Annotated in this window: 61 protein-coding genes and 3 pseudogenes (2 of these 64 only partly in view); 31 read left to right on the top strand and 33 right to left on the bottom strand. The window is 66.3% G+C overall.

Annotated features, from left to right (window positions below; translation table 11 throughout):
- A protein-coding gene (locus ACGFK1_RS25980) for a type II toxin-antitoxin system PemK/MazF family toxin (RefSeq protein ID WP_393436266.1) crosses the window boundary here: on the top strand, window positions 1–102 show its 3' end. Its footprint begins 498 nt before the window's first position; only the last 102 of its 600 coding nucleotides appear in the window; its start codon lies off the left edge, out of view; its stop codon occupies window positions 100–102.
- On the opposite strand, the gene ACGFK1_RS25975 is transcribed toward ACGFK1_RS25980, so the two are convergent.
- Window positions 99–704, bottom strand: a complete 606-nt coding sequence (locus ACGFK1_RS25975) for a GNAT family N-acetyltransferase (protein WP_393436263.1) — start codon at window positions 702–704, stop codon at window positions 99–101. The two genes, ACGFK1_RS25980 and ACGFK1_RS25975, sit on opposite strands and share 4 nt — an antisense overlap.
- A complete protein-coding gene (locus ACGFK1_RS25970) occupies window positions 705–1136 on the bottom strand; it encodes a CBS domain-containing protein (protein WP_393436260.1) in 432 nt (143 codons plus the stop codon).
- 178 nt (window positions 1137–1314) lie between these two features.
- Between ACGFK1_RS25970 and ACGFK1_RS25965 the strand changes: the two genes are divergently transcribed.
- Window positions 1315–2337 carry an aldo/keto reductase gene (locus ACGFK1_RS25965; RefSeq protein WP_393436257.1) on the top strand — a complete coding sequence of 341 codons (1023 nt, stop codon included), beginning with the start codon at window positions 1315–1317 and terminating at the stop codon, window positions 2335–2337.
- Between the two features lie 367 nt (window positions 2338–2704).
- Here ACGFK1_RS25965 and ACGFK1_RS25960 read toward each other — a convergent pair whose 3' ends face one another.
- From ACGFK1_RS25960 to ACGFK1_RS25950, 3 genes are read right to left on the bottom strand one after another with little or no spacing between them, the layout of a single operon-like run.
- A complete protein-coding gene (locus ACGFK1_RS25960; protein WP_393436254.1) occupies window positions 2705–3055 on the bottom strand; it encodes a TetR/AcrR family transcriptional regulator in 351 nt (116 codons plus the stop codon).
- A complete protein-coding gene (locus ACGFK1_RS25955; RefSeq protein WP_393436251.1) occupies window positions 3048–3755 on the bottom strand; it encodes a creatininase family protein in 708 nt (235 codons plus the stop codon). Before ACGFK1_RS25955 ends, ACGFK1_RS25960 begins: the two co-directional genes overlap by 8 nt.
- Entirely contained in the window at window positions 3733–3867 is a 135-nt protein-coding gene (locus tag ACGFK1_RS25950; protein WP_393436248.1) for a hypothetical protein, read from the bottom strand. Before ACGFK1_RS25950 ends, ACGFK1_RS25955 begins: the two co-directional genes overlap by 23 nt.
- 108 nt (window positions 3868–3975) lie before the next feature.
- Here ACGFK1_RS25950 and ACGFK1_RS25945 point away from each other — a divergent pair, with 108 nt between their 5' ends.
- Window positions 3976–4836 (top strand): ribonuclease Z, encoded by an 861-nt coding sequence (locus ACGFK1_RS25945; protein WP_393436245.1) that lies wholly within the window; start codon window positions 3976–3978, stop codon window positions 4834–4836.
- A gap of 6 nt (window positions 4837–4842) precedes the next feature.
- Here ACGFK1_RS25945 and ACGFK1_RS25940 read toward each other — a convergent pair whose 3' ends face one another.
- Window positions 4843–5019 (bottom strand): hypothetical protein, encoded by a 177-nt coding sequence (locus tag ACGFK1_RS25940; protein WP_393436243.1) that lies wholly within the window; start codon window positions 5017–5019, stop codon window positions 4843–4845.
- 145 nt (window positions 5020–5164) lie between these two features.
- Window positions 5165–5875 (bottom strand): hypothetical protein, encoded by a 711-nt coding sequence (locus tag ACGFK1_RS25935; protein WP_393436241.1) that lies wholly within the window; start codon window positions 5873–5875, stop codon window positions 5165–5167.
- Window positions 5876–5963: 88 nt separating this feature from the next.
- Here ACGFK1_RS25935 and ACGFK1_RS25930 point away from each other — a divergent pair, with 88 nt between their 5' ends.
- The gene (locus ACGFK1_RS25930) at window positions 5964–6446 is read left to right on the top strand and encodes a MarR family winged helix-turn-helix transcriptional regulator (RefSeq protein ID WP_393436238.1); all 483 of its coding nucleotides are present in this window, start codon (window positions 5964–5966) and stop codon (window positions 6444–6446) included.
- A gap of 18 nt (window positions 6447–6464) precedes the next feature.
- Here ACGFK1_RS25930 and ACGFK1_RS25925 read toward each other — a convergent pair whose 3' ends face one another.
- Genes ACGFK1_RS25925 through ACGFK1_RS25915 form a run of 3 tightly spaced genes read right to left on the bottom strand, consistent with a single transcriptional unit; the run spans window position 6465 to window position 9845 of the window.
- Window positions 6465–7304 carry a transglutaminase domain-containing protein gene (locus ACGFK1_RS25925; protein WP_393436235.1) on the bottom strand — a complete coding sequence of 280 codons (840 nt, stop codon included), beginning with the start codon at window positions 7302–7304 and terminating at the stop codon, window positions 6465–6467.
- The gene (locus tag ACGFK1_RS25920) at window positions 7304–8281 is read right to left on the bottom strand and encodes an alpha-E domain-containing protein (RefSeq protein WP_393436232.1); all 978 of its coding nucleotides are present in this window, start codon (window positions 8279–8281) and stop codon (window positions 7304–7306) included. The genes ACGFK1_RS25925 and ACGFK1_RS25920 overlap by 1 nt, the downstream gene beginning before the upstream one ends.
- A gap of 13 nt (window positions 8282–8294) precedes the next feature.
- Window positions 8295–9845 carry a circularly permuted type 2 ATP-grasp protein gene (locus ACGFK1_RS25915; RefSeq protein ID WP_393436304.1) on the bottom strand — a complete coding sequence of 517 codons (1551 nt, stop codon included), beginning with the start codon at window positions 9843–9845 and terminating at the stop codon, window positions 8295–8297.
- A gap of 290 nt (window positions 9846–10135) precedes the next feature.
- Between ACGFK1_RS25915 and rpsT the strand changes: the two genes are divergently transcribed.
- Window positions 10136–10396 carry a 30S ribosomal protein S20 gene (rpsT, locus tag ACGFK1_RS25910; RefSeq protein ID WP_393436229.1) on the top strand — a complete coding sequence of 87 codons (261 nt, stop codon included), beginning with the start codon at window positions 10136–10138 and terminating at the stop codon, window positions 10394–10396.
- A gap of 29 nt (window positions 10397–10425) precedes the next feature.
- Here rpsT and holA read toward each other — a convergent pair whose 3' ends face one another.
- The 3 genes and pseudogenes from holA to ACGFK1_RS25895 form a co-directional block, all read right to left on the bottom strand.
- Window positions 10426–11388: a DNA polymerase III subunit delta gene (gene holA, locus ACGFK1_RS25905; RefSeq protein WP_393436226.1), complete on the bottom strand. Its 963-nt coding sequence runs from the start codon at window positions 11386–11388 to the stop codon at window positions 10426–10428.
- Window positions 11389–11400: 12 nt separating this feature from the next.
- A pseudogene (locus ACGFK1_RS25900) lies at window positions 11401–12935 on the bottom strand (ComEC/Rec2 family competence protein).
- Window positions 12932–13753, bottom strand: coding sequence for a helix-hairpin-helix domain-containing protein (locus ACGFK1_RS25895; protein WP_393436223.1), 822 nt, complete (start codon window positions 13751–13753; stop codon window positions 12932–12934). Before ACGFK1_RS25895 ends, ACGFK1_RS25900 begins: the two are co-directional and overlap by 4 nt.
- Before the next feature lie 114 nt (window positions 13754–13867).
- On the opposite strand from ACGFK1_RS25895, the gene ACGFK1_RS25890 reads away from it, so the two are divergent.
- Window positions 13868–14545, top strand: a complete 678-nt coding sequence (locus tag ACGFK1_RS25890; RefSeq protein ID WP_393436221.1) for a hypothetical protein — start codon at window positions 13868–13870, stop codon at window positions 14543–14545.
- Between the two features lie 9 nt (window positions 14546–14554).
- Here the strand turns inward: ACGFK1_RS25890 and ACGFK1_RS25885 are convergent, their stop codons facing one another.
- Complete coding sequence (locus tag ACGFK1_RS25885; RefSeq protein ID WP_393436218.1) at window positions 14555–15664, bottom strand: hypothetical protein; 1110 nt, start codon at window positions 15662–15664, stop codon at window positions 14555–14557.
- 75 nt (window positions 15665–15739) lie between these two features.
- Here ACGFK1_RS25885 and nthB point away from each other — a divergent pair, with 75 nt between their 5' ends.
- Genes nthB through ACGFK1_RS25870 form a run of 3 tightly spaced genes read left to right on the top strand, consistent with a single transcriptional unit; the run spans window position 15740 to window position 17252 of the window.
- Window positions 15740–16381, top strand: coding sequence for a nitrile hydratase subunit beta (nthB, locus tag ACGFK1_RS25880; protein ID WP_393436215.1), 642 nt, complete (start codon window positions 15740–15742; stop codon window positions 16379–16381).
- On the top strand, window positions 16378–16968 hold the full coding sequence (gene nthA, locus ACGFK1_RS25875; protein WP_393436212.1) for a nitrile hydratase subunit alpha: 591 nt from the start codon (window positions 16378–16380) through the stop codon (window positions 16966–16968). The genes nthB and nthA overlap by 4 nt, the downstream gene beginning before the upstream one ends.
- Window positions 16965–17252 (top strand): nitrile hydratase accessory protein, encoded by a 288-nt coding sequence (locus ACGFK1_RS25870; RefSeq protein ID WP_393436209.1) that lies wholly within the window; start codon window positions 16965–16967, stop codon window positions 17250–17252. The genes nthA and ACGFK1_RS25870 overlap by 4 nt, the downstream gene beginning before the upstream one ends.
- 1 nt (window position 17253) lies before the next feature.
- On the opposite strand, the gene ACGFK1_RS25865 is transcribed toward ACGFK1_RS25870, so the two are convergent.
- From ACGFK1_RS25865 to ACGFK1_RS25850, 4 genes are read right to left on the bottom strand one after another with little or no spacing between them, the layout of a single operon-like run.
- Window positions 17254–17655, bottom strand: coding sequence for a hypothetical protein (locus ACGFK1_RS25865; protein ID WP_393436206.1), 402 nt, complete (start codon window positions 17653–17655; stop codon window positions 17254–17256).
- Between the two features lie 31 nt (window positions 17656–17686).
- Window positions 17687–18559, bottom strand: coding sequence for an SPFH domain-containing protein (locus ACGFK1_RS25860; RefSeq protein ID WP_393436203.1), 873 nt, complete (start codon window positions 18557–18559; stop codon window positions 17687–17689).
- 20 nt (window positions 18560–18579) lie between these two features.
- Entirely contained in the window at window positions 18580–19005 is a 426-nt protein-coding gene (locus ACGFK1_RS25855) for a RidA family protein (RefSeq protein WP_393436200.1), read from the bottom strand.
- Window positions 19002–20135 carry an acetamidase/formamidase family protein gene (locus ACGFK1_RS25850; RefSeq protein WP_393436198.1) on the bottom strand — a complete coding sequence of 378 codons (1134 nt, stop codon included), beginning with the start codon at window positions 20133–20135 and terminating at the stop codon, window positions 19002–19004. Before ACGFK1_RS25850 ends, ACGFK1_RS25855 begins: the two co-directional genes overlap by 4 nt.
- Before the next feature lie 108 nt (window positions 20136–20243).
- Here ACGFK1_RS25850 and ACGFK1_RS25845 point away from each other — a divergent pair, with 108 nt between their 5' ends.
- Complete coding sequence (locus ACGFK1_RS25845) at window positions 20244–20543, top strand: hypothetical protein (RefSeq protein WP_393436301.1); 300 nt, start codon at window positions 20244–20246, stop codon at window positions 20541–20543.
- A 311-nt stretch (window positions 20544–20854) separates the two neighbouring features.
- Window positions 20855–21730, top strand: a complete 876-nt coding sequence (locus ACGFK1_RS25840; RefSeq protein WP_393436195.1) for an alpha/beta fold hydrolase — start codon at window positions 20855–20857, stop codon at window positions 21728–21730.
- Between the two features lie 54 nt (window positions 21731–21784).
- On the opposite strand, the gene ACGFK1_RS25835 is transcribed toward ACGFK1_RS25840, so the two are convergent.
- Window positions 21785–23407, bottom strand: a complete 1623-nt coding sequence (locus ACGFK1_RS25835) for a flavin-containing monooxygenase (RefSeq protein WP_393436193.1) — start codon at window positions 23405–23407, stop codon at window positions 21785–21787.
- A 129-nt stretch (window positions 23408–23536) separates the two neighbouring features.
- Here ACGFK1_RS25835 and ACGFK1_RS25830 point away from each other — a divergent pair, with 129 nt between their 5' ends.
- The 6 genes and pseudogenes from ACGFK1_RS25830 to ACGFK1_RS25805 all read left to right on the top strand — a co-directional run bounded on the left by ACGFK1_RS25830 (window position 23537) and on the right by ACGFK1_RS25805 (window position 29434).
- The gene (locus tag ACGFK1_RS25830) at window positions 23537–23839 is read left to right on the top strand and encodes a 2Fe-2S iron-sulfur cluster-binding protein (protein WP_393436190.1); all 303 of its coding nucleotides are present in this window, start codon (window positions 23537–23539) and stop codon (window positions 23837–23839) included.
- Between the two features lie 91 nt (window positions 23840–23930).
- Window positions 23931–25112, top strand: a complete 1182-nt coding sequence (locus ACGFK1_RS25825; protein ID WP_393436187.1) for an acyl-CoA dehydrogenase family protein — start codon at window positions 23931–23933, stop codon at window positions 25110–25112.
- 12 nt (window positions 25113–25124) lie between these two features.
- On the top strand, window positions 25125–26033 hold the full coding sequence (gene bphC, locus ACGFK1_RS25820; protein ID WP_393436185.1) for a biphenyl-2,3-diol 1,2-dioxygenase: 909 nt from the start codon (window positions 25125–25127) through the stop codon (window positions 26031–26033).
- A complete protein-coding gene (locus tag ACGFK1_RS25815; protein ID WP_393436182.1) occupies window positions 26030–27499 on the top strand; it encodes an FAD-dependent oxidoreductase in 1470 nt (489 codons plus the stop codon). Before bphC ends, ACGFK1_RS25815 begins: the two co-directional genes overlap by 4 nt.
- A 134-nt stretch (window positions 27500–27633) precedes the next feature.
- Window positions 27634–28500, top strand: coding sequence for an IclR family transcriptional regulator (locus tag ACGFK1_RS25810; protein ID WP_393436179.1), 867 nt, complete (start codon window positions 27634–27636; stop codon window positions 28498–28500).
- An 8-nt stretch (window positions 28501–28508) separates the two neighbouring features.
- A pseudogene (locus ACGFK1_RS25805) lies at window positions 28509–29434 on the top strand (alpha/beta hydrolase).
- Here the strand turns inward: ACGFK1_RS25805 and ACGFK1_RS25800 are convergent.
- Window positions 29411–30649, bottom strand: a complete 1239-nt coding sequence (locus ACGFK1_RS25800; protein ID WP_393436177.1) for an NADH:flavin oxidoreductase — start codon at window positions 30647–30649, stop codon at window positions 29411–29413. The pseudogene ACGFK1_RS25805 and the gene ACGFK1_RS25800 sit on opposite strands and share 24 nt — an antisense overlap.
- 99 nt (window positions 30650–30748) lie before the next feature.
- Between ACGFK1_RS25800 and ACGFK1_RS25795 the strand changes: the two genes are divergently transcribed.
- Together ACGFK1_RS25795 and ACGFK1_RS25790 are read left to right on the top strand one after the other, a co-directional pair.
- The gene (locus ACGFK1_RS25795; protein WP_393436174.1) at window positions 30749–31096 is read left to right on the top strand and encodes a hypothetical protein; all 348 of its coding nucleotides are present in this window, start codon (window positions 30749–30751) and stop codon (window positions 31094–31096) included.
- On the top strand, window positions 31089–31715 hold the full coding sequence (locus ACGFK1_RS25790; RefSeq protein WP_393436171.1) for a Dabb family protein: 627 nt from the start codon (window positions 31089–31091) through the stop codon (window positions 31713–31715). The genes ACGFK1_RS25795 and ACGFK1_RS25790 overlap by 8 nt, the downstream gene beginning before the upstream one ends.
- Here ACGFK1_RS25790 and ACGFK1_RS25785 read toward each other — a convergent pair.
- Window positions 31712–32599: an SDR family NAD(P)-dependent oxidoreductase gene (locus ACGFK1_RS25785; protein ID WP_393436168.1), complete on the bottom strand. Its 888-nt coding sequence runs from the start codon at window positions 32597–32599 to the stop codon at window positions 31712–31714. The two genes, ACGFK1_RS25790 and ACGFK1_RS25785, sit on opposite strands and share 4 nt — an antisense overlap.
- On the bottom strand, window positions 32596–34479 hold the full coding sequence (locus tag ACGFK1_RS25780) for a flavin-containing monooxygenase (RefSeq protein ID WP_393436166.1): 1884 nt from the start codon (window positions 34477–34479) through the stop codon (window positions 32596–32598). The genes ACGFK1_RS25785 and ACGFK1_RS25780 overlap by 4 nt, the downstream gene beginning before the upstream one ends.
- A gap of 101 nt (window positions 34480–34580) precedes the next feature.
- Between ACGFK1_RS25780 and ACGFK1_RS25775 the strand changes: the two genes are divergently transcribed.
- From ACGFK1_RS25775 to ACGFK1_RS25750, 6 genes are all read left to right on the top strand, one after another.
- Window positions 34581–35738, top strand: coding sequence for an acyl-CoA dehydrogenase family protein (locus tag ACGFK1_RS25775; RefSeq protein WP_393436164.1), 1158 nt, complete (start codon window positions 34581–34583; stop codon window positions 35736–35738).
- 11 nt (window positions 35739–35749) lie between these two features.
- Complete coding sequence (locus ACGFK1_RS25770; protein ID WP_393436162.1) at window positions 35750–37309, top strand: acyl-CoA synthetase; 1560 nt, start codon at window positions 35750–35752, stop codon at window positions 37307–37309.
- 48 nt (window positions 37310–37357) lie between these two features.
- The gene (locus ACGFK1_RS25765) at window positions 37358–37846 is read left to right on the top strand and encodes a polyketide cyclase (protein WP_393436159.1); all 489 of its coding nucleotides are present in this window, start codon (window positions 37358–37360) and stop codon (window positions 37844–37846) included.
- Window positions 37847–37850: 4 nt separating this feature from the next.
- A complete protein-coding gene (locus ACGFK1_RS25760; protein WP_393436156.1) occupies window positions 37851–38711 on the top strand; it encodes an SDR family NAD(P)-dependent oxidoreductase in 861 nt (286 codons plus the stop codon).
- The gene (locus ACGFK1_RS25755) at window positions 38708–39643 is read left to right on the top strand and encodes an alpha/beta hydrolase (RefSeq protein WP_393436153.1); all 936 of its coding nucleotides are present in this window, start codon (window positions 38708–38710) and stop codon (window positions 39641–39643) included. Before ACGFK1_RS25760 ends, ACGFK1_RS25755 begins: the two co-directional genes overlap by 4 nt.
- Before the next feature lie 88 nt (window positions 39644–39731).
- A complete protein-coding gene (locus tag ACGFK1_RS25750; RefSeq protein ID WP_393436150.1) occupies window positions 39732–40808 on the top strand; it encodes a hypothetical protein in 1077 nt (358 codons plus the stop codon).
- A gap of 3 nt (window positions 40809–40811) precedes the next feature.
- On the opposite strand, the gene ACGFK1_RS25745 is transcribed toward ACGFK1_RS25750, so the two are convergent.
- Genes ACGFK1_RS25745 through ACGFK1_RS25735 form a run of 3 tightly spaced genes read right to left on the bottom strand, consistent with a single transcriptional unit; the run spans window position 40812 to window position 43049 of the window.
- Window positions 40812–41609, bottom strand: a complete 798-nt coding sequence (locus ACGFK1_RS25745; protein WP_393436147.1) for an SDR family NAD(P)-dependent oxidoreductase — start codon at window positions 41607–41609, stop codon at window positions 40812–40814.
- Between the two features lie 10 nt (window positions 41610–41619).
- On the bottom strand, window positions 41620–41910 hold the full coding sequence (locus ACGFK1_RS25740) for a ferredoxin (RefSeq protein ID WP_393436144.1): 291 nt from the start codon (window positions 41908–41910) through the stop codon (window positions 41620–41622).
- Window positions 41910–43049, bottom strand: coding sequence for a Rieske 2Fe-2S domain-containing protein (locus ACGFK1_RS25735; RefSeq protein ID WP_393436141.1), 1140 nt, complete (start codon window positions 43047–43049; stop codon window positions 41910–41912). Before ACGFK1_RS25735 ends, ACGFK1_RS25740 begins: the two co-directional genes overlap by 1 nt.
- 101 nt (window positions 43050–43150) lie before the next feature.
- Here ACGFK1_RS25735 and ACGFK1_RS25730 point away from each other — a divergent pair, with 101 nt between their 5' ends.
- On the top strand, window positions 43151–44854 hold the full coding sequence (locus ACGFK1_RS25730; protein ID WP_393436138.1) for a 3-ketosteroid-delta-1-dehydrogenase: 1704 nt from the start codon (window positions 43151–43153) through the stop codon (window positions 44852–44854).
- Here the strand turns inward: ACGFK1_RS25730 and ACGFK1_RS25725 are convergent, their stop codons facing one another.
- Window positions 44855–45529, bottom strand: coding sequence for a PadR family transcriptional regulator (locus ACGFK1_RS25725; protein ID WP_393436135.1), 675 nt, complete (start codon window positions 45527–45529; stop codon window positions 44855–44857). It abuts the gene before it with no gap.
- A gap of 99 nt (window positions 45530–45628) precedes the next feature.
- Between ACGFK1_RS25725 and ACGFK1_RS25720 the strand changes: the two are divergent.
- The 5 genes and pseudogenes from ACGFK1_RS25720 to ACGFK1_RS25700 form a co-directional block, all read left to right on the top strand.
- Window positions 45629–45850, top strand: a pseudogene (locus ACGFK1_RS25720) (flavin reductase family protein); the annotation flags it as partial.
- 87 nt (window positions 45851–45937) lie between these two features.
- Window positions 45938–46510: a PaaI family thioesterase gene (locus ACGFK1_RS25715; protein WP_393436298.1), complete on the top strand. Its 573-nt coding sequence runs from the start codon at window positions 45938–45940 to the stop codon at window positions 46508–46510.
- The gene (locus ACGFK1_RS25710; protein WP_393436132.1) at window positions 46507–48060 is read left to right on the top strand and encodes an FAD-binding protein; all 1554 of its coding nucleotides are present in this window, start codon (window positions 46507–46509) and stop codon (window positions 48058–48060) included. The genes ACGFK1_RS25715 and ACGFK1_RS25710 overlap by 4 nt, the downstream gene beginning before the upstream one ends.
- A 2-nt stretch (window positions 48061–48062) precedes the next feature.
- Window positions 48063–48869 (top strand): SDR family NAD(P)-dependent oxidoreductase, encoded by an 807-nt coding sequence (locus ACGFK1_RS25705; protein WP_393436129.1) that lies wholly within the window; start codon window positions 48063–48065, stop codon window positions 48867–48869.
- Between the two features lie 10 nt (window positions 48870–48879).
- A complete protein-coding gene (locus ACGFK1_RS25700; protein WP_393436126.1) occupies window positions 48880–49923 on the top strand; it encodes a dihydrodipicolinate reductase in 1044 nt (347 codons plus the stop codon).
- Here the strand turns inward: ACGFK1_RS25700 and ACGFK1_RS25695 are convergent, their stop codons facing one another.
- The 7 genes from ACGFK1_RS25695 to octT all read right to left on the bottom strand — a co-directional run.
- Window positions 49924–50547 (bottom strand): maleylpyruvate isomerase family mycothiol-dependent enzyme, encoded by a 624-nt coding sequence (locus ACGFK1_RS25695; RefSeq protein WP_393436123.1) that lies wholly within the window; start codon window positions 50545–50547, stop codon window positions 49924–49926.
- Window positions 50544–51020 carry an SRPBCC family protein gene (locus ACGFK1_RS25690; RefSeq protein WP_393436120.1) on the bottom strand — a complete coding sequence of 159 codons (477 nt, stop codon included), beginning with the start codon at window positions 51018–51020 and terminating at the stop codon, window positions 50544–50546. Before ACGFK1_RS25690 ends, ACGFK1_RS25695 begins: the two co-directional genes overlap by 4 nt.
- Entirely contained in the window at window positions 51017–51340 is a 324-nt protein-coding gene (locus tag ACGFK1_RS25685; RefSeq protein WP_393436117.1) for an ArsR/SmtB family transcription factor, read from the bottom strand. Before ACGFK1_RS25685 ends, ACGFK1_RS25690 begins: the two co-directional genes overlap by 4 nt.
- A gap of 49 nt (window positions 51341–51389) precedes the next feature.
- Window positions 51390–51713, bottom strand: a complete 324-nt coding sequence (locus tag ACGFK1_RS25680; protein WP_393436114.1) for an STAS domain-containing protein — start codon at window positions 51711–51713, stop codon at window positions 51390–51392.
- Window positions 51713–54235: a SpoIIE family protein phosphatase gene (locus ACGFK1_RS25675; RefSeq protein WP_393436111.1), complete on the bottom strand. Its 2523-nt coding sequence runs from the start codon at window positions 54233–54235 to the stop codon at window positions 51713–51715. The genes ACGFK1_RS25680 and ACGFK1_RS25675 overlap by 1 nt, the downstream gene beginning before the upstream one ends.
- A gap of 115 nt (window positions 54236–54350) precedes the next feature.
- Window positions 54351–55187 carry a DegV family protein gene (locus ACGFK1_RS25670; RefSeq protein WP_393436108.1) on the bottom strand — a complete coding sequence of 279 codons (837 nt, stop codon included), beginning with the start codon at window positions 55185–55187 and terminating at the stop codon, window positions 54351–54353.
- A gap of 3 nt (window positions 55188–55190) precedes the next feature.
- Window positions 55191–55252 carry the 3' end of a diglucosylglycerate octanoyltransferase gene (gene octT, locus ACGFK1_RS25665; RefSeq protein ID WP_393436105.1) on the bottom strand. The gene runs 682 nt beyond the window's last position, so only the last 62 of its 744 coding nucleotides appear in the window; the start codon falls outside the window, past its right edge; the stop codon is at window positions 55191–55193.

The raw sequence follows: 55252 nt of genomic DNA, 5'->3' as shown, positions 1-55252 counted from the left end.
GACGTGCCGGAGGAGGGCATCCGGCGTGAAGGCGCGATCCTGGATCGCGAGGTCTTCGAGGTGGTGGCCACCCGACTGCGCACCGAGTACTCCTGGAGCTAGCGCGGGTTTCGCCACATCGTGAACATGCTCGGCCCGCCGTCGGGCAGCTTGATCTCCCCGGTGACCTCGAAGCCGAACCGCGAGTAGTACGGCACCAAATCCGGTTTGCTGGCCTCCAAGTAGGCAGGCGCGGCCTCGGCATCGCAGCGGTCGAGGCGCGAATGCATCAGCGCCTGGCCGAAGCCGGCGCCGCGAACCGTCGGGTCACTGCCGATGAGCATCAGATACCAGTGCGGCTCGTCGGGATGGTGTTCTTCCATCAGCCGCACGATCTGTTCCATCCTCGCGGTGCGCCGGCCGAACGCCCAGAGAAAACCTGGCAGCATCGACAACTTCTGCAGTTTGGAATCCTCGCGTTGGCCGGGCGGATCCCACAGCGTCGCGGCGCCGAGCACGCCGGCGCGACTGGCCACTTCGGATCCGGCGCGGGACAGGAAATGGCGACGTGCGATCGTGGCGAAACCGCGCGGCAGCGCCTTCGCCCGCGCGTCGTTGTCCGGCACCATCCACATCGTCACCGGATCGCCGTAGAACGCGCGCCCGAGGACGCCTGCGGCCGCGCGGATCTCGCGTCGCCCCAACGGACGGACGTCAACCGACACTCAGCGCCCCTGGGTGATGTAGGCCTGCAGATGCTGCTGCTCGGCCTCGAGTTCCTCCATCCGGTTCTTGACCACGTCACCGATGCTGACGATGCCAGCCAACCGGCCGTTGACCACCACGGGGACGTGCCGCACGCGATTCTCGGTCATCACCACGCTCAGACTGTCGACCGAGTCTTCCGGTGTGCAGGTGACCAGCACCGTGGTCATGATGTCGGACACCGGCCGGTGCAAGATGTCGGCGCCCAATTCGTGCAGCTTGCGCACGACGTCGCGCTCCGAGACGATGCCGACCAGCCCGTCCTGCGACACCACGACCATCGCGCCGATGTTGTGCACGGTCAGCTCGGTGAGCAGACCGGCGACCGACGTCTCGGGGGTGATGGTGGCCACCGACGCACCCTTGTTGCGCAACACGTCCGCGATTCGCATCGAAGCCTCCTCGTGACCCAACTCACAGGTTAAGTCCGACGGCGCTGCTTCGAAAGGAATTCCGCGTTGCAACCGGGTCACGTCCGCTGCCCCCGGCGGCGAAACTGTATTCCAGCAGACAAAGTTCGAGAAGGGGCCTGCTGGAATACAGTTTCGGCAGGAGTAGTTAGGACGGGCCATGACCAGTGCCAACACCGCGCCCACGGTCAAGCTGGGTGACGAATTAACTGTCAGTGCGATCGGGTTCGGCGCCATGGCGCTGACCCCGGTGTACGGCGAAGTCGACGATACGGAGTCGCTTGCCACGCTGAACCGCACCGTCGATATGGGTGTGACGTTCATCGACACCGCCAACATCTACGGCGGCGGCAACAACGAGAAGCTGATCGCCAAGCTGCTCGCAAAGCGGCGCGACGAGGTGACGCTGGCGACCAAGTTCGGAATTCAGGGCAACCCCGCTGAGCGCGCCGCGGGCAAGATCGGGGTCCGGGGTGACGCCGCGTATGTGCGCCAGGCCATCGAGGAAAGCCTGCAACGGTTGCAGACCGACGTCGTCGACCTCTATTACATGCACCGCCGCGACGTCACAGTGCCGATCGAGGAGACCGTCGGCGCCATGGCCGAATTGGTGGCAGCGGGAAAGGTTCGCCATCTCGGGCTGTCCGAGGTCACCGCCGACGAATTGCGCGCCGCAGTCGCGGTGCATCCGATCGCCGCGGTGCAGAGTGAGTGGTCGATCTGGAGCCGCGACGTCGAAGGCAATGTCGTGCCCACGGCCGCGGAACTCGGCGTCGGCTTCGTGCCGTATTCGCCGTTGGGGCGCGGCTTCTTGACGGGGACCGTCCGCTCGGCAGCCGACCTCTCATCGCCGAACGACTTCCGCAAGACCATGCCGCGGTTCAGCGGGGACGCGTTGGAGGCCAACCTCGCCGTGGTCGACGTCGTGCGGTCCGTCGCCGAACAACAGGGCGCGACGCCCGCTCAGGTCGCGCTCGCGTGGCTGCGGTATCGCGCGAAGGCGATGGGCGTGGCGTCGGTGCCGATCCCTGGTACCCGGCGGGCCGAACGCGTCGCCGAGAACCTCGGCTCACTGACCGTCGAGCTGACACCCGAACAGGTGACTGCACTTGACGCCGCTGGGGCGTCGGTGTCGGGTCACCGATTCAGCGATATGAGCTTCGTGTCGGGCGGCCGGGAGTAGTCAGCCGGGCGGCCGCGTCACCCGTAGGGCGATCGACGCGTCGTCGAATTGCGCCGCCTGGGCGCTGATTCTGGCGATTTCGCTGGGCCGTTTGAGCAGCCCCCTGACGGCGATGGTCGCGACCTGCTGCCCTACCCGGATCGCCTCGTCGGCGCGGTCCGCCTTGTCGGTGTGCAGCCGGGTGCGTTTCTGCGCGCCTTCGTCGAAGTTCAGCAGCAGTCCTGCCGTTTCCTCCCGGTCGCAGTCGATGAACTTGCCCTCACTGATCGCGGCGCCGATGAGGTCGACGACCCAGTTCTTCAGCCGTTCGTAATCCGTCCAGAACTGGTGGAATTCAGCGCGTTGATCGTGTGCGATGCGTTGGATCTCATTGAAGTCGATCCGGCGACAACGCCAACTGCATGGTGTCGAACCGCAGCAGCCGGTACAGCTTGACGGCGGGTGAGCCCGAACCAGCGCCCACCTCCGCGATGAACTTCAGCGGCGCCCGGTTGACCATCAGGGCCTCCTGCAACAGTTGTTCTTTGTTGCGGAACCAGTAGTACAGCGACGACTGCTGCAGCCCCGATGCGCGCGCGATGTCGCTCATTGTGGTTTGCGCATAGCCCTTCTCGGAGAAGAGCTTGGTCGCCGCGTTGACGATGTCGGTGCGCGGTGATGACGTCTGCGCGGAGGCGGTGTTGTTGCGTGGTCGTCCGATGCCGGTGACCTTAGCCAAGTGGAGCCGTTTCCCTGTGGGCACGCTCGACGACGTCGCGTGCCGCGGCCACGACGTCCTGCCACAGTTCCAAGCCCATCGCCTTGGATGCGCGCGACGGGTGTCCTGTCACCCCGTTGGTGGAGACGTGTTGCAGCCCATAACGAAACACCGTGCCCTCGGTGCGGTCTGGATCATCGGCGTCGCGCATCTTCTCGGTGTCGACGAGTTCCGGTCGCAGCACCAGCATCAGGGACGTTTCGGCGGCGTTGGCGTGCCAGTCCACCGCGTCTTCGGTCGCCCGCCGCGCGATGTCGGCGGTCAGGTCCCACCATTGCATGACGCCGATGCGCAGTTGGGTGAAGTCGCGCCGAAAGCGATCGCAGGCCATCCACAACGCGGACGCGTTGCCGACGTGGCCGTTGACGAACAGCAGTCGGCGGAACCCGGCGTCCACACAGGCTTCGGCCACGAGGTAGGCCGTCGCGGCTGTCTGTTCGCCCGACAGCCCGACGGTGCCTGGCATCCGGGCACCGTGAAAGAAGCTGGCGCCGAACGCAAGTGGTGGCAGCACCACCGCTTTGTCCTCCGCCGCGGCGTCGGCGAGCGCGGTCGCGACAATCGTGTCAGTGCCGACCGGCAGATGCGGGCCGTGCTGCTCGGTCGCACCGACAGGGATCAAAGCGACGCAGTCCGGGTCAGCGGCAAGCCGATCGGCCAACTGTGCCGAGGTCAACTCGGCGCTTGAAGATGCGTTCGACCTCGACGGCGTACAGCTCGTCGCTGCTGTAGGCCTCGGGCGGCAGAGTGACCGCCTTGTCAGGTGACTCCACGGCGCCACCCGCCGTCACTTCACGTGGAACTTTCAGAACGTCCTCAATACCTTATTGAAAGCCTTGGTTTCACGTTCTGACGCGCCCGAAAGCGGTAGGAAGGACAGCATGATCGAGGTCACGCTGCTCGGCACAGGCAGTCCCATTCCCGACGCCCGCCGCGCGGGGCCGTCGACGCTGGTGCGCGCGGGTGGGCAGACGTTTCTGATCGACTGCGGCCGCGGAGTGCAGCAGCGGATGACGGCCGCCGGTGTGGGCGCGAACGCGCTGAGTGCGCTGCTGCTGACACATCTGCACAGCGATCACATCGCCGATCTCGGCGACCTGCTGATCACCCGCTGGGTGACGACCTTCGATCCAAACCCGGTGCCGTTGCCCATCATCGGGCCGCCCGGTACCGCCGAAGTGGTCGACGCGACGCTCAAGGCGTTCGGACTCGACATCGGTTACCGGATCGCGCATCACGCCGACCTGACGTCACCGCCAGGCGTCGAGGTGCACGAGTACACCGACGGCATGGTCTGGGACCGCGACGGGGTGTCGATCCGGGTGGCGCCTACCGATCATCGGCCCGTTGCGCCGACGATCGGGTTTCGCATCGAACACGGCGGCGCCTCGGTGGTGCTGGCCGGAGACACCGTGCCCTGCGAGGGCCTCGACGCACTCGCCGCAGGCGCTGGTGGCTTGGTGCACACGGTCATTCGGCATGACCTGATCGAGAAGTTGCCGATGCAGCGCATCCGCGACATCTGTGACTACCACTCGTCGGTCGAGCAGGCCGCGGCCACCGCGGCGCGCGCCGGCGTCGGCATCCTGATCCTCACGCACTACGTGCCTGCGATCGAACCGGGCCGAGAGGATGAGTGGCGCGCCTTGGCCGCCGAGGAGTTCGACCGTCAGATCGAATTGGGCGACGACTTGCACCGCGTCGAGGTTCATCCCGGGGTGTGCAGCAAGCCGGCCAGCTGATGCGGGCTAGTTGCGCCGAAGCCGTCGGCCGCGGGCGATCAAGACGACATGTTGCACGCCGAGATCCCCTAGCGTCCAGCACCGCGCGGCGAGTTCCTCGGCGCCTTCACCCTCCTTCAGCACGGTGGTCGACGACGGCGCGGAAATTCTGACGGTCGCCGGACGGGCCGCGAGTGTGAACACACTGCGAGAAATCCGCCGAAACCTCGCAGTGGTTTCACACTCGCGGGAGGAACATGAGCGGCGCGCTGCTGGGCGTGCGCGAGGGATGCGAGACGGTCGCCGATGCAGTCGGTCCACAAGTAATTCGTCACGCTCACACCGAGTTTCATGCTCGGACCGCCCCCTGAGCCTTGTTGCGTCGACGCAGAGGCAACATCGCTGCAGCCACCACCAGCCAGACCAGGCCGGTGAACCGGGCGACAGGCAACAGCGGCGACAGCCCCGGCCAGATCAACACCAGCGTGGTGAGTTCGGCGAGCCCGGCGATGACCAGACCGGCCCACGCGAGGCCGCGCGGCAGCAGGCCGACGAGCAGGCCGGGCACCGCGATGCCCGCGATCAGCAGGCCGAGTGCGACCACATGCCAAGGGCCTCCGGTCAGATACGTGAGGTAATACAGCGCGCGCACCAACGCGGCATCGGAGGTGACCTCCGGGCGCGACAGTGTCCAGATCAGCAGGCCCGACAGCCCGAGGCCGGCCGACGCCAGCAGGCCGCCCGCCAAGGCGATGGTCGCTCCCGGCGCGGTGATGCCGAGTTGGCGCAGTCGCGCGCTCGCCGTGGCGGCGTAGATGGCCAGCGGGATCGACGAGGCGAACGTCCCGACGGCCATCGCAACCGCCGCGGCGTGGTTGCTTGCGACGTAATCCTGGATGTCGGCAGCGGAGCCATAAGGAAGCGGCATCACACCACCGGCGAGCACGACGCCGACAACCAGTCCGGCGAGCAGCAGGGCCAGCGAGACCGCGGCGAGCGGCGCCAGCGGCGGTCCCGCCTGCGCCGGCCGCACAGTCGTATTCGCAGTTGAATCGTTCATAATTTGAACGATATGTCTGTTTCCGAACCGCGGCAAGGGCGGTCAGTGTTTCGCCTGTTAAATCGTTCACCATTGCTACGATTGGGCCGTGCCAGCATCCTCATCCGACGGTGACAACGTGGCGTTCCTGCTCTCGCAACTCGGCCACCGGTCGGCCTCGGTCTTCGCGGAGTTGATCGCGTCGATCGACCTGACCCCGCCGCACGCGGGCGTTCTGCGGGCCATCGCGTCCGAACCGGGCCGCAGCCAGCAGGCGCTCAGCGGGCAATTGGGGCTGTTACCCAGCCGCGTCGTCGCGTACGTCGACGAACTGGAGGATCGTGGTTATGTCGAGCGACGACGCAATCCCGACGACCGCCGTTTGCACGCGCTGTATCTGACCGCGGCGGGCAAGAGGATCATCACGAAGATCGGCGAGTTGGGCCGTCAGCACGAGCGCATGATGACCGCCGGGCTCGACAGCTCGCAGCGTGACAGCCTGCGGGAACTGCTGGCGATCGTCGCGGAGGCGCAGGGCCTGACTCGCCACGTCCACCCTGGCTTCCGCACCTTGGGTCGCGCCAAGCGGTGACGTTAGCCGAGAAGGCAGCTAGGCAAGGCGGGTGATCTCGACGACCACGTCGAGATCCGTCGAGCCTTCGCCCGAGTAGATGCCTTTGAGCGGGCTGACATCCGAGTAATCGCGGCCCACGCCGACACTGACGTACTGCTCGTTGATCGCGCTGTCGTTGGTGGGGTCGTAGTTCCACCAGCCGCCGGTCCACGCCTGCACCCACGCGTGGCTCTGCCCATCGATGGTCTCGCCGACCACCGCCTTGCGCTTGGGATGCAGGTACCCGGACACATAGCGCGCCGGGATTCCCATACCGCGCAACAGGATCAGCGTCAGATGCGCGAAGTCCTGACAGACCCCCTTGCCCTCCCGCAGCGCGTCAAGTCCGGACGAGTGCACACCGGTGGTGCCCTTGACGTACTTCAGTTCGCTGTGGGCCCAGTTGGCGGCGGCGACGACGGCCTCCTGCGGATCGTGGTACTTGGCGATGCGCTCCCCCACCCTCCTGATCCGCTTGCTGTCGGGCGTGTACCGCGTTGGGCTGAGCACCTCGTCGAATCGGTCGATCACCGCATCGGAGCGCAGATCATCCCAACTCACCTTGTCGGCGGGCAGTTCGGCGCGGTCGGTCTCCACCACCGAACTCGACGTGACCTCGAGTTCGGTGTGCGGCGCGTGCAGGTCGAACGCGGTGACCGCGGTGCCCCAGTAGTCGACGTACCGGTAGGACCTCGTGGCGGGCACGGTTTCCACGCGATTGAGGATGACGTTCTGCCTGTTGTCCGAACGCGGAGTCAGCCGCGCCTCGTTGAACGACGCGGTCACCGGCGACTTGTAGGCGTAGCCCGTTGAATGCACCACCCTCAGTCGCCACATCAGAGTTCGCCTTCCTCGATGACGAGCGCGCCGTTGTGCCCAGCGTCGTGCCATGCAACCCACGGCGCCGAGTGGAAGTACTGCACCGCCAAGGCTTCTCCGACGTCGTGGCACGTCTTCTGCAAACCCGCCAGTCGCTTCTCCAGCGAGTCCAGCAGGGCGCCAGGCTGAAGGAATTCCAACTCGCTGCGGGCGCGGCCGAGCAGCCGTTGCGCCTCGGCGGTGGCGCCGAGCCGACTGTGCGGACGGTTGAGCAGTTCGTCGAGACTGTGCTCGGCAAGCCGCAGCGAATAGAAGATGGATCGAGGGAAAAGCCGGTCGAGAAGCACGAATTCGACGACGCGGCCCGCGTCCATCACGCCGCGGTAGGTGCGCAAGTAGGTGTCGTGTGCGCCGGCCGACCGCAGCAACGTCACCCATGCCGGCGACGAGGCGCTGTCGCCGACCCGGGACAACAGCAGTCGCACCATCATGTCGACGCGCTCGATCGCGCGGCCAAGCACCATGAACCGATAGCCGTCGTCGCGGCTCAGCGTCGAGTCGGCCAGGCCTGCGAACATCGCGGCGCGGCCTTCGACGTAGGATAGGAACTCGTGCGGCCCAAGGCGTTTGGCGGCGCGCTCACGTTCGGCCAGCGCGTTGTAAGTGGTGTTCAGACACTCCCAGATCTCGGTGGAAGTGACTTCCCGTGCGCCGCGGGCGTTTTCCCGTGCCGCAGAGATGGATTCGACGATCGAGCAGCCGCCCGCGGTATCGCGGCTGAACGCCACCAGGTCGGTAAGCGACCACACGTCCAGTTGTCCCTTGGGCGCCTCGATGCCGAGCACCCGCAGAAGGGTGCGCGACGCCTGGTCGGGGTCGACACTGGAGTCCTCGAGCAGTTGATGCACGGTGACGTCGAGGATGCGGGCGGTGTCGTCGGCGCGCTCGACGTAGCGCCCGATCCAGTACAGCGATTCAGCGTTGCGCGCCAACATCGAGATTCGCCCCCTATTGCTGCTGCTGACTCGAGCCGTTCAGCGGCCGCTGCGTCTGCGACTGCTGCTGTTGCTGTTGTTGTGACGAGCCGTCGGAGCCGTTGCCGGACTTGGGCTTGGCGGCTTTCGGCAACGACCGCACCACCTCGGCCGCGCCCAGCTCGCGGTCGGCGACCGATGCCCGCGACGCCAGCACCCAGGTGTCCTTCGACCCGCCACCCTGGCTGGAGTTGACCACCAATGAGCCCTCCGGCAGCGCCACGCGCGTCAGCCCGCCGGGCAGCACCCACACCTGATCGCCGTCGTTGACCGCGAAGGGCCGCAGGTCGACGTGGCGGGGAGCGAGCTTGTCGTCGATCTGGGTGGGCACCGTCGACAGCTGCATGACCGGCTGCGCAATCCAGCCGCGCGGATCGTTGCGGATCTTCTTGCTGATCGCCGCCAGTTCCTTGTCGGACGCGTCAGGACCGAACACGATCCCGTAGCCGCCGGAGCCCTCGACCGGTTTGATCACCAGGTCCGCGACGCGGTCGAGCACCTCGCTGCGTTCCTCACCGAGCCAACACCGATAGGTGTCGACGTTGGCCAGCAGCGGCTTCTCGCCCAGGTAGTACTCGATGATCGTCGGCACATAGGTGTAGACCAGCTTGTCGTCGCCGACCCCGTTGCCCACCGCGCTGGAGATGACGACGTTGCCTGCCCGCGCGGCGTTGAGCAGGCCCGCCACCCCGAGCACCGAATCCGGCCGGAACTGCATCGGGTCCAGGAACGTGTCATCGATGCGGCGGTAGATCACGTCGACTTGCCGCTCACCCTCGGTGGTGCGCATGTAAACCGCGTTGTCGCGGCAGAACAGATCGCGGCCCTCGACCAGTTCGACGCCCATCTGCCGGGCCAGCAGCGAGTGTTCGAAGTAGGCGGAGTTGTAGACGCCGGGGGTCAGCACCACGACGGTCGGATCGGCGACGTTGTTGGCGGCGGCGTTGCGCAGCGCCCGCAGCAGATGCGACGAATAGTCGCCGACCGCGCGGACGCGATGCGTGGCGAACAGGTTCGGGAAGACCCGCGCCATCGTGCGGCGGTTCTCCATCACGTAGGACACGCCGGACGGTGAGCGCAGGTTGTCCTCGAGCACCCGGAAGTCGCCTTTGGCGTCGCGGATCAGGTCGATGCCCGCGACGTGGATGCGTACACCATTGGGCGGCACAATGCCTGCGGCTTCGCGGTGGAAGTGCTCACACGAAGTGACCAACCGGCGCGGGATGACGCCGTCGCGCAGGATCTCCTGCTCCCCGTAGATGTCGTCGAGGTAGTGCTCCAACGCCTTCACCCGCTGCTTGATGCCGCGCTCCAGGCGGGTCCACTCGGCCGCGGAGATCACCCGCGGAACGAGGTCCAGCGGAAACGGACGTTCCTGGCCGGACAGCGAGAACGTGATGCCCTGGTCGATGAACGCACGGCCGAGCGCCTCGGCGCGCGCGGCCAGATCCGACGCGTCGGACGGAGCAAGCTCGGCGAAGATGCCCTTGTACGGGCCGCGCACGTTGCCGTCGGCGTCGAACATCTCGTCGAAGGCCGCCGAATAGCGGCCTGCCTTCTTGTAGCCGTCGAAGATGCCGTCGTACCGTTTGGACGTCCGCCCGTTCGTGCGGGCCGTCCGTGCGGTCCCGGTTGGCAAGGTTCGAAGGCTCACCCATCACATGCTGCACCAAGTGAGCCGTTTCGGCAGGCCAGACGGCCTCGCTTTGGGAGATTCGGGGGCGCGCTGGTACCCTGAACAGTCGCTGCCCGCCGTCAGGCGAGGCGCAAGCCGGACTTTGAGTAACCCAACCTAGATTTCGAAGGAATTACCGCGTGGCCAACATCAAGTCGCAGGAAAAGCGCAATCGCACCAATGAGCGCCGCAGACTGCGCAACAAGTCGGTGAAGTCGTCGCTTCACACGGCGGTCCGGGGACTCCGCGAGGCCATCGAGGCCGGCGACAAGGACAAGGCCGGCGAGTTGCTGGCGGCGACCAGCCGCAAGCTGGACAAGGCCGCCAGCAAGGGCGTCATCCACAAGAATCAGGCGGCCAACCGCAAGTCGGCACTGGCCCGCGCGCTGAACAAGATCTGACTCGGGCCCGGCTCAGCCTCTCAGCCCTCTCAGCCCTCTGCGAGTTCGGCGACCCTTCTGACCGCCGCCTCCAGGGCGTAGTCCGCGTCTGCCGCGGCGCCCTTGACGTCGGCATTCAACGCCGCGACCAACTGCATGGCCTCGGCTATCGACTCGCGTGACCATCGGCGCGCCTGCCTCTGCGCCTTCTGCACCCGCTTCGGCGGCATGCCGAGTTCGGATGCCAACCGGTAGGGATCGCCGGACAGCGGGCCGACCCGCGCGATGGTGTGCACGGCCTCGGCCAGTGCGTCGGCCAGCACCACCTGCGGTTCGCCGCTCATCATCGCCCAGCGCAGTGCCTCCGCAGCACCCGAGACGTCGCCGACGACGGCCATGTCGGCGATATCCCAGCCCTTCACCTCGGCCTTACCGGAGTGGTAGCGACGCACCGCGGCGGCGTCGATCTGACCGTCGGTGTCGGCGACCAATTGCGAACAGGCAGAAGCCAGTTCGCGAATATCGGAGCCGACGGCGTCGACCAAAGCGGTGACGGTGTCGTCGCTGACCTTGACCTTCAACGACCGGAATTCCTTACGGACGAAATCCACGCGCTCATTGGGCCACTTGATCTTGTCGCATGGATGCACTTGTGCGCCAAGCTTTTTCAGCTGGTCAGCTAGGGCCTTGGCGCGTCCGCCGCCGGAATGTACGACTATCAGCATGGTGCCGGGCGGCAGGTCGGCCGCCGCGCCCGCGATCAGCGCGACCGCCTCCTTGCCTGCTTCGCCGGCCGCCTCCAGGACGACCACGCGCTGGTCGGCGAACAGCGACGGGCTGAGCAGCTCGGCCAGCTCGCTCGTGCTGACCTCGCCTGCGCGCAGCCGGTCGACCGGGACGTCTTCGGTGCCCGCCTGCTTGCGCGCCTGCCGAAGCACCGCGGCCACCGCCCGCTCGACAAGCAGATCTTCCTCACCCAACACCAGATGTAGGCCCGCGCCGGCTTCACTCACCCCTCGATCGTGTCATGTCCGGCCGACAGTGCCCGACAGCGTCCATGCGAGCAGGAACGCGGCGGCCAGCCCCGCGCCGACGCGGACGCATCGCCACCGCCACAACACCACCGCCGTGACACCGGCGGCCGCGACACACACCACCCCCGCCAGGCCCGACGGCACGTCAATCGCGGCGCCCGGCACCTGCGCCGCCCAACGCGCCACCCGCAGCAGCCACCACAACTGCGGGCCGGTGAATCGGATCAGCAATTGCGCACCGGCCGGCCACAGCGGACACAACGCCGCGGCGGCCGTGCCGACGACGGTGATCGGCGGGATCACTGCGGCCACCGCGAGGTTGGCGGCCACAGACACCATGCTGAACGTGCCTGACATGCCCGCGACCAACGGTGCGGTGACAAGCTGGGCGGCCACTGCGACGCTGATCGCGTCGGCCAGCGGCTTCGGCCAGCCCCGCCCGACCAGCCGCCGGGACCACACGGGTGCGATCACCACGAGCGCCGCGGTGGCCGACACCGACAGCGCGAATCCGACGTCGACGGCCAGCTCGGGGGCGGCGATCATCAGCATGAGCACGCTGGCCGACAGCACAGGGATGGCCTGCCGGCGCCGGTGCGACACCACCGCGAGCAGCGTGATGGCGCCCATCACGGCGGCACGCAACACGCTGGCCGACGGCTGCACCACGATCACGAAAGCGACCAACGCAAGCGCGGCCAGACCCACGGCCAGCCGCGGCCCGAACAATGCCGCGGTCATCAGCACCGCACCGCAGACGATGGTCACGTTCGCCCCGGACACCGCGGTCAGGTGAGTCAGCCCCGAAGCCCGGAACTCGCCGATGGTCTTGGCGGACAGCGTGGACGTGTCGCCCAGCACCAGTGCGGGCAGCATGGCCGCCTGGTCCGCGGGCAACACCACCCGCGCGGCGTCGGCGAAACCGGCACGGATCACCTGCGCGACCCTGTCGATCGGCGCGGCCTCTCCCAATCTTGGCTCACCCGTCGACGACAGCACCGCCACAGTCAGGTCGTGCCGAGTGGGCCTGCTGATGCGGGCGCGGAAGCTCGCGGGCCGCCCAGCGGTCAAGTCGGCGAAATCCGCCGCCCTTGTGAAAACCACAACCCGGCCGGACATTCGCTGGTTCCGACCCGTTGCAGTGATCCGCGGAACATCATCCGTGCACCGCCGAGTGACCGCGGCGTTTCGCTGGGCGTCACGACCACGGTGGCGACCGTGCCGTAGCGCTCGGCGATCGAATGATGCTGAATGTCGTTGACACGCAAGCTGATCGCGACCGCGAACGCCACGCCGACAAGTGCGACGGCGACCACCCCGGCGGCCATCCCGCCACGGGCCTGCCCTGCGCGTCGCCCACTACCCCACCGTCCCGCCGCCGCCGTCGCGGCCACCGCCAGGCCGACGGCAATGCCGGAACCGCAGATCTGCCAAAGAGTGCCGGCAGCGGTGACCGCCCAGCTGGTGAGCGCCGCAGGCACGATTCGCAGATCCAGCGGGGCCGCGTCGCCGTCCGGAGGCGTCACACACGGACATGGGCACGCAGCTTCTCCAGCCGCGCAGGTCCGATACCGTCCACATCGCCGAGCTGGTCGACGCTGGTGAACCGCCCGTTGGCGTCGCGCCACGCGATGATCGCGGCGGCCGTCACGGGGCCCACCCCAGGCAGCGCGTCGAGTTGCTCGACCGTTGCGGCGTTCAGATCGACCAAACCACCTGACGCTGAGCCCTTTCCGTCTGTCGGCGGGCTGCTCTCCTGAGACGCGGCTGCTGGGCCGGAGCCGACTGAGCTACCCATCGCTGCCGGCTGCCCGGGCGCCCCGACGATCCCGACGATGACCTGTTCGCCGTCCGTCACCCGCCGAGCCAGGTTCAGCCCGACGAGGTCGGCGCCATCCAATGCGCCGCCCGCTGCGGTGAGCGCGTCCGCGATACGGGCGCCGGGCGCCAGCGTGACCAGTCCGGGCTTGTGCACAAGACCCACCACGCTGACCACCACAGGCCCGGAGGCCTCCGACGGCGTGGCCGCTGGACTGGGTTTGGCCGACGAAACCATCTCCACCGGTGGCAGTTTCGCCGATGCCACCGGCGCCGCCTTGTCCCGCACCACGGCGAAGGCCGTGACCAAGACCGCAATCACACCGACGACGGCCAAAGCGATGACACCGGCCCGCCCGGGATCCGCCCTGACGGCGGTGACCCAGCCGGCCGCACCCCTGGATTGCTCGGTGTCGGGTAGCCACCGCGACAGCGAGGTGTCCGGCTCGGCGTCCCCATCGGCGGGTGATTCAGTTTCGCCGCCGAGCCGGCGGGCAAGTCGCTCGGAGGGTGATTCGGTTCGCATGCCGTCAAAGTAGGTGCGAGGTCGGACCCGTCCCCAGGCCAATCCCGCGATGGCAACGCGCCCTGTGGATGAAATCCCAGGTGTGGATAACTGCGTTGTCTACAGTGATTTGCCATGGATCGTCGTGTCCCGATGATCGCCGGTATCGCGTTTGCGGTGCTGTTCGCCGCTGCCCTGATTTCGGTTCCGACGCTGCCAGGGATCGACAAGCCCGGTTACGACATCGTTGCGTTCATCGCAGAGCATGCCGTCGCGATGCGAATGCAGGCGCTGTTGGTGACATTCGGTTGTCTGGCGTTGGTCGTGGTGCTCGGCTATGCCCGTGACAAGCTCAGCGGCCCGCAGGCCCATGTGTTCACTGTCGGTTCCGCGATCCTGCTGGTCGAAGTGTTCATCGCGACGTGGTTCACGGCGGGCCTGGCGTTGCACCCCGACCAACTCGGCTCGGCCACGGCGCGCACCATCGCCGACATCGCCGCGATGTTCGGACCGCTACTGACCGTCGCCGACATCATGGTGGCAGTGCCGATTCTGTTGGCGGCCAATGAGGATCGCTTTCCGCGCTGGCTCGGGATTCTCGCGGCGGTGTTCGCAGTCGAGCAGCTGATCGAGACGATCACCATCATCGGCCCGCCCGCCAGCTTCATCTCCCCTGGCGGCGCGATGAACTTCTACTTGGGCGCTCCGCTCTTCATCGTCTTCTTCCTTGCGCTGGGCGTCGCGTTGTCGTTGGAGTCGTCGGAGAGCACGCATCAGCCGCCACCCGTCGCCGTCGACGAAGAAACTGACTGATCCACGGCGTCAGTGTCGACCTCGACTGTGCGACTGCTGGTGCCTGGCCGGATGCGCCTTGCCGGGCTTGTCGTGATGAGTGACCGTCTTCGGGGACGCCGACGAGGTCGCCGTTTTGTCGGGCTTTGTCGTGCCGGCGGCACCCGTGACCTTCGGTGCGGGCCCTGTGGCGGACGTCTTCGTGACGCCTGCGGCGAACTTCGTCGTATCGGCTGTCGCCGCCACCGCCTTCGGTTGGTCGGTCGCAACCGTCGACTTCGGTTGTACCGCCGTCCCGGTGGTCTTGGTGGCAGCGGGGAACGGATCGTGCAGTGAGTTGCTGATGTTCTTCGCTGCGGTGTCCACCGCAGCGACGACGGGTGCGGCGGCCGTCGCCGCCACCTCACGCGCCTGCGCGACGCCTGCCGCCAGAGCGGCGACGGGGTTACCGGTTTTCGCCAGTTGCTGCGTCGTTGCGTCGGCGATCTGCACAGCGCCGGACAGCACCAGCTCACCGGCCTGAAAGGCCACCGCCGTCGCCACGTTCAGCGCCTCGACCGATACCACCTGGAACACGTTGGTCGCTCCGGTCGGTGTGGTCGGCGTACCAACCGGCTGATTGAGAGCATTCAGAATGTTGCTGCGTCCGTTCTGGATTGCCTGCAGCAACTGCCCCGGTGTCAACACCGCGGCTCCGACGTTGAATGCCTCGACCACCGCGACATCGAGCGCGTGAAAAGCCTTGGGCACCACGAGGAACACGTCGTTGTTGATCAACGGCGTCACGGCCGCGTTCGCCGGACCGGTCACCGATGCGGCGGCCGCGCCGAGCGCCTGCAGCGGCGAACCCGTCGACGTCAACGAGCCCAGGAACGCCGCGGGAGCCTCCAGTGCGCCGAGCGGCACGGTGATCGCACCCTGCACGGCGAACGGGCAGATGAGGCTGCAGTAGTGAAGCTGATTGCCGAGGAACGCCAGGGGAATTGCGCCCAGCGGCGGCGCGGTGGCCGCAGTCAGTGCCACCTCCCGAGAAACCGTCGGTGGTGGCCGATGGTCGGTCGATGGCGTGATCGGTGACGCGGTCAGTGCACCGATTCCAACGATGGCGGCGCTGGCGAGAACAGATGAGCGGAGTGGCATGGACACCTCATTGATACGGGCAACAGTGTGTGAAAGTTCGAGAAACACGAAATCGATCGCATTAGGATTTCCCGGGTGGACGGCGTGCATGACATGGGCGGCCTTGACGGGTTCGGGCGCGTACCGCATCGAGTCCCGGATGCGGTATCGGAGCCGTACTTCGCCGAGGACTGGGAGCGACGCGCCTTCCGGCTGATGATCGGCTGGATCGCTGCACAGAATCCACCTGGCGGCCGGTTCCGGCACTCGATGGAACGAATGGCGCCTGAGCACTACCTGTCGTCGCCCTATTACGAGCGTTGGTTGACCGGCGCCACCACGATGGCCGTCGAGGCGGGTTTCGCCGCGCAAGACGAACTCGACCGTCGCGCGGGTGGCCGTTTCCGGTTGTCCAATCCGGATCGCGGGGTGCTGCCCGACGACCTCACTGCCCGCTCCCTGCCGCGCTACGGCCTAGGCGATGAGGTCCGCGTCCGCGCATGGCATCCGCCTGGACACACCCGCGCGCCGCGCTACGTGCAGGGCAAGCAGGGCACGGTCGTCCGGGTTGACGGCGCGTTCGACATCGACGACATCGCCGCCCACGGCGGTGGTTCCGTGCTTGACCCGTTGTACGCCGTGCGCTTCACGTCGCGCGAACTGTGGGGTGAGGCGGGGGTCGACGGCGACGTGGTCTGCGTCAACTTGTTCGAGCGCTACCTCGAGGACCCACGATGACCGGCGACCACCACCCCGCAGCGATGGCACCCATCGAGGCACGGGTGGCCGCAATCGAGTCGGTGTTGGTGGAGAAGGGCATTCTCGACCTCGACGCGCTCGATCAGATCGTCGCGCACTTCGAAGACAACCTCGGCCCGATGAACGGGGCGAAGGTGGTGGCCCGCGCATGGTCTGATCCCGACTATAAGGACCGACTGCTCGCCGACGGCACCGCTGCGGTCAAGGAATTCGGGTTCGAAGGTCCTGAGGGTGACTTCGTGGTGGCTGTGGAGAACACCCCGCAGGTGCACAACCTCGTGGTGTGCACCCTGTGTTCGTGTTATCCGTGGCCGATCCTGGGGTTGCCGCCGAGGTGGTACAAGTCGCCTGCCTACCGGTCGAGGGCCGTCCGCGAGCCACGCAAGCTGCTCGCCGAGATGGGTACGGACATTCCCACCGACGTCGAAATCCGGGTGTGGGACTCCAGCGCAGAGGCGCGCTACCTGGTGCTGCCGATGCGTCCAGCCGGCACCGAGAACATGTCCGAGGAGCAACTGGCCGGACTCGTCACCCGGGATTCGATGATCGGTGTGCAACGGCTGTGACCAGCGGACTGAACGATGCATCGCTGCCCCGTGACAACGGCGAGCTCGTCTTCGAAGCACCCTGGCAGGCACGTGCATTGGCGATAGCGGTGGCTTTGGTCGAGAAGCTCGGGTTGCCCTGGGATGCCTTTCGCCAAAATCTGATGGCTGAGATCGCCAGGGATCCGGATCGGCCTTACTACGAGAGTTGGTGCGCTGCACTGGAATCCATGGTCGTGGAGCTCGATCTGACCACGTCCGTCGCGCTCGACGCCGCCGCGCCGACCGAGCGCGCTCCGCTCTAGCTCACTGCGCCCGCGCGGCCAGCAGCACGATGCGCGGCCCGGCGACGTCGTCTGTGACGACATATGCGACTGTCGGGCGGTCGATCTCGTCGCCGTCGGCAGTGCGGCGCGACAGCGTCGCCCTGAACACCGCAGATGTTGCATTGAGCACCGTCACCTCCGACTGCTGCACCTGGCTGTGGTGGAAGCCGAGTGCCCGTAATCCGTCGACCTGGCTCTGCATGACCGCGGCCGCCTCCTCGTCGGTCATCAGCGTCACCACACCCTCGTCGGTGGTGATGATCATCGGCACGCCGAAATGGCTCAGCAACGTCGCCATGTCGCCGTCGCCGCGGGCACTTGCCGCGAATGCGCCCAGATATCCGTCGATCCAACGACCCACCGCGTCGGCGTCAAGAGCCATGCGGTGATCATGCCCGAGGTCTGTGCGGGCGCTACACGTTTTGGCCGCGGCCGACCGATCCGGTGAGCTTGATACCGCTGGCGTCGTCGGGCACCTGGGGCGCCGTCAACTCAGGCGTCTCGCCGTCGGCGTCATCGCGTTCCGGTGTCGACCTCTCCAGGAACCGCAGCAACTCGACCGGGAACGGCAGGATCAGCGTGGAGTTCTTCTCGGCGGCGACCTCGACCACCGTCTGCAGCAGGCGAAGCTGCAGTGCGGCCGGTTCGTCGGACATCACGTGCGCGGCCTGGGCCAGCTTCTCGGAGGCCTGCAGTTCGCCGTCGGCGGTGATGACGCGGGCCCGGCGCTCCCGCTCCGCTTCGGCCTGACGGGCGATCGAGCGCTTCATCGAGTCGGGCAGCACCACGTCCTTGATCTCGACGCGGTCGAGTTGGATGCCCCAGCCGACCGCCGGGCTGTCGATCAGCAACTCCAGGCCCTGGTTGAGCCGTTCCCGGTTCGACAGCAGATCGTCGAGGTTGCTCTTACCGATGATCGACCGCAGCGACGTCTGCGCCACCTGCCCGATCGCCGACATGTAATCCTGCACGTCGACGGCCGCGCGGACAGGGTCCTCCACCTGGAAGTAGATGACGGCGTCCACCCGCACCGTCACGTTGTCGCGGGTGATGCCGTCCTGCCCGGGCACCGGCAGCGTGATGATCTGCATGTTCACCTTCTGCAGGCGATCTGCGAAGGGAATCAGCCAGGCCAAGCCGGGCTGTCGGACCCGACTCTGAACCCGCCCGAAGCGGTAGACGACGCCCCGCTCGAACTGCTTGATCACCCGGATGTTCTGGACTGCGAGCCACAGGGCTGCCAGGCCGGCGACACCGGCCGCTGTGAGTGTGTAGAGGATGCTCATGGTGTCCTCCTCAACGGGCCTTATGACCCGAGTGTGCTCCCCCAACCGGCGCTTCGCCAGCACACCCAATCGATCTCGACCAGGGCGCCGACCGCCAGCCCGGTGACACCGACGCACGTGCGCGACGGCAGCCGGTCGGGAAACCACGCCGCGTAGGCGGTGTTGAAGGCGCCGTAGTCATTCCAGTCGAGCAGGAAAGCCCGCACCGAGACGACATCGGCGAGGCCGCCACCGCACAGTTCGGTCACCCGCATCAGATTGCGCAGTACCTGGTCGGTCTGGATGGCGACGTAGTCGCCGACGACGGCACCGGTGACGTCGGTCGGCATCTGCCCGGTGACGTACAACGTCTGGCCAGCGGCCGTGGCGTGAGCGAACGGCGCGACCGCAGGCGGCACGCCGTCGGCGGGGGTGAACGTGAAGGACCGAATCCCGTTGTCGCTCATGCCGATAATGTAGACCAGCGCGGGAAGCACCGTTTGTCGATCCTGCCGTGCACCCCCTGCCGCTGGTCGACCACCTGCGTGACGGTGAAGTCGACGGCCACCGACATGAACGAGTACGCGTCGGCGCGCGAGAGCCCGAAGTAATCCTGCAGGAGGCCGTGGGTGCGCCGCGCCGCGGCCTTCATCGCCTGGTCGAGCGTGTCACCGAAACCGTGCACCAACAACTCGGTAGCGGTTTCCAGAACCGGAACCGTGAACGGCAGATCGCGGCGAATCGTCAAGCGCAACAAGCCATTCAGCGATGCCTCTAGCGCCGTCCCGCTGATCTCACCGTCGCCTTGGGAGACGTGCGGATCACCGACCGACAACAGGGCCCCAGGCACCTGCACCGGGTAGTACATCGTCCCGCCCGCCCCGATGCGCCAGTTGTCGACGTTGCCGCCATGGTCACCGGGCGGCACCGACGACACCCGTTCGGGCACGGCGGGTGCGACGCCCATGGTGCCGAAGTGCGGACGCAGGGGCACCACGACGCCGGGTAACGCGGGCTGGCGCTTGTCCTTGTCCGGCTCGACGATCGTGCCGGGTTGGTCGGCCAGAGGAGTCGCGGTCCAGTCGTACCCGAACATGGCGCGGCCGACGCCTGCCGTGGTGTCGAGTTCGTACACGGTGACACGTTCGACCGGGATTTCGTCGTACAAGAACCCCCAGTGCGCGGCCAGGTTCGAGCCGTACGGCAGCCGCGGCGCGGCCTGCAGGATGTCGACCTGCAGCACGTCACCGGGGCGCGCACCGTCGACGGCGATCGGACCGGTGACCAGGTGGGGTCCCGGCCCCCGATCGGTGACGCGGTCGAAGACCTCGGCGATGCCCGCATCCATCAGCAGATCCGGCGCATCACCTGCGTGGTTGGTCAGCGTCTCGATGGCCACCAGATCACCCGGCGCGACGGTCAGCGCGGGAGCCAGCCGCGGATCGAAGTGGCCCCAGTGCACGGTCGACGGAGTCGCCGGCAACCGGTGAACGGTGGTGGGGGCGGCGGGGCTGAGCACCATCGGATGATCATGCCAGCCACCCGCCATGCCGTCCCGTTGAGCATGCACACCCGTCAACAGGTTTTTTCCTGCCAACCGAGATCAAATTCTGCCAACGGAATTAAAGCCGTGATCTTGACGGTTGATCTGTGCAGCTGCAGCGAACCGAGACAAGTGAAGAAGCACGAAAAGATGAGGGCACCAATGAAGAAGTTCGGATTCGCATCCCTGATTGCGGGCGGACTGACCGCCGCAATCCTCGGCTTGGCGGCGCCGGCTGGCGCGGCTCCGGCAGGTCCGGGCAACGCCCAGGACACCATCAACAAGTTGCAGGCCGACGGTTACAACGTCATCGTCAACCGCGTCGGCGGCACCCCGCTGGATCAGGCCACGGTGGTCGCGGTCCGGCCCGGCCAGACGTACAGCCGCACCGATTCCGGAACTCCCGGTGACAGTCTGGAAACCACCATCACCGACAAGACGGTCTACGTCGACGTGAGGTAGATCGCCCAAAACGTAAGGGGCACCCCCACAAGGGGTGCCCCTTCGTTCTGTCTGGGCGGGTGCCTGCCGCCCAGTGCATTTGACCGCGCCCACCGGGGCCCGCAAGTGACCCGTGAAGTTTGACGCATGCATCGGCGTTCATCATGAGGCCGCCGCGATCCGAAATCGCTGTCACCGGAACACTTTCCGACATCGCGAACAACCCACTCGCAGCCGCTCGGGCCGGGGCACAGTGAGCGCCCGGCTTATTCGGAGGCCCAGTCAGCGGAACATGGCAGCGAGGGTCGGGGCGGGCGTGGCAGGCTGGGCGGGTGACTCACTCATCTGAACTCGCCGCCGTCGAGCAGGATCTTCGTGAAATCACCACTCCAGCAGGTGCCCTGCGCTATTACGACAGCGGTGACGGCCCAACGCTGCTGTTCCTGCATGGCTCGGGTCCTGGTGTCACGGGGTGGCGCAATTTCCGAGGTGTGCTACCCGCGTTCGCCGAGCGTTTCCGCTGCCTGATCCTGGAGTTCCCCGGTTTCGGCATAAGCGATGACTTCGGCGGGCATCCAATGGTCACGGCTCAGGGGGCGGTGACCCCGTTCCTCGACGCGCTCGGCGTCGACAACGTCGACATCGTCGGTAATTCGATGGGTGGCGGGGTCGGCATCAACTTCGCCATCCACCACCCCGACCGCATCGGCAAGCTGGTGACGATCGGAGGCATCGGTACCAACATCTTCAGCCCCGGGCCCAGTGAGGGAATTCGGCTTCTTCAAGAGTTCACGGAGGACCCGACCCGCCAGCGCCTCGTCGACTGGCTGAATTCAATGGTTTACCACCAGAGTCTGGTCACCGAACAGCTGATCGAGGAGCGCTGGAAGCTCGCCACCGATCCAGAGACGTTGGCCTCGGCGCGCCGAATGTATGGCAAGGCGGCGTTCGCACAGATGATGGCGATGATGAAGGCGGCCGACCTTCCGATGCCGTGGGCTCTGATGCACAAGGTAGCCGCGCCGACCTTGCTCACCTGGGGCCGTGACGATCGAGTGAGCCCCTTGGACATGGCACTGATCCCGATGCGGACTATCCCCAACGCCGAACTGCACGTATTCCCGAACTGCGGTCACTGGGCGATGATCGAGGCCAAGGATGCGTTTGAAAGCGCTGTGATGGCGTTCCTTACCCGCCCTACCTCCTGAACCGGTGCCAGTCGTCGGTTCCGAATTCGCGTCGGACGTCGAGCAATCCCGACATCAGGTCGCCCTGAGCAGATTGAACCCCTTGTAACCGGCGTCGGCGACCTCGGCACAGATGTCGTTGTACGCGGCGAATCCGCCGAGAAACAGCATGAATACGCGTGGCTTGCCGGGAATGTTAGCGCCCATGTACCAGGAGTTCGCCTTGGTGAACAGGGTCGCCTCGGCTCGCCGCGCGCATTCGGCGAGCCAGTAGTCCACCGCATCGGGGGTGGCTTCGATGCTCGCGTATCCGTGTGCATCGAGATATCTGATGCAGTCCGCGATCCAGTTCACGTGCGCCTCGGCATGCAACACCATGTTGGCGAGCACCGCAGGGGCGCCAGGACCCGACACGATGAACAGATTGGGAAACCCGTCGACGCCGAGCCCGAGGTAGGTGCGCGGGCCGTCCTTCCAGTCGTCCCGCATGCATTGGCCTGCACGGCCGACGATGTCGATCTTGCCAAGCGCGCCGGTCATGGCGTCGAAGCCTGTTGCGAACACGATCACGTCGAGGTCGTAGTGCGCGTCGGAGGTGTTGATACCGGTGGCATCGATCGACTCGATCGGCGTGGTGCGGACGCTGATCAGCGTCACATTGCGTCGATTGAACGTCTGGAAGTAGTTGGTGTCGGTACAGATCCGTTTGGTGCCGATCGGGTGGTCAGTCGGGATCAGCAGGTCCGCGACGGTCGCGTCGTCGATGACGGCGCGCACCTTCTCCTCATAGAACTTGCGGGCCTCCTCATTGGCGGCCATGTCGGTCATCTGATCGGTGAACGTCTTCGAGAAGAGCACGCCGCCCAGCTCCCAACGCTTTTCGAACGCTTCACGCCGCTCTTCGGCGGTGGCCTGCATCGTCAGTTTCGGATGCGCGATGTGGGGCGATCCGCCACCGCTGCGCCACGACAGGCGGCGCCGCTCGGCGTAGTTGGCCTTGTACTCGGCGACGTCTTCCTCTGTGAGTGGCCGATTACCCGCCGGCACACTGTAATTCGGCGTGCGCTGAAAGACGTAGAGTTGATCTGCCGCCTCGGCTATGACCGGAACCGACTGGATACCTGACGATCCCGTCCCGATGACGGCGACGCGTTTACCCGTGAAATCGACGGGTTCATGCGGCCAATGCGCGGTGTGGTACACCTCCCCCGCGAAGGTGCCCAACCCGGGAAAGTCCGGAGTCAACGCCGCCGAAAGTGGCCCGGTCGCCATGATGGCGAACCTGGCGGCGACGACCTCTCCCCCGTCGGTCGTGACCGTCCAGCGCAGCGTGTCCTCGTCGAGGACCGCCGAGGTGACCCGCGTATTGAACGTGATCCCGGCGCCAAGGTCGAGCCTGTCCGCGACCCACTTCATGTACCGCAGGATCTCGGCCTGGGTGGCGTACTTCTCCGTCCATGTCCACTCCTGCTGCAGCTCGTCGGAGAACGAGTAGCAGTAGTCGACACTCTCGACGTCGCAGCGCGCGCCCGGGTAACGGTTGTAGTACCACGTTCCGCCAACCTCAGGCGCCGCCTCGAACACCCGGACCGACAAGCCCTGTGACCGCAGTTTGTGTAATGCGTACAGGCCTGCGAATCCCGCACCGACCACGACGGCATCGACGACGGACTGCTGTGGATCTGCCGAGACGGTCACGACGCCACGCTAGGTCGCGCTCACCACATCGCCCGACGGGTTTCCCGGTGACCGGACGTCATGAAGGCGATCTCCCGGCCATCGGTCGCACCTGTCGGATCTCACCGATGCCCTGACGACACTCGCACCATGACCCACGTCGAATCACGCGACACCCGAGTCGACGCCAGAGTCGAGGTCGATCTGGACGGAACCCGCCACAGCCTTCGATGGCCGCGTGACAAAAGCCTGGTCGACACCATGCTCGAGGCGGGCATCGAGGTCCCTCACTCGTGCCGGGAGGGACACTGCGGCTCGTGCGTCGCCACGGTGCTCTGCGGTGAGGTCGACATGGCGGCATGCGACATCCTCGCGCCCGCGGACCTCGCCGACGGGCTCGTTCTCGGATGTCAGGCCCGCCCCGTGAGCGACGATGTCCACATCGTGTATTAGTCCTGGATTCGGTCCGCTCACCGGGATCGGTCCCGGTGCGGCCATTACCTGCGGTAGACCATTAATCACGCCTAGACAGTTAGGACAGAGCATGAGCGAGCGCGTACTCGACCGGGTGATGGACCTGGCGGACCAGTTCAAGGAGTTGGCGGTCGAGGCCGAGAAGATCGGTCAACTGCCCGACGCGACGGTCAAGAGCATGAAGTCGATCGGCTCGATCCGCCTGCTTCAGCCAGGAAAGCATGGCGGGCTCGAAGTCCATCCCCGCGAGTTCGCGGAGACCGTGATGGCCACCGCAGCCCTCGATCCCGCCGCCGGCTGGATCAACGGGGTGGTCGGAGTGCACCCGTACCAACTCGCGTACGCCGATCCACGGGTCGCCGAGGAAGTGTGGGGCGACGATATCGACACCTGGGTCGCTTCGCCCTACGCACCTCAGGGCGTGGCCAGGCCGGTCGACGGCGGTTACATCTTCAATGGTCGCTGGCAATTCAGCTCCGGAACCGACGCGTGCGATTGGATCTTCCTTGGCGCCATGGTCGGCGACGACGACGGCAAGCCGCTGATGCCGCCCCAGATGCTGCACATGATCCTGCCGCGCAAGGACTACGAGATCGTGCCGGACTCCTGGAACGTGGTGGGCCTGCGCGGCACCGGGTCGAAGGACATCATCGTCAAGGATGCGTTCGTTCCTGAGTACCGGACGATGGATGCCATGAAGGTGATGGACGGCTCCGCCCAGATCGAGGCAGGCATGACCAAGACCCTCTACAAGATGCCGTGGTCGACGATGTTCCCGCTGGGCATCAGCTCGGCGACCATCGGCATCTGCGAAGGCGCCCTCGCCGCGCACCTCGACTATCAGCGCGAACGCGTCGGCGCCAACGGCACTGCCATCAAAGACGATCCGTACGTCATGTACGCCGTCGGCGAGGCTGCGGCCGACATCAACGCCGCCCGCCAGGAGATCCTCGCCAACGTCGACCGCATCTACGAGATCGTCGACTCGGGCGCCGAGGTGACGTTCGCCGACCGGGCCGCGGGCCGACGCACGCAGGTGCGCGCTGTGTGGCGCGCGGTGTCCGCCGTCGACCAGATCTTCGCCCGCTCAGGCGGCAATGCGCTGCGGATGGACAAACCGCTGCAACGGTATTGGCGCGATGCGCATGCCGGGATGGCCCACGCAATCCACGTGCCGGGCACCGTCTACCACGCGTCCGCGCTCAGCTCGCTTGGCGTCGACCCGCAGGGTCCGCTGCGGGCGATGATCTGAGGGACGCTGTCGATGACCGATCTGAAAAGCCTTGGATACGTAAAGGTTCAGGCCACCGACATGCCGCGTTGGCGGCAGTTCGCATTCGATGTGCTCGGGTTCGCGAAGGGTTCGGGCCCGGACACCGATGCGCTGTATCTACGCATGGACGAACGCGCCGCACGAATCATCGTGGTGCCGGGAGACACCGACAAGATCATCACCGTCGGCTGGGAGGTCCGCGACCACGCCGCGCTGGAAAGGGTGAAGGCGGCGCTGGACGCCGCGGGCGTGCCCATGAAGGAACTCTCGCAGGCGGACGCCGATGCCCGCCGCGTCGAGGAGGTCATCGCCTTCGACGACCCCGCGGGCACGTCGACTGAGATCTTCCACGGCGCTGTTTTGTATCACAGCCCGGTGGTGACTCCGTTCGGCGCCAAGTTCGTCACGGGCGCGCAGGGCCTTGGCCACGTCGTGCTGCCTGCCCTCGATGTGCCGAGCCTTTTCCGGTTCTACACGGAGGTACTGGGTTTCGTGTCCCGCGGCGCGTTCCGGGTGCCGACTCCGCCGGAGTTCGGCCCTCTGCGCGTCCGTTTCCTCGGCCTCAACCAACGCCATCACAGCCTCGCTATCTGCCCGGCGATGACCCTGCGCGATCCCGGCCTCATCCATTTGATGGTCGAGGTGGACAGCCTGGACGCGGTCGGACAGGCGCTGGACCGGGTCAACAAGGACGGCTTCCAGTTGTCCTCCACGCTGGGCAGGCACACCAACGACAAGATGGTGTCATTCTACGTGCGCGCACCCGGCGACTGGGACATCGAGTTCGGCACCGATGGGATGCGGGTCGACGAAACGTATTACACCGCCGAGGAAATCACCGCCGACAGCTATTGGGGGCACGCGTGGGTATCCGACCTTCCGGCGGCCATGCGGCCATGACCCCGGACGCCGAAGTCATCCCTGTCCCCGCGTCGTCGATCAGGGACTGGGACCACGAAGCCGATGTCGTGATCGTCGGTTACGGCATTGCAGGCGCGGCGGCCGCGGTGGAGGCCGCCCGCGGCGGCGCCGATGTTCTGGTGCTCGAACGCACCGGTTCCTGGGGCGGCGCCGCAGCGATGGCGGGTGGCTTCATCTATCTCGGCGGCGGAACGTCGGTTCAGAAGGCCTGCGGATTCGCCGATTCCGTTGACAACATGACCGCGTTCCTCAACGCGGCGATGGGACCCGGTGCCGATGAGAATCGCATCGCCGACTACTGCGAGGGCAGCGTCGCGCATTTCGATTGGTTGGTCGGGTGTGGTGTGCCCTTCAAGCCGGAGTTCTGGGGTGAGCCGGGTTGGGAGCCCCCGGCCGATCAGGGGCTGATGTTCACCGGCGGCGAGAACGCGTTCCCGTACAACACGATCGCCGAACCTGCTCCGCGCGGCCACATCCCACAGATGTCCGATAAACGCGCCGGCGAGAAGAGCGGCGGCTTCATGCTGATGAAGCCGCTCGTAGAGACCGGGGCCGCCGCAGGCGTGCGGTCCCAGTACGACACCAGGGTGGCTTCCCTGGTCGTCGAGGCCGACGGCCGCGTGACCGGACTGATCGCCAAGCAGTACGGCAAGTCGTTCGCAATCCGGGCGCGCCGCGGTGTCGTCCTTGCGGCAGGCAGCTTTGCATACAACGAGGCGATGGTCGCGCAGTACGCGCCGCGCATCGCGGGACGACCGGCCGCGTCGATCGAACAGCACGACGGCCACGGGATCCGGATGGCGCAGGCACTGGGCGCGGACCTCGCCCACATGGACGCCACCGAAGTCGCGTTTCTGATCGATCCTCAGCAGACCGTGCGCGGCATTCTCGTCAATGGGCGCGGCCAGCGCTATGTGCCCGAGGACATGTACTCCGGCCGGATCGGCCAGCTGACGCTTTATCACCAGGACGACACGGCATACCTGATCACCGACGGCGACGCCCAGGAGGAGGCGATGGCCGCCACGTCCGCAACGCCATTCCTCAAACGGCAGCCGACGTGGGTGTGTGAAACCGTCGCCGATCTCGAGCACGAGATCGGACTTCCGGCCGGGTCGCTGCAGGCCACGGTCAGCGCCTACAACGACGCCGCTGCCCGCGGCGAGGATCCACTGTTGCACAAGAAGCCAGAGTGGTTGCGCCCCATCGGTTCTCCCGTTGGAGCCATCGACTTGCGGGCCAGCTGCGGAGGCTTCACCCTCGGCGGCCTACAGACCTCGCTCGACGGCGAAGTGCTGCACGTCAGCGGTGACCCGATCCCCGGCCTGTATGCGGCGGGCCGCACCACAGCGGGCCTGGCGGCATGGGGCTATGCGAGCGGCATCTCCCTTGGCGACAGCAGCTTCTACGGTCGCCGCGCCGGCCGCAGCGCCGCCAAAGGCTGACCCCTCCCCCCTCGTCGCATTCCCCCAGCTCAGCGCTGTCCTTCGACGTGCGCTGGGTCAATTTGTCGCGTCCGTGTGACACGGCCCACACGGTGTGCTACTAATAGCCATATTACTAATAGGCATATGCCTACATGAAAGTTCAGTCGCAAGGAGGCGCCTTGACCGTGACCGCCGATTCCCCCACTCCGAGTGCCGTCATCGATCGGGTGTCGCTGGTGTTGGACGCCTTCGATGGGCCCGGTCGGCTGACTCTGGCGCAGATTGTGCGCAGGACCGGCCTGCCCCGGTCGTCTGCGCATCGGATGCTCGAGCGGCTGGTGCAGCTGCGCTGGCTGCGCCGCAGCGGCCGCGACTACGAACTCGGCATGCGACTTGTCGAGCTCGGATCGCTGGCGGTGCACCAGGACCGGTTGCACCGCGCGGCGACCCCGCTTCTGCACGACCTGCACCGCGCTACCGGGCTCGTCGTGCACCTGGCCGTGCTGGACGGCGCCGACGTCGTGTATCTAGAGAAGATCGGCGACCGGATGGCCGCCGCGATCCCCACTCGCGTCGGAGGACGTCAGCCGGCTCACTGCACTGCCGTCGGCAAGGCGATGCTTGCCTACACCGAAGACGCCGACATGGTCGATTTGGCCACGCGTAGGACGAAGTACTCGATCGGCACCCCTGCACAGCTGGGCGCTGAGCTGACCAGGGTTCGCGCACACGGCGTGGCGTACGAACGCGAGGAGTCGCTGCCCGGATTCGGTTGTGTCGCAGCGCCGATCGGTGGACCGGGAGAAGCAGTTGCGGCGGTGTCGGTGTGCGGGCCGATGAGTCGGATGACGTTCGATCAGCGCCTTGTCGCGCGCGTACGGATGACGGCGATGGGAGTCTGGCGCAACGTCGAGGACGGGCCACAGCGGGTGGCGCCGACACTGCAGCAAGTACGTCCGTTGCGCGGCGGACCCGCAGTGCGCCCGGTCCTCGATTCGGCCGCGTTGCAATACGCGTGATTCAAAACGTGAGCTTGGACCCACAGATCGCCGACCTCATCGAGGCGCTGGACGCCGGGTTCCCACCGGTGCACACCATGACGGGTGCCGAGGCAAGAGCGACGATCCGCTCGCGGTTCGTCGCACCGAGCCAACCCGAACCCGTCGCAGAGGTGCGCGACGAGTCGGTACGGGGTCCAGGAGGCGATATCGCGGTGCGCGTATATCGGCCCGCATCGGATGTGGCACCACTGCCGGTGCTGGTGTACGCCCACGGCGGCGGCTTCGTGTTCTGCGATCTCGACAGCCATGACGGCCTCTGCCGCAACATCGCCAATCTGATTCCCGCCGTTGTTGTTTCCGTCGACTACCGCCTGGCACCGGAGCATCAATGGCCTGCCGCGGCAGAAGACGTCTTCACCGTCAGCCGATGGGCGACACACAACGCAGACACGTTCGGCGGTGACCCCCGGCGCGTCGCGGTGGGCGGCGACAGCGCTGGCGGGAACCTGGCGGCCGTCACCGCGCTGATGATGCGAGACCGCGGCGGGACCGCTCTCGCCGGTCAACTGCTGCTCTATCCGGTGATCGCCGCCGACTTCGACGCCGACTCCTACCGCCGGTTCGGCGAGGGCTTCTACAACCCGAAGCCGGCGCTGCAGTGGTACTGGGATCAATACGTGCCGTCGCATCTCGACCGCAGAAGTCCCTACGCCTCACCGCTTCACGCCGACCTGGCCGGGTTGCCCCCTGCCGTTGTGGTGCTCGCAGGCCACGATCCACTGCGCGACGAAGGCCTCGCATACACCGAAGCTCTGACTGCGGCGGGCGTGTCGACCGCACGCTGCCATTACGAGGGCGGCGTGCACGGGTTCATGACGATCCGACGCTCGACATTGCCCATCACGCCCGAAGGCGGGCCTGCGCTGAACTAGCCCGACTGCTCCACCGGTAGGACCGGCACACCATTCGGCGCTGCCGGGCCGTACCGCTGAGCGGGGTCGAGCACACAGTGTGTCCGCCCGAAGACGGTGACCATACATTTGTTGTTGTGGGTGCAGCGGCTTCGGGTGCCGGCATCGGCGACCATCTTGTTCACCAGATCCGGCTCCCGCAGTAATGCGCGTCCCATGGCCACCAAGTCGAAACCCTCATGCAGCCCCCTCTGCAGATGCTCGCGGTTGGTGATGCCTCTTAGCAGAATCAGCTTGGTGTTGGCGACGACGGGGACGAATTGCCTTGCCGCGTCGAGCATGTAGAGGTCGCGGTACGGGTAGCTTCCCATCATGCGTTTGCCTGCCAGCCGGACGCCAGGGCGCAGCGCCGGCGGCATCACCTTTGCGAATTCCCTGACCGGCACGTCACCACGAAACAGGTACATCGGCTTGTAAACCGACGAGCCCTGGGTTAATTCGAGCGCATCCAGGGTGCCGTCGGTGTCGAGCAACTGTGCGGTGCGCAACGCCTCGTCAATCCAGATGCCCCCTGGCAGCCCGTCGTCCATGTTGAGCTTCGCGATGACCGCGATCTGCGTGCCGACGACCTCGCGTACCCGGTCGGCGATCTCACGCACCAGTCGTGACCGATTCTCGATCGAACCGCCGTAGCCGTCCTTGCGGCGGTTGATGAGCGGGCTCAAAAATGAGCTCGGAAGGTACAGATGCCCGAAATGCAGTTCCACAGCGTCGAATCCGGCGTCGATCGCGACCTGCGCCGCGGCGCCGAACTGCTCGATGACCGCGTGAATCCCATCAGGGCTGATCTCCCGGCAGTATGCGAACGACGTCGGGTTGATGAACCGGCTTGGCGCGACGGCGGTGACACCGGTCAGCTTCTTGGGCGCCACCACTCCGGCATGTCCCAGCTGAGCGGAGATCGCCGCGCCCGCATCGTGGACGGCGTCGGTGAGCCTCCGCAGACCCGGCAACGCGCCACGGCTCATCACGATCTGCCCCGGCGCACTGGCCCCCTCGCGCGAGACGCAGCAGTACGCCACGGTGGTCAGGCCGACTCCGCTTGCGGCGAAGGCGCGGTGGAACTCGATCAGATCGTCGGTGACGAACCCGTCGGGCGAGCGTCCCTCCGACGTCGCGGCCTTGATCACACAGTTACGCAGGGTCAATGGACCGAGTTCGACGGGACCGAATGGATCCGGCGACGCTGAACGCATTCCCACAGCGTCACCCGACCGGGGCCAAGGCCCAAGGCGTCCTCCCGATGGCCGGGAAGGCTGGTCCGTCACGCTCGACTGGGTCTCTAACCTCGGCTCATGGCTGAGGGTGCGGTGTTCGTCGTCGACCGGGTGGTGACCCGGCCCGGATGCGCCAGGGCGTTCGTCGACACCTACCTCACCGAATACGCCCCCGGCGCGCGCGCTCGCGGCATGACGCTTCGAGACGTGTTGGTCAGCCCACCGATCTGGTTCGACGATCAGTCGAACACGGTGACCATCACCTGGTCACTGCCGAGCGCGCAGGCGTGGTGGGAGATGACCTGGCAGGGTCGCCCCGACCCCACCCTCGGGCCGTGGTGGGACGGCATCGGCGAACTCGTGTCCGACCGCATCCGCAGCGTGGCCGCCGCCGCGGACGACGTCGACCGGCTCTGCGATGTATAGCGTCACCCGGCTGCTCGACGTCGTCGAGGTCGACCGTGACCGGGTGCTCACCACCGCGCGGGCCGCGGCCGCCGCCACTGGAGCCCGGCACCAGCTCGTCGCGCCGACGCTGCCGGGCGTCCGCAACGGCGGCGACATCCTGATGCACCTGCGCTTCAACGGCGAAGACCAATGGCGGTCCGTCGAAACAGATTTCGCCGCGATGCTGACCGATCCCTCGATCACCCGCGTAAACGGCGCGTGCTACTCGGGCACCGCTTCTTGTAGCGGCGCCGAGGCAGGCACCGTATACCGGTCGCTGCTACTGCGGGTGGATCCCGCCGCAGACACGGACATCGTCGGTCGGTTCGAGGACGAATTGCGGCTGATGCCGCGGTACGTGAACACCATCACCGCCTGGCAGTTGAGCAGGGTCGACGATCCGGTGGGAACGACTCCGTGGACGCACGTCTTCGAGCAGGAGTTCACCGACGTCGGCGGGCTGATGGGCCCCTACCTCATGCACCCGATCCACTGGGCGGTGATCGACCGCTGGTTCGACCCCGAATGTCCGGACGTCGTTGTTCGCGATCGGGTCTGCCATAGCTTCTGCCATTGCGAGACAACGGTTCTGCGCTAGAGCCCGTCGGGCAGGATGTTGGGGTTGACAGCCGTAGGCGGTTCCAGCGGCGGCAGCACCGAGGAACCGTCGAGACTGTGCACGGGCAGCTTCTGTGACCACGGATAGTGCAGGCTGAACGCCACAAGGCCGGTACGCTCGGCGGCGGGAAGGTGACACATCGCCAGCACGGTCTCCGCGAGGTACTCGACGGGCTCGGTCGGAAAGGTATCCGGAATCAGTTGAGAGGCACCAGGAGTGCGCACGGCGGTGGACGGACCGACACAGTTGACGGCGATGTTTGCATCCAGCAATTCGGCGGCAACCCCCTGGGTGAACCGATGGAGCGCGGCCTTCACCGACGCGTAGATCACGTCACCGGATGACTTGTTGTACTCGCGGTACGGGCGCACCGGCGCGATGCCGGTCACGGAGCCGATGTTGACGATCCAGCCTGCGCCTTGTTCGCGCATGTGCGGCACCGCTGCTCTGGTGAGCACGAACGGGGTGCGCAGGTAATGCTCGACTGTGCGGTCGAACGTGTCCATCGACATGTCCTCGACGATGCGGTAATCGGCGAATCCTGCGTTGTTGACCAGGATGTCGATCCGGCCCGTCCGGTCGAGCACCTCATCCACCAGACGCTCACGTTGGTCGGCGTCCTCCAGATCCGCAGCAACAGCGAATGCGGTCCCCCCGGCCCTCTCGATCAGTTCGACCGTCTCGCCGATGGTGCCCGGAATCGCCAGCGCCGACCCCGCCCGCACCGATGGGGACGGTTCGAAGGCACGTGCGGTCACGACGACCGTCGCGCCCTCTGCCGCAAATCGCTGCGCAATCGCCCGGCCGATGCCCCGACTGCTTCCGGTCACCAAAGCCGTTTTGCCGGCCAGCTTTCCACTCATTGCAGGATGAAGTGTTCTTCGATCGGCGCGCGATGCTGCTGCCACATGTCCACCAACCGGTATGGGGTGGCCACCACCACCCGGCCCGAACCGGAGCGGTAGTACGTGTGCGCATTCGGCGTGTGACACCACACGGTGCCCGCCATCGCCTCATCGATCCCGGCCACATAGTCGTCGTAGGCCTGCTGCGTGACTTCCAGCGTCGTCGCGCCGCGCAGCGCCATCAACTGCAGACACTCGATCACGTAGTGGGCCATCACCTCCATCGAGAAGTTCGCTCCCGCACCGTGTCCGGGACTGTAGTTGGGCGCTGAGTTGATGAACAGGTTCGGAAATCCGGGAACCGTGCCGCCGCGATAAGAGCGCGGGTTGTTTCCCCACTCCTCGGTCAACTTCTTGTCATTGCGACCGCGAATGTCCACCGTCGAGAGGAAGTCGAGGTGGTATCCGGTGGCGTAGATGATCACGTCGAGGTCGAGTTGTCTGCCGTCGGCGGTGACGATGCCGTCGGCGTTGACCGCGGCGGGCTCGCCGGCTTCCACATCGACGTGCTCTCGGGTCAGGGCGGCGTAGTAGCCGCCGGGATCGCGGATGATGCGCTTGCCGTATGGCGCGAAGTCCGGGGTCATCTTCTTCGCCAATTCCGTTCCGGCACCGAAGGTCCGGTCGATGTAGTCCAGACACATCTGCAGCAGCACGTCATTGGCAGCTGAGATCGACAGGTGGTCCTCCGCCCATTCGGGGTCGCGCAGGATGATCGGATAGTTGTTGTCAGCGGTGCCCCAATAGGACTTCAGCCGGTGCCAGTTCGCGTAATACGGTAGGTGCCTGCCCAGATAGCGACGGTGCTCGGGCACGTCGTCTGTCAGCCGCTTACGCGGCGCCACCCAGTGCGGTTGGCGCTGGAACACCGTCATGTGCTCGACCTCGTCGACACAGGCGTCGACGATCTGCACGGCGGTGCAGCCGGCCCCGACGATCGCGACCCGCTTACCGGCCAGGTCCACGGACGGATCCCATCGCGCCGAGTGAATGCTGATGCCCCCGAACGTGTCCCGGCCGGGCAGCTCCGGCCAGCGCGGCCGGTTGAGGTAGCCCGCCGCGGTCACGACGACGCTCGCGTAGCTGACGTCGCGGTTGCCGTCGCCGTCCACCGAGTGGATCTGCCACTGCCTGCGGTCCTCGTCCCACCACAAGACCTCGACCTCGGTGCGGAACCGGGTGTGTTCGCGCAGCCCGTGCTTGTCGGCCAGCGCCACCAGATACGCCTGGTACTCCGCGCCCTGCGGGTAGTAGCTGGACCAGTCCGGGTTCACCTCGCGGGACAGCGAGTAGTAGGCCGATGGGGTATCCACGCCGATGCCGGGGTAGACAGTGGTCAACCAGGTGCCGCCGACTTCGACATTCCGATCGAAGATCTGGTAAGCGACACCGGCGTCAGCCGCCGCCAGCGCAGTGACGATGCCCGCGAGGCCCGCTCCGACGATCGCGACGTTCACGGTGTCGGGGATGGGCACGGTGCGCGGCAAGGTCGGCTGCGACAGATGAAAGCCGCCCTGCTCGAGCAGCAGATCGACGTGCTCGTCGTCGACGTCTGAACCCAGTGCCACTGGCAGCAGTCGGATGAACATTTCGCGGTTGTCGGCCGCGCAGGCTGCTCGAGGCGCCTGTAGCGCCTCGATGACCGCGGCCGCGAGCGCCTCTGCTGTTTCGGGGTCGGTGACCGCTGCGCGCTCCGGCGGGTCGGGCACGTAGGAGATCGCAGGGCCGAACCGATCGATCACCGAGGCGTCACCAGTCAATTGCGCCAACACCGCAACGAGCACACCGGGATCGGCATCGTGCAGATGGGCCCGCAGCTCATCAGGATCGGTCGTCACGACAAGCGAGTATCGGACAGCGCGCGACGGTCATCGTCGGGGTTGTCTACTGAGCGGGACACGTGTCCTTTCGGCCCTGCACGGGTGCCTACGCTTTGGTGATGCGCCGGGTGCACTACGACTCAGACCACCATGCGTTCGCAGAGCTGGCAGGGGATTTCGCGGTCAAGGAGATCGCGCCGTACATCGCCGACTGGGAGGCGGACGGCATCATTGCGCGGGAGGCCTTTCTCAAGGCCGGTGCCGTTGGGTTGCTCGGCTTTGCAGCAGACGAACGCTTCGGCGGCGTCGGCGCCCGCGATTTCCGCTACAACCAGGCCCTGATCGAGGCCTTCATGGACGCCGACTGCGGGGGCGTCGGCCTGGCTTTCGCTGTTCACAACGACATCTGCCTTCCGTACCTGGCCGACCTGACCACACCCGAACAGCAGGCGCGTTGGCTTGCTGGCTTCGTGCGCGGCGAGCTGATTGCGGCCATCGGCATGACCGAACCTGGAGCCGGATCCGACATCGCAGGTATCCGCACCTCCGCCGTCGACGCCGGCGACCATTTCGTGGTCAACGGCGCGAAGACCTTCATCACCAACGGGCAGAACGCCGATCTGGTGATCACCGCCGTCCGCACATCGCCCGAGCGTCACCGCGGCCTGACCCTGATGGCGCTCGAACGCGGCATGCCCGGGTTCGAGAGGGGCCGCAACCTCGACAAGTTGGGCCTGCACTGCCAGGACACCTCGGAGTTGACGTTCACCGACGTGAAGGTGCCGAAGGCCAATGTGCTGGGAGACGTTGGCCACGGATTCGACTACATGATGAAAAACCTTCCGCAGGAACGTATGCAGATCGCTGTTGGCAGTCTTGCGCGTGCCCGTGCCGCGCTCGGCTGGACCGTCGACTACGTACGAGAGCGCAAAGCGTTCGGCAAGCCGATCGGCGCCCTGCAGAACACCCGGTTCGCACTCGCGGATGCGGCCACCGAGGTGTCAGTCGCCGAAGCCTTCATCGACCGATGCGTCGTCGAGCTCAACGCCGGACGACTTACACCTGCCGATGCCGCCAAGGCCAAGCTGTGGGCGACCGAGATGGAGTTTCGCTGCCTCGATGCGTGCCAACAACTGTTCGGCGGGTATGGCTACATGAGCGAATACCCGATCGCCCGCTCAGCCATCGACGCCCGCGTCACCCGGGTATACGGCGGCACATCCGAGATCATGCGCGAGATCATCGGGCGGGACCTCGACCTCGTGCCGAACCGGTAAAGGGCGACAACGTGAAGGTCCGCGGCCACTCGCTGGGCGACATTCCACGACGCTCCGCACGTCGATATCCGAACAAGACCGCGATCGTCGACGGCGATCTCACGCTGACGTTCGCCGAATTCGACCATCTCGTCGACCGCGCGGCGGCGGCCTTGCGGGACAACGGTTTTGCGCCTGGTGATCGAATCGCCCTGCTGGCGCACAATTGCTGGCAATACGCAGTGCTGGCGTTCGCCACTGCCAGGGCGGCGGTGGTGCTCGTACCGATCAACTTCATGTTGACCCCCGAGGAGGTCGCCTACATACTCGGGCACAGCCGAGTCGGCGGATTCATCGTCGAAGACGAGCTGATCCCCACTGCCGAGCAGGCAGTGACCCGCAATGGGTCGGCACTCACGAAAGTGGCGCTCACCTCCGGCGGCAATGGAGCACCATACGGCTGGGATGACTTCGCGCTGTGGCTCGCCACCACCACTGCCCCGCCTGAGCTCGATGTCGCTGACGATCAGTTGCTGCGACTGATGTACACGAGCGGCACGGAGTCTCGTCCGAAGGGCGTGATGCACTCCAGCCGCAGTCTGATGTCCAACTATGTGAGCACGATCGTGGCGGGAGCGATGTCAGCCGACGACGTAGAAATTCATTCGATGCCGCTCTACCACTGCGCGCAATTGGACAACTTCCTGGCCACCGATATCTATCTCGGGGCGACGAGCATCATCGTTCCCCGCCCGGAGCCCAACGTGATCCTGCGCAGCATTGAGACGCACGCGGTCACGAATTATTTTGCGCCACCTACGGTCTGGATCTCTTTGTTGCGCTCGCCGGTGTTCGACCAGGTCGACCTGAGTAGCCTGCGAAAGGGATACTACGGCGCGTCCGCAATGCCCGCCGAAATTCTGCACGAGATCCGCGACCGGCTACCGGACTTGCAGTTGTGGAACTTCTACGGGCAGACCGAGATGGCCCCGTTGGCAAGCGTGCTCGGTCCGAAGGAGCAGCGCGACCATGCCGGCGCGGCGGGACGGCCCGCGATCAACGTCGAAACCGTCATCCTCGACGAGACCGATTCGCCCGTCGGTAATGGCACCGTCGGCGAGATCGCGCACCGCGGCCCACACCTGATGCTGGGTTACCTCGACGACCCCGCGCGCACCGCCGAAGCGTTTCGTGGCGGCTGGTTTCACTCTGGAGATCTCGGCTATTACGACGAGTTCGGGCTGCTGCACGTGGTGGACCGCAAGAAAGACATGATCAAAACCGGCGGCGAGAACGTCGCGAGCCGGGAGGTCGAAGAGGTCCTCTACCAGCACACCGCGGTGCAGGAAGTCGCGGTTTTCGGTGTCTACCACCCGGTCTGGGTGGAGGCCGTGGTGGCGGCGGTGGTCACACGCGACGGCGCCTGCCCGACCGCCGATGAGCTGATCGCCCACTGCCGCAGCCACTTGGCAGGCTACAAAACACCCAAGCAGGTGTTCTTCGTCGAAGCCTTGCCGAAGAACCCCAGCGGCAAACTTCTGAAACGCGACCTGCGCACCCAGTTCGGCACCGAACAGAACATGTTCCACTGACCGGGCACCGCTGTGCCGGGGGGCACCGTACGGCGGTTGACTCGATGCATGAGCGACGAGATCACGCTGCCCGAGATCCAGGAGTTCATTGCGGGCTTCTGGTACCACTACGACCAGGGCCACTTCGACGAGTTGGCAGTGCGCATCGGCGACGAGATGGCTTACCTCAGCCGCTCGGACTCCGGCGACTGCCCATTCGAGGAGTTGCTCGCCGCCGAATTGACCGGCGGCGCGGAAACGCTGGCGTGGCTCACCCAGCACCGCAACGAAAACCCTTATCCGCTGCGCCATCACGCGACCAACATCTTCCGCACCGGTGTCGACGGGGATATCACCAAGGCCCGCTTCTACCTGTACGTCAACCAAGTCACCAACAACATCCCGTTCGACGTATCGAGTGGTGTCGTCGATGTCGGCATCCGGCGGGCGGAACACGGCCTGGTGTTCACATCGATGACGGTGCTGCTCGACGCCGAGGATTCGGTTCCGTTCGCCGAGTGCAGCGCGGCGAAGAACGCGACCGCGTCGAGTTCCTGAGCGAATGAACGCCCGCGACACCTTCGGCGGCGGCGTCGCCGTCATCACCGGCGCCGGTGCCGGCATCGGCGCCGGGTTGGCCCGGCACGCAACCGCGCTGGGCATGACGGTCGTGCTCGCCGATATCGACGCGGACTCGGTCGCGGGGTTGCGCGACGAATTGCAGAGCGCTGGCGGCTCAGCCGTGGACGCCGTGTGCGACGTCCGAGCTGCCGAGGCAGTGGCCGACCTCGCCGACCGCGTCCGTCGCGAGTTCGGTGGGGTCCGGCTGCTTGTCAACAACGCCGGTGTCGAGCAATTCGGATACCTGTGGGACACCCCCGTCGGGAACTGGAATCGCGTTGTCGACATCAACGTCAGCGGCGTCTTCCACGGCGTCCGCGCGTTCCTGCCGGGGATGATCGAGGCGGGCACGCCGGCCTGGGTGTGGAATCTGTCGTCGATCGGCGGCGTCGCCGTGGTGCCGCTGCAGGCGCCGTACATCATGAGCAAGCACGCTGTCCTCGCGCTCACCGAGTGTCTGCACCTCGAGATCCAGCATGCCGGGCACCGGCACATTCACGTGCAGGCCGTGCTGCCTGGCGCAGTGGTGTCCAACATCTTCGAAACCGCGGGCGGCGTCAGCGACGGCGACACCGCCGCCGCCGAGTCCCAGCGCGAGGCCATGCTCGACATCAAAGCAAGCGCGATGGACCCCCTCGCCGCCGCCGAGGTCGTCTTCGAACAGGCCGCCGAAGGGCGGTTCTACCTGTTGACCCAGCCGGAGTACGTCGGATCAGCGATGGTCGAGCGCGCCGAAGTCCTTGTCTCCCAACGGCCTCCGGCGTTGCGCACCGGCCCTCGGTTCGAACCGGCCGACCAATGAGCCTCGACCCCGACGCCGCCGCGCGCGTCGCGTCCTTCGGAGTCGTCCCCCCGATGCGACAGCGGGGGCTCGCGGCCGTCCGGCAGGCGATCGAGGCCGCTCCCCTGCCCGATGCGATGCCCGCGATGGCCGTCGTCGAGGACTGCGCGGCGCCAGGCCCGGCAGGGCCCATTCCATTGCGCATCTACCGCCCCACCGCACAGGCCAAGGCCCCTGTGCTGCTCTACTTCCACGGCGGCGGGATGGTTCTGGGCTCCAACCACTCATTCGAGCCACTCGCCCGGACACTGGCGGCGCTGAGCAACGCCACCGTGGTGTCCGTCGATTACCGACTCGCACCGGAGAATCCGCCGCCCGCACAGTTCGACGACGCCTACTCGGCGACCGCATGGGTCGCCGACAACGCCGACGCGCTCGGCGTCGACCCCGCCCGGTTGGCTGTCGTCGGCGACAGCGCAGGCGGCTCGCTGGCCGCGGCGGTGGCGTTGGCCGCCCGCGACCACGACGGGCCGGACATCTGCTGTCAGGTGCTGATGTACCCCGGGCTGGATCGCGACATGGCCGCGCCGTCGATCACAGCGATGGCCGATGCACCGATGCTCTCCGTCGACGACATCAACTACATGCACGACCTCGCCGACAGCGGCGCGGGCGCGCCGCACGACCCCTACCGGGTGCCCGCCTACGCCACCGATCTGACCGCGCTGCCACCGGCGATCGTCGTCATCGGCGAATGCGACCCGATCCGCGACTGGGGTGAGCGCTACGCGACACGACTGCGCGACGCACGGGTGCAGACCACCCTCACCCGTTACCCCGGCATGTACCACGGTTTCCTGATGCGCTCCGACGCCACCGCACGGGGCAGGCTGGCCATCGCCGAGGTGTGCGGGCTTCTTCGGGCGAAATTCGACCATCCCGTGCCGCTTTAGCGTCCCGATCACCGGACACGGCGGGCGCAGCAGCAACGGACGCGCACCACAATCGAAGCAACCGGACCTGCCAGTAAGGAGACGATTGATGCTCACCGACGAGCGGCGCATGGAGCTTTCCGACGTGTTGCGGCCCGCCGCGCCGCCCCGGGAGATCGACAACGTCTACACCGAGGACCAAAAGCAGCGACTGCTCGAAGTCGTCCGCACTCAGGGCCCGTGGAAGCTGATCATCGCCCAGCACTTCGCGTCGGCCGAAGAATTGATGGCCACGATGAGCGGCATGTTCCCCGACGGATTCGAGCCCTCGCTGGATCTGTTCCTCACCCCGACCTTTCGCGGATATCTCGCCAACTACGGCGCCGTGCTCTATCCCGAACTGCACGACGTGTTCTACAACGAATCGTTTTTGAACATGGCCAAGAGCTACTGGGGCGCCCAGTACGCCAAGCCGGAACTGATGCTGTTCAACATCAACGGCCCGTGCGCCAACCGCGACCCAGGCCATCTCGACTCGCCGAGCTTCCGCGGCGTGCGCCACGAGAACGCACCGACCTGGCTGTGCAGCGTGATGGGCAAGTCCGGCTTGTTCAACGATTACCTGATCAAGATGGCGCAGGTGATCACGTGGTTCTCACTCGACGAGGGCAGCGGTTTCACCTACTGGCCTGATGGCCCGCTGAAGGCCCCCGAGCGCGTCTTGCCGCCGATCAACAACCGCGGCGTAGTGGTGCAGAACGAAATGATGGTGCACCGCGGTGAGGCGAACGGCCCACTGGACCAACAGGTTCCGGCTGGCCTCGCCTTCGACACGGTGTTCACCGGTGACCCCGCCGACCGTGATCACTGGCTGCTCAAGAACGGCGACGACGTGATCGCGCGGCATCACACCGACGAACTGCGTTTCCTGGTGCACTGGTCGGCTGAGGTGTTCGCCGATCTCGACGAGCTGAAGAAGAACATGGACGGCACCGACGACCTGACGATCGAACGGGCCATCGAGACGATGGTCAACGACGTCAACTCCAAGGGACTGAAGCTTGCGATGCCCAGTGACCCGCTGCATGACGCGGAGTTCATCGGGACCCTCAACGCCGCCTATGACCTCGGCGGGCCTGCCGGGTATCCCGAGGAGGCTCCGCTCAGCGCGTTCGAGCTGACCTGACCGTCACCGCACGACCACCGAACTCGGTTCCCGCGGCGCGCCAAGCATCTCCCGGTGCGACGGAGGTTGCCGACCGTCCTCGTCGGTGATGCCGTAGCGCAGCGCCAGCTCCGCCCCGATCACCGTATGCCCCGACAGCTCGGCAAGACCCGGATCGTGGTACAACGCGTTGATCAAATGCCCTGTGAAATCCGGGGTCTCGGCGTGCTTGGCGGTCTCGGCGAGCGCGTCAGGATGGCCGGCGAACGCATCGCGAAACCGTTCGGTCAGCAGGATGCCCATCCAGATCGACACGGTGGCGACGCCGGTGTCGCGGAAGTCGACGGCCATGTCGGCGGCCATCTTGTCCACGCCCGCCTTCTGGGCGCCGTAAGCGGGACCGTGCATGTAACAGACCGATCCAGGCGAGGAAGTGAACACGATCAGGCCGCGGTCCTGGCGTACCAGCAGCGGCGCGGCGTGCCAGGCCGCCACGTAGGCCGAACGCAGCCCTACATCGAGCACGTCACCCAGTTCGAGCGACTTGCGCCAGAACGGTTTTGGATTCGTCAGATCGTCGTGGATGGCCGCCGCGTTGTTCACCAACAGATCAAGCCGCCCGCTTTCGGCTTCGATTCGCTCGAAGAGTTCGCCAACCGCGCGGTCGTCGGTGTGATCGACAGGCACCGCGATTCCGCCGTCGCCAGGGTCGGTCGCCGTTCTGCCGGTCAGATACACCAGCCAGCCGTCGGCGACGAGCGCCGCGGCGATGCCGCGTCCCGCGCCACGGCTCGCGCCGGTGACCAGCGCAACACGCTTCACGGGTTCGAAGCTACGTCGTCACCGCCGCGGTCTCATCCACTACCGGTAATTCGCCGTGGCGGACGGCGCCGACGATCGACTCACTCAGCGCCGAGCAGCCAAGGAACAGGCCCCGCGCCGAATGCGCTGCGAGGTTGTCCGCCTCACGACGTTCCAGGCAGCGTCCGGACGCCTCGGCGGTCCATTGCACGCTGGTCTGGTTCCAGCTGCTCTTGCGCACCAGTACGCATGCTCCGCAGCGGTGGCATGCCACCGGCACCATCGGGGAGTCGGCGTACCGATTGTCGGGCCGGACGGTCATCAGGTGGTTCCCGCGGCCGTCCTCGCGGCAAGGTTGGCGTTGACCACCTTCATCCATTCTTCGTTCGGGCTGGTGGTGTCGAGTTCATACTCGAAGCGGTCAACCATGTCCGGCGCCACATCTGCGACGTCAACGTAGAACTGCTCATACCACCGCCGGAGCTGATAGACAGGCCCGTCTTCCTCGCACAGCAGCGGATTGTCGATGCGCGCCTTGTTCTTCCAAATCTCGACGTCCTGCTCGAAACCCATCCTGACGAAATCGCCGAGACCGATCGCGGTGTCCATCGCGAGGTCCTCCGGCAACGCAGCCGACTTCTTGACGATGATGCCGTATTGCAACACAAAGGAATTCGCGTCGATCGGATAGTGGCAGTTGATCAGGATCGTCTTGTGATCGACGTCCTCGTAGTGGTAGGTGAGGTCGTCGATCATGAACGACGGCCCGAAATACGATGCCACCGATGTGGTTCCGAGCATCCGCGTCGCCCCGGGCTCGCCGATATCGGGCCGACCTGCGCTGTTCATGTACTGGGTTGCGACCTGGCCTTCGAAGATGTTCTTGAAGTGCGTCGGCAGGGATCCGTGAATGTAGAAGAAGTGCGCCATGTCGACGACGTTGTCGATGATCTCGCGACAGTTGGTGTTGACGACGGTGGTGTACCAGTGCCAGTCGGTCCACTCGTCGCTGGTTGCGCCCTCGATCCGCGGGATGGTCACGTCCGGCGGCGGTGGCTTGCGCTCGGGGTCGTTCCACACGAACAACATCCCATCCTGTTCGAGCGTGGTCCAGGTCGCGGTGCGGGCCAGTTTCGGTACCCGCTTGCTGTAGGGCACCTTCTTGCAGCGACCGTCACCGCCCCAGCGCCAGTCGTGGAACGGGCACGCGATTTCGTCGCCCTTGACCTCCCCCTGGGTCAAGTCGCCGCCCATGTGCCTGCAATAGCCGTCGAGGACATTGATCCGGCCGTCCCCGCTTCGGAAAACCACCAGCTTCGTTCCGAACGCGTGAATCGCGTGAGGCTTGCCGTCACCGAAATCCCTGGTCAGCCCTAGACAGTGCCAGCCTCGGGCGAATCTCGCCGGAGCAGCGTCGGCTTCGATGTGCCGAATTTCGTCGATACCTGACTGCAACGTCATGACCTTGTTCTACAACCGTGACACCGGTTGCGGGACCGATCGTCCCGCTGGCAGGGAAAAAGCCACCGCAGCGCCAATTTTGCGACCTACTGTCGAAACTCGTGACGACTGCTCACCCCGCGGCCATCCCAGCCGACTCACCTGTCCGCGACACCACGGTTGATTTGCTCGTCGTCGGCTCTGGCACAGGCATGGCTGCGGCACTGGCGGCCGCCGAACGGGGCTTGTCGGTGCTGATCGTCGAGAAATCGTCGTACGTCGGCGGGTCAACCGCCCGGTCCGGCGGCGCGCTGTGGCTCCCCGCGAGCCCGATCCTCGAAGAGAGCGGCGCCGGCGACACGATGGCAAGTGCCGGTACATACCTCGAGTCTGTCGTCGGCACCACGGCACCACCGCGACGCTACGCAGCGTTCCTCGCGCATCTCGTTGAGACGGTCGCGATGCTGACCCGCACCACACCGATGCGTTTCATGTGGGCGCGGGACTACTCCGACTATCACCCCGAACAGCCAGGTGGAACCGCCGCTGGGCGCACCTGCGAATGCAAGCCGTTCAACACATCGGTGCTCGGACAATACCGATCGAAGCTGCGTCAAGGCCTGATGAAGGCATCGATCCCGATGCCGACGACGGGAGCGGACTACCGGTGGATGAACTTGATGGCCCGGGTGCCGCACAAGGGTCTTCCGACCATCGCAAAGCGGTTGGGCCAGGGCGTCGGCGGCCTGCTGCTGGGCAGGCGCTATGCCGCAGGCGGGCAGGCGCTGGCCGCAGGCATGTTCGCGGGCGTACTGCGGGCGGGCATCCCGGTATGGACGGATTCGGCGTTGGTGCGCTTGACCTCTGAAGGCACCAAGATCACCGGGGCAGTCGTCGCGCAGGGCGGACGGGAGATCACCGTGACGGCGCGACGTGGGGTTGTGCTCGCCGCAGGCGGTTTCGACCACAGCATGGACATGCGATGGAAATTCCAGTCCGAATCGCTGGGCGAGCACATGAGTCTCGGTGCCGAGACCAATACCGGTGACGCCATCCGAACGGCCCAAGAGGTCGGTGCCGCAATCGATCTCATGGACCAGGCGTGGTGGTTCCCGGCCGTGGCGCCCCTGCCCGCCGGAGCGCCCGTGGTGATGCTGGCCGAACGGTCGCTACCCGGCTCACTGATCGTCGACCAGAGCGGCAAGCGGTTCGTGAACGAGGCAACCGACTACATGTCGTTCGGACAGCGGCTTTTAGGGCTGGAGCGCTCAGGCACTCCGGTGGAAAGCATGTGGATCGTTTTCGACCAGAAGTATCGCAACAGCTACGTCTTCGGTGCCGAACTGATTCCGCGTGTGCGCATCCCGCAGGCGTGGTACGACGCGGGCATCGCGCACCACTCGGACACCATTGCGGACCTGGGGCGCCTGATCGGCGTTCCTGCTGAGCAATTCGCCGCCACCGTGGCCAGATTCAACGAAATGTCGCGTGCTGGAGAGGATTCCGATTTCCGGCGCGGGCAAAGTGCGTATGACCGCTATTACGGCGACCCGACCGTGATGCCGAACCCGAATCTGCGTGCCGTCGACCAAGGACCGTTCTACGCGGTGAAGATGGTGCTCAGCGACCTCGGCACCTGCGGCGGTCTGCGGGCCGACGAGCGCGCCAGGGTGCTGCGCGAGGACGGCACCGCGATCGACGGCTTGTACGCGATCGGCAACACCGCAGCCAACGCATTCGGGGCCACTTATCCGGGTGCGGGCGCGACGATTGCGCAGGGTTTGGTGTTCGGCTACATTGCGGCTCTCGACGCGGCCGGGAGATGATCAGTCGGAATCGTCGGCGTCGGCCTTCTTCTCGATCTCGTACCAGTATTCCGGTGCGGGCCAAGGGATCTTCGCCGGCTCACCGTCACCAGCGTGCGGGAAGGTTGCCTCCGCCTCGTCGAGTTCCTTGATCATCTTCAACGTCAGTTCACGCTCATTGGCGTAATAACGCTCGGCCCACTGCAACGCGACTCGCGCGTAAGCCCACGACGGGTCCGCGCCGGCCCACTTCGCGTCCTTGGCCGCGTTGCGATGCATCTCGTCGGCGTAGGCGAGGTGTTCCTGAAGAATCTCTTTCAGCCTGGCCGGGTTGGTGAGATGCCCGAAAGTCACTCGTAGCAGCGGGGTGTGCTTGAGCACGGGCGGATCAAGCGGCGCCTCATTCGCCCACCGCGTCACGGCGTCGAGACCCGCGTCGGTGATCTTGTACAGCCTGCGATTGCGGATGCCTGCGCTGCTCTCGACCCGCGACGTCACCAATCCGAGTTGCTCCAGCTTCTTCAGCTCGGAGTAGATCTGGCTGTACGCCGGACTCCCGTAGAAGAACCGCATGCTCCAGTCGATCCACTTGCGGATGTCGTAGCCAGAAAGCTCGTACTCATACGAAAGCATGCCCAACAGCGCCCAACTGGTCGCCGCCAAGTTCGGCTTGCCCGGTTGACCGCCGTCTGCCACTTCGTCAGATTAACAACACAGGCCACAGCCGATTCGTCACTCACCACTGGCCGGGACGCGGTGTTGTCCCCGCTTTGCACCGCATTGCACGCTGCAAGGATGACCAGCGCGAGACTCGACGCACCTGATTCGGCGACGCTGCGGACCGTGCTGGGGCATTTCTGCACCGGCGTAGCCGTGATCACCGGGCACATCGGCGATCGCCCGCTGGGTTTCGCCTGCCAATCGATGACGTCGGTGTCTCTCGATTCGCCGTATGTGTCGTTCTGCCCGGCGCACACGTCGTCGAGTTGGTCGGTGATACGCGCGCCTGGCAACCACACGATCGTCGTCGCGCAGGTCACGTCTGCATACAGTCGAGCGCCGCCGTCCGCTGTTGTTCTACCGCCGCGGCTACGGTCGATTCGCGTGAGCACCCACGAACTCGCCGCATCGGTGCGACGTCTGATCGAGGCCACCATCCGGACCGAGGTGGATCAGACGACCGTTGCGGCGGTGAAGGACAAGGTCGACTGGGCCACAGCACAATTGAGCGGCGCACTGATGCCCGGCTCGTTCGGCGTGCAATGCTCACCCGACGGGCAATCCATCGCATGGGGCAACGTCGTCGTCGGCCTGCGCAACCCGGTCGCGCCGCCCTTGACGATTCGTCACGACGCCGACGGCGTGGTGTCCACCGAGTTCACGCTCGGCGCCGCCTACGAGGGCCCGCCTGGGCAAGTCCACGGCGGGATCTGCGCGTTGATCCTCGACCACGTCCTCGGTGCGACCGCCCATCTGCCGGGCAAGCCCGCGTACACCGGCACGCTGACGCTGCGCTATCTACGCGGCACACCGCTTGGACAACCGCTGCGCGCGCAGGCGCACGTCGATCGGGTCGACGGAGCGAAGATATTCGCCGTCGGGCATATCGCTGACGAGAACGGCGTCACCGTTCAAGCTGAGGGCGTGTTCATCCATCCGAAGGAAGCCAGGCGGTGACGACCTGGGACGACGACACCGACGTGATCGTTGCCGGGTCCGGTGGCGGGCTGGTCGGCGCCTATACGGCCGCGCGTGAGGGACTGTCCGTCATGGTGATGGAGGCCAGCGACCAGTTCGGCGGCACCACCGCGTACTCCGGCGGCGGCGGCATGTGGTTTCCCTGCAACCCGGTGCTGCGCCGAGCGGGCAGCGACGACACCCTCGACGACGCGTTCGCGTACTTCCACGCCGCAGTCGGCGACCGCACCCCGATCGAACTGCAACGCGCCTACGTCTACGGCGGTGCCGACCTCATCGCCTACCTCGAAGCCGACGACCACTTCGAGTTCGACGTCCTGCCATGGCCGGACTACTACGGCCGGTTGCCGCACGCCCGCCTCGACGGGTTGCGGCACACGGTATGCAAACCCCTTCGCGCCGAAGCCCTCGGCGAGTTGGCCGACCGGATACGCGGCCCGTTGGACACCGAACGGCTAGGCGCCCCACGGCCGACATACCTCAGCGGCGGGCGGGCACTGATCGGTCGCCTGCTGTCCGCGATCACGTCCCATCCGCGCGCGTCGGTTCACCTGAACTCCCCTCTCGTCGAGTTGGTGACCACCGACGGCCGCGTCGAAGGCGCCATCGTGGAGCAAGACGGTCGTCGCCGCGCGATCCGCGCCCGCGCCGGCGTCCTTCTGGCCGCGGGCGGCTTCGAGAACAACCCCGGGCTACGGCAGAGATTCGGTGTGCCCGGCGATGCGCGGGACACGATGGGCGCACCGGCCAATGTCGGACTGGCACTCGAGGCCGGAATGGCCGCAGGCGCGGCCGTCGACCTGATGGACCAGGCGTGGTGGTCACCGGGTTTCAGCCATCCGGACGGACGATCGGCGTTCTCGCTGTGGTTCACCGGCGGGATTTTCGTCAATCAGGACGGCAGGCGGTTCGTGAACGAATCCGCGCCCTACGACCGGATCGGTAAAGCGATCATCGACCAGATGTCCAGCGGCGCAATGACGTTACCGTTCTGGATGGTCTACGACGACCGCGACGGCGCGGTTCCGCCCGTGAAGGCCACCAACGTGTCGATGGTCGAGCCGCAACGCTATCTCGAGGCGGGGTTGTGGCACACCGCGGATACGCTGCACGAGCTTGCCGAGAAAATCGGTGTGGACGCCGACAATTTGGTGCAGACCGTAAAGCGGTTCAACGAATTCGTCGCGGCGGGCGTCGACGACGACTTCGGCCGCGGGGATGAAGCCTACGACCGCGCCTTCTCTGGCGGTCGGTCTCCGATGGCGCCCATCGACACCGCGCCCTACCACGCCGCCGCTTTCGGCCTGTCCGACCTCGGCACCAAGGGCGGACTGGTCACCGACAGCCATGCCCGCGTGCTCGACACCGACGGCAACCCGATCCGCGGCCTCTACGCCGCAGGCAACACCATGGCCACGGTCAGCGGCACCGTCTATCCCGGCGGCGGCATCCCCATCGGCGCGTCAATGCTGTTCAGCCACCTCGCCGCAGTCGACATGGCGGCGCGAATCTCATCCAGGAGGAATTGACCATGGCATCTCTCGAGCGATTCGCGGACCGTCGCGTGCTGATCACCGGCGGCGGATCCGGCATCGGGCAGGCGACCGTGCGGCGGATACTCGACGAGGGTGGGCGGGTGGTCGCCGCCGACATCAGCGAGGCGGGATTGAAGGACACCGTCGCCAAAGCCGAACCACACGGCGACCGGTTGAGCACCGTGGTCATCGACGTCGCCAGCGAGGAGTCGGTCACCGACGGCGTCGCGGAAGCGGTGCGGCAACTCGGCGGCCTGGACGCCCTGGTCAACGCCGCCGGAATTTTGCGGTCGGCGCACTTCCTGGACACCACGCTCGCCGACTTCGAACAGGTGCTGCGGATCAACCTCGTCGGCACCTTCCTGGTGACCCGCGCCGCACTGCCTGCCCTGCGCGAGGGCAACGACCCCGCGGTCGTCAACTTCAGCTCGACCTCGGCGTCCTTTTCGCATCCGTACATGTCGGCCTACGCGGCGTCCAAGGCAGGCGTCCAAGCCATGACGCACGCGTTGGCGCTGGAATTCGTCAAAGACCGGGTCCGGTTCAATTCGGTTCAGCCAGGGTCGATTTCGTCGGGAATGACCGATGGTGTCGGCGAATCCAAGCAGAGCATCGGGCCAGGGCTGCCCGCCGACGCCGACTTCGCGCTGTTCGGCAAGATCACCCCGCTGTTGCCGGTCGAAGGCGGCGGGATGTTCGCCAAACCGGACGCGGTCGCCGCCGTCGTCGCGATGCTGGCGTCGTCGGACGCCTATTTCGTCACCGGAACCGAGGTCCGCGTCGACGGCGGCACACACATGTAAATTGCCTCGAATGGGCAACCCTTTGCGCGTCATTCAGTGGACCACCGGCAACATCGGGCGGCGGTCGCTGCACGCGATCATCGGGCGCGACGACATGGAACTCGTCGGCGTGTACGCGCACGGGGCCGACAAGGTCGGCGTCGACGCCGCCGAGTTGTCCGGTTGGCCCGAGCCCACCGGCATCACCGCCACCAACGACATCGACGCGCTGCTCGCCCTCGAGCCGGACGCGTGTTGTTACAACCCGCTGTGGCCGAACATCGACGAGTTGACCCGGCTGCTCGAATCCGGCGTCAACGTGTGCTCAAGCGCGGCATGGATCACCGGCGGCAAGCAGTCGCCGGAGGACCTTGACCGCATCCGAAAGGCCTGTGAGAAAGGCAATTCCACGATCTTCGGCAGCGGCGCACATCCCGGGATGACGAACCTGGTCGGGATGGTGCTCAGCGGTTCGTGCGAACGAGTCGACGAGATCCGGATCACCGAGTCGGTGGACTGCTCGACCTACGAATCGGCGGGCACCCAGACCGCGATGGGCTTCTCCCAAGACCCCGACACCCCCGGCCTCGCCGAAAGCGTGCGCCGCGAAAGCGAGGTGTTCGCCGAATCGGCCGCGATGATGGCCGACGCGATCGGCGCCAGGCTCGACAGGATGACGTTCGACGTCACGTTCACGGCCGCGACCGGCGACACCGACCTTGGCTTCATGCAGATCCCGAGCGGCACCGTCGGCGGGGTGATGGGTTACCACCGGGGCTGGGTCGGCGACCGCAACGTGGTCAGCGTCGGGTTCAACTGGACGATGGGCGACCACGTCACCCCGCCGAAGCCGTTGGAGCATGGCCACGTCATCCAGGTGTTCGGGTTGCCCAACATGCGCACCGTGCTGCACTGCCTACCGCCGAAGGACTGGACAGAGCCCGGGTTCATGGGACTCGGCATGATCTACACCGCGATGCCGGTGACGAACGCCGTGCCCGCGGTCGTCGCCGCTGAGCCCGGCATCGTCACGCTGAAGGACCTGCCGCCGATCACCGGCCCCTTCAAGGGCTAGTCAAAATCGTCGCGCCAATTTGGCTCTACCCGGGCCGTCGAGGTCGTCAAGCGCTACCCGGCGGCCGGCCATCGCCATCAGAATCGCTTCGCCGCTCCCCCGCACCTCCGGCCCCTTGCCGTACACCCAGTCGATGTCCGTGGCAACCAGGCGAACACCGCGAGCGCGTACGGCCCCCAGAAGCCGCGGCGACCACGCGGTGAAATCCAATGCGATTCGCAATGACTCGGCCGCTATGGTGCGCGGCATCCCGAGGGGCCTGCGGATGTCCTGCTGGTGGATCATCCCGTCGGTGAGCGCGATCTTGCCGCCGAAACCCGCCGTCAGCCCCTGCGGAACCGCGTACCGACGCATCAACGCGGTCAGCTCTTCGGGTGACTTGTTCGCATATTCCGCGACCACCACCGCGTTGGCTCCGCCGCGGGTCACGAGTCCTTTGGCCATTCGCCGCGCCAATTGGCCACGGCTCATCGGGTCGTAACCGATGACGTGCGCGACGACATCGCGCACCCGCCACCGCTCGCACAGTGTCGGGCTGTCCCACTGCTGCGGCGTCAAATTCTCCAAAAGCGCTGCGAACTCTTCGCGTTCACCGCGCGCCCGCTGCATGACCTCGTCCGTCATCGGTCGAACAGGGCAGCATAGCGGCGCAGGTACAGCGGCCAGCCCGCGTCCCCGTTGACACCGGCCGCGACGGACTGCCACCCGTCGCCGTGCCGTTCGATGTGCCGGTGTTCGAGTTCGACGCGGGTTCGGTTCTCGGCCTCGGCGGTGAAGCGGACCTCGACCTCGCTGGCCCTGCTCGGGTCGGTTTCCACCTGCCACGTCGGCCCGATGTCCCAGGTGAACACCACGCGGTGGGGCGGTTCGAAGGCGAGGATGCGCGCCCACTTGCACAGGCTGCCGTCCTCGCCGCGGTCGTAGATGTGGCCGCCGGCACGCGGCTCGAACACCGTCTCGGCAATGGGAACACTGAGCAGGTTGTGCTCACGGGGCTTGAAATCACCGAACCTCTCGGTGAACACGCGAAATGCCCGCTCGACGGGCGCATTGACGACCACGTCGTGACGGATGGTCAACGGCTGGGCCTGTGTCACGATTCGTCGCCTTCCAGACGTTCGGCGATGTCCTTGAAGCCCGCAAGCGCCTGGGCCCAGAACCGGTCGAGGTCGGCCCGCAGCGGCTCCAGCCCCGTGGGGTCCAGGTGATACACGCGACGCGTTCCGACGGCCCGGTCGCGCACCAGCCCGGCGCACTTGAGCACCTTGAGATGCTGCGACACCGCGGGCCTGCTGACCGGCAGGTCTCTGGCGAGGTCACCGACCGCCATTGGTCCGTGCGCGAGCCGTTCCACAATCGAGCGCCGGGTGCGGTCGGCCAGCGCCACCCAGGCGTCAGCTTCTTGGTAAGCGGCCACGAACGGTAAGTTACCACTTACCGACACAAGGGGGCAACGGCCCCGATGCTCACGGCATTGCCGGCGGCGGCGGGAAATCGATTGGAACCAGTTCGGCAAGACCGCTGACGGCCAGTCCACGCATCAACACGGGATTGGCGATCAGGCGGATGCAGTCGGCTTGGCTGTACAACGCGTTGATGGCTGCGCTGTCCAGGTATTCGATCGCGGTGAGGTCGACGGTGAGGGGGGTACCGCTGGCGGCGGCCTGTGCAGTGGCGCCCATGAGCGCCTGTCTGAACACCTCGATGTTGCTGAGGTCGATTTCCCCAGCAGCGGTGAGGAACAGACCGCCGTCACGGTGCCCGGTGTCAAGCGTGAGTGACGTGCGCATCACGCGATCCTCGCGGTCAGGTGCACCGTGGTGCCGTCGGCGTCGGAGTTGATGATGACCTCCTCCATCAGACCTCGCATCAGCGCGATGCCTCGCCCGCGAGTTGAATTCGCAACCGGGTGAGGGGGTTTCCACGAACCGGTGTCGGCGATGACCAACTGGACCCGGTCGACAAGCGAGGTCGCGTTCACCCGGATGGTGCCGCCGGGACTGTCGCGGTGACCGTGCTCGATGGAATTGGCGACAGCCTCACCCGCCGCGATGAGCACATCCATACTCTGCTCCAGCGGAACGCGGGCTCCCTTCAGCCAGCGGCGCAGGGCTGCCCGCGCGGGTGCGAGTTCGGTTGTCTCGGCTGGGAATTCGAGTTCCAGCGGCCCGGGTTGCCGGTACAGCAGGACGACCACGTCGTCCTGGTAGCCCTCGCTCGGCGCAACACCGGACATGATCCGGTTTGCCAAGTCGTCCAATGTCGCGGTGCGGCCGTCGCGGACAAGCTCGGCGACTCGGGAAATTCCTTGGTCGAGTCCTTTCCTGCGACGTTCGACGAGCCCGTCGGTGTACAGCAGCAGGGTCGCGTGCGGCGGAAGGGTCATCCGGGCTTCCGGACGGGACCAGTTGGGCCGCACCCCCAACGCAATGGTGTGACCCTCGTCGAGCATCCGCGTGGCGCCGTCGGCCTCCACCACGATCGGCGGCGGGTGGCCGGCGCTGGAGTACACCAATTCACCGGTCTCGGGGTTGAGCACCGCGCAGACGACAGTGGTACACCTGGCGCCGGGCAACCGGGCGGCGAAGCGGTCCATGCCGGCCAGGGCGGCGCCCGGGCTCGGATCACCGAACAGCAGAGCACGGCACGCGCTGCGCACCTGTCCCATCACGGTGGCTGCGGCCAGCCCGTGTCCGACACAGTCGCCGACTATCAACGCGATGCGCCCGTCCTCCAGGTCGACGATGTCGTACCAGTCACCGCCCACCTGGAGAGGCCGGCTGGCGGCCTGATAGCGCGCCGCAAAGCCGCCGGGCGGCTGCGCGGGGCCGAGGATCGCGTGCTGCAGTGCTAGAGCGGTTTCGCGCTGCTTGTCGACCTGGTGCACGCGTTGCAGACCCTGGCCGAGGCGGCCGGCCAACACCGTCAGCAAGGTCTGGTCCTCGAGTGTGACCGGCCGCTGCTCAGCCAGGTCGATCCAGACCACCAGGACGCCCTCGGGGTGCTGCAGCGCGATGCCAGCGGAGGCCGGGAGCCCGAGGTACGGGCTGAGCAGGTCGCCGTCGCGCACTTCGGTGAGCGTCCTTCGCGTCGGCGACGGTAGGTCGGCCCAGCTCACGGACTCTCCGACCGAGACGACGTGCGGCGTACCGTCCGATGTCTCCCCGAGGGTCCTGAAGGTGACGGCGAGTACGCGGCGCGCCCGCCACAATCGTCGCAATTCCTCGGCCGCGGCGTGTACCGCGTCCTCGACCGTGTCCGATTGGGCGAGTTCCTGATTCAGCGCGTGTTCACGGCCTGCCGCGAGCGCCAACGCGATGGCGGCGTGTCTGGCGAAATCGCTGACGAGGTCGAGGTAGTCGTTGCCGAACGGCGCCTGCTGCGGTTGGCGCGCGACGGCGATGACACCGAGCGCCGTTCCGTCGGCGATCAGGGGTATGACGATCGCCGAACGCTCCCCGACGTCCGTGAAACCTTCGATCGGATATTCGAAGGAGTCTGTGATCAGCGGGAGGCCGCGCCGCGCCACACGACCCGTGGTGGAACCGTCCATCGGAACCTGCTGCCCGATCACCTGCGATGAATACCGGCCTGCAGTAGCCGCCACCACAAGGGTGTCGACTTGGTCAGCGGGAAGATCTGGCTCCTTGGGCACCAGCAGGATCGCCTGTTCGGCATCGGCCAATTCCAGCGCCCGATTCACGATGAGCTGCAACGGACTGGTTCGCGGATCTCCGGACAGCAGCGCCGTGGTGATTTCCCGGCTCGCGCTCGTCCACTTGGCCGATTCCCGTTCCCGCTGGAACAGCCGTGCGTTGTCGATGGCGGCGGCGGCCGCGGTTGCCAATGCCCGCACGGTGGTTTCCTGGGCGTCGGAGAATGTCCGGTCGGGCCGGTCGTCCGCGAGGTAGAGGGTGCCGAAGTTCGCTCCCCGCACGGTGATCGGTATCCCGAGCATCGCGCGCATGGGCTGGCTGCCCAAACCCAGCCGTCCCGCCTCCGGATGAGCGCTCACGTCGTCGAGACGCAAACCGTCGCCCACCGGTAGCTGACCGAGAAGACGGGCCGTCTCGTCACCGATACCGGCGTGCACACCCGAGACCAGGGAGCCGTCAGACGCACGAATCCTGAGTACCCCGTAGCGGGCGCCCGCCAAGTCGATGGCCGCGTTGACGACGCGCTTCAACGTGACATCGAGGTCCAGGTCGGAACCGATCTCGACGATCGCCCTGACCAGTTGCTCCAACTGATCGCGAGCGGTCACCAGGTCATCCAGCTGCTCGCGCTCACCGCGGTCGGCGTCCCTATTCACAAAACCCCATCATCGTTACTGGACCCCGGACGTTGCAGGCGATCGAGCCCAGAATGCCCCACCAGGTCCTTTTGGTGTGTACCCACCGGCGCGGCTGCCCACCCACGACAGGTCCCTATTCGGCCAACTGCACGGCGACGCCGACGGCTCCGCCTCCGACGTGGATCGACAGCACCGGGCCCATGTCGGTGACAACCAGCGGTTCGATCTGAGGCACTCGTGCCGTCAAGGCCGCGCCGAGCTGATCGGCGGCATCGTGATTGTCCACATGGTGCACCGCGATCGCCGCCTGACGCTCTCCCACGGCCTCGGCCACTCGGTCGATCATCGCGGCGTGCGCCTTGGTCACGGTGCGGATTCGCTGGTCGAGCACCAGACGTCCGTCGACATCCAGACACAGCAGCGGCTTAAGCGACAAGGCGGTGCCCAACCGCGACGCGCCCTTGCTGATCCGGCCGCTGCGCCGCAGGTTGTCCAGCCGGTTCACCACGACGAACACGTGTCCACGCGACTGCGCCGAACGTGCGGCGGCCTCGACGGCATCCAGGTCGGCGCCCGTGCTCGCCGTCCGCGCCGCCGCCAGCGCAACGAACCCGACACCCATCGCCACCGACCGCGAGTTGACCACCCGCACCGAGGGACCGAATTCGCGCGCGGTCTGCACAGCCGAGCTGTACGTGCTGGACAGCGCCGCGGAAAGGTGAACCGCCACAACGCCGTCGCCGCCGCTGTCGGTCAGCGCCTGTCGGTAGAGTTCGGCGAGTTCTGCGGGCGTGGCTCCTGCCGTCGTGACACGAGGACGGTCGTGGACGTCGTAGGGCACATCGTCGATGCCGTCGCGCATATCCGTTCCGTCGACCAGGACGTGCAAGGGCACCTGCCGTACGTCGAACTGTTTGAGCTCGTCGGGCCCGAGCCGGCACGACGAGTCTGTCACGACGATGACTGCCATGCTCTACCGCGAATCCTCTTGCGGCACACCTGCTTCAGCCAAAGCCTTGAGCATCAGCTGGGCCA

The sequence above is a fragment of the Mycobacterium sp. NPDC048908 genome, from assembly GCF_043197955.1.
Classification (GTDB): Bacteria; Actinomycetota; Actinomycetes; order Mycobacteriales; family Mycobacteriaceae; genus Mycobacterium.
The sequence above is the reverse complement of the archived record's forward strand: the minus strand, read 5'-3'. Positions and strand labels throughout refer to the sequence as shown.

Coding starts and splice junctions, on each gene's coding strand:
- ACGFK1_RS25755 (WP_393436153.1), top strand. CDS start 38,708: ATGAGCCTCGACCCCGACGCCGCCGCGCGCGTCGCGTCCTTCGGAGTC.
- ACGFK1_RS25925 (WP_393436235.1), bottom strand. CDS start 7,304: ATGTGGCGACTGAGGGTGGTGCATTCAACGGGCTACGCCTACAAGTCG.
- ACGFK1_RS25750 (WP_393436150.1), top strand. CDS start 39,732: ATGCTCACCGACGAGCGGCGCATGGAGCTTTCCGACGTGTTGCGGCCC.
- ACGFK1_RS25895 (WP_393436223.1), bottom strand. CDS start 13,753: ATGCGAACCGAATCACCCTCCGAGCGACTTGCCCGCCGGCTCGGCGGC.
- ACGFK1_RS25760 (WP_393436156.1), top strand. CDS start 37,851: ATGAACGCCCGCGACACCTTCGGCGGCGGCGTCGCCGTCATCACCGGC.
- nthA (WP_393436212.1), top strand. CDS start 16,378: ATGACCGGCGACCACCACCCCGCAGCGATGGCACCCATCGAGGCACGG.
- ACGFK1_RS25860 (WP_393436203.1), bottom strand. CDS start 18,559: ATGAGCATCCTCTACACACTCACAGCGGCCGGTGTCGCCGGCCTGGCA.
- bphC (WP_393436185.1), top strand. CDS start 25,125: ATGACCGATCTGAAAAGCCTTGGATACGTAAAGGTTCAGGCCACCGAC.
- ACGFK1_RS25915 (WP_393436304.1), bottom strand. CDS start 9,845: ATGTTCGACGCCGACGGCAACGTGCGCGGCCCGTACAAGGGCATCTTC.
- ACGFK1_RS25740 (WP_393436144.1), bottom strand. CDS start 41,910: ATGACCGTCCGGCCCGACAATCGGTACGCCGACTCCCCGATGGTGCCG.
- ACGFK1_RS25735 (WP_393436141.1), bottom strand. CDS start 43,049: ATGACGTTGCAGTCAGGTATCGACGAAATTCGGCACATCGAAGCCGAC.
- ACGFK1_RS25775 (WP_393436164.1), top strand. CDS start 34,581: ATGCGCCGGGTGCACTACGACTCAGACCACCATGCGTTCGCAGAGCTG.
- ACGFK1_RS25705 (WP_393436129.1), top strand. CDS start 48,063: ATGGCATCTCTCGAGCGATTCGCGGACCGTCGCGTGCTGATCACCGGC.
- ACGFK1_RS25855 (WP_393436200.1), bottom strand. CDS start 19,005: ATGAGCGACAACGGGATTCGGTCCTTCACGTTCACCCCCGCCGACGGC.
- ACGFK1_RS25785 (WP_393436168.1), bottom strand. CDS start 32,599: ATGAGTGGAAAGCTGGCCGGCAAAACGGCTTTGGTGACCGGAAGCAGT.
- ACGFK1_RS25680 (WP_393436114.1), bottom strand. CDS start 51,713: ATGCGCACGTCACTCACGCTTGACACCGGGCACCGTGACGGCGGTCTG.
- ACGFK1_RS25845 (WP_393436301.1), top strand. CDS start 20,244: ATGAAGAAGTTCGGATTCGCATCCCTGATTGCGGGCGGACTGACCGCC.
- ACGFK1_RS25795 (WP_393436174.1), top strand. CDS start 30,749: ATGGCTGAGGGTGCGGTGTTCGTCGTCGACCGGGTGGTGACCCGGCCC.
- ACGFK1_RS25700 (WP_393436126.1), top strand. CDS start 48,880: ATGGGCAACCCTTTGCGCGTCATTCAGTGGACCACCGGCAACATCGGG.
- ACGFK1_RS25945 (WP_393436245.1), top strand. CDS start 3,976: ATGATCGAGGTCACGCTGCTCGGCACAGGCAGTCCCATTCCCGACGCC.
- ACGFK1_RS25695 (WP_393436123.1), bottom strand. CDS start 50,547: ATGACGGACGAGGTCATGCAGCGGGCGCGCGGTGAACGCGAAGAGTTC.
- ACGFK1_RS25830 (WP_393436190.1), top strand. CDS start 23,537: ATGACCCACGTCGAATCACGCGACACCCGAGTCGACGCCAGAGTCGAG.
- ACGFK1_RS25885 (WP_393436218.1), bottom strand. CDS start 15,664: ATGCCACTCCGCTCATCTGTTCTCGCCAGCGCCGCCATCGTTGGAATC.
- ACGFK1_RS25790 (WP_393436171.1), top strand. CDS start 31,089: ATGTATAGCGTCACCCGGCTGCTCGACGTCGTCGAGGTCGACCGTGAC.
- ACGFK1_RS25890 (WP_393436221.1), top strand. CDS start 13,868: ATGGATCGTCGTGTCCCGATGATCGCCGGTATCGCGTTTGCGGTGCTG.
- ACGFK1_RS25800 (WP_393436177.1), bottom strand. CDS start 30,649: ATGCGTTCAGCGTCGCCGGATCCATTCGGTCCCGTCGAACTCGGTCCA.
- ACGFK1_RS25935 (WP_393436241.1), bottom strand. CDS start 5,875: ATGAACGATTCAACTGCGAATACGACTGTGCGGCCGGCGCAGGCGGGA.
- ACGFK1_RS25815 (WP_393436182.1), top strand. CDS start 26,030: ATGACCCCGGACGCCGAAGTCATCCCTGTCCCCGCGTCGTCGATCAGG.
- ACGFK1_RS25810 (WP_393436179.1), top strand. CDS start 27,634: ATGAAAGTTCAGTCGCAAGGAGGCGCCTTGACCGTGACCGCCGATTCC.
- ACGFK1_RS25825 (WP_393436187.1), top strand. CDS start 23,931: ATGAGCGAGCGCGTACTCGACCGGGTGATGGACCTGGCGGACCAGTTC.
- ACGFK1_RS25670 (WP_393436108.1), bottom strand. CDS start 55,187: ATGGCAGTCATCGTCGTGACAGACTCGTCGTGCCGGCTCGGGCCCGAC.
- ACGFK1_RS25865 (WP_393436206.1), bottom strand. CDS start 17,655: ATGGCTCTTGACGCCGACGCGGTGGGTCGTTGGATCGACGGATATCTG.
- ACGFK1_RS25970 (WP_393436260.1), bottom strand. CDS start 1,136: ATGCGAATCGCGGACGTGTTGCGCAACAAGGGTGCGTCGGTGGCCACC.
- ACGFK1_RS25965 (WP_393436257.1), top strand. CDS start 1,315: ATGACCAGTGCCAACACCGCGCCCACGGTCAAGCTGGGTGACGAATTA.
- ACGFK1_RS25920 (WP_393436232.1), bottom strand. CDS start 8,281: ATGTTGGCGCGCAACGCTGAATCGCTGTACTGGATCGGGCGCTACGTC.
- ACGFK1_RS25765 (WP_393436159.1), top strand. CDS start 37,358: ATGAGCGACGAGATCACGCTGCCCGAGATCCAGGAGTTCATTGCGGGC.